Annotated in this window: 55 protein-coding genes and 1 tRNA gene (2 of these 56 only partly in view); 29 read left to right on the top strand and 27 right to left on the bottom strand. The window is 71.0% G+C overall.

Annotated features, from left to right (window positions below):
* A protein-coding gene (locus OHB13_RS06190) for a TetR/AcrR family transcriptional regulator (RefSeq protein ID WP_443062928.1) crosses the window boundary here: on the top strand, positions 1-217 show its end. It extends 404 nt beyond the left edge of the window; only the last 217 of its 621 coding nucleotides appear in the window; its start codon lies beyond the left edge, outside the window; its stop codon occupies positions 215-217.
* A 100-nt stretch (positions 218-317) separates the two neighbouring features.
* Here the strand turns inward: OHB13_RS06190 and OHB13_RS06185 are convergent, their stop codons facing one another.
* A complete protein-coding gene (locus OHB13_RS06185) occupies positions 318-1,532 on the bottom strand; it encodes an acyl-CoA dehydrogenase family protein (protein WP_328376139.1) in 1,215 nt (404 codons plus the stop codon).
* 9 nt (positions 1,533-1,541) lie between these two features.
* Entirely contained in the window at positions 1,542-2,564 is a 1,023-nt protein-coding gene (locus tag OHB13_RS06180) for a phosphotransferase family protein (RefSeq protein WP_328376138.1), read from the bottom strand.
* A gap of 282 nt (positions 2,565-2,846) precedes the next feature.
* Here OHB13_RS06180 and OHB13_RS06175 point away from each other — a divergent pair, with 282 nt between their 5' ends.
* Positions 2,847-3,785: an NADP-dependent oxidoreductase gene (locus OHB13_RS06175; protein WP_266858572.1), complete on the top strand. Its 939-nt coding sequence runs from the start codon at positions 2,847-2,849 to the stop codon at positions 3,783-3,785.
* Positions 3,786-3,872: 87 nt separating this feature from the next.
* Here the strand turns inward: OHB13_RS06175 and OHB13_RS06170 are convergent, their stop codons facing one another.
* A complete protein-coding gene (locus OHB13_RS06170; RefSeq protein WP_328376136.1) occupies positions 3,873-4,409 on the bottom strand; it encodes an NUDIX domain-containing protein in 537 nt (178 codons plus the stop codon).
* Entirely contained in the window at positions 4,406-5,293 is an 888-nt protein-coding gene (locus OHB13_RS06165) for a DMT family transporter (RefSeq protein ID WP_266858576.1), read from the bottom strand. Before OHB13_RS06165 ends, OHB13_RS06170 begins: the two co-directional genes overlap by 4 nt.
* A 159-nt stretch (positions 5,294-5,452) precedes the next feature.
* On the opposite strand from OHB13_RS06165, the gene OHB13_RS06160 reads away from it, so the two are divergent.
* On the top strand, positions 5,453-7,126 hold the full coding sequence (locus tag OHB13_RS06160; RefSeq protein ID WP_328376133.1) for an FAD-binding dehydrogenase: 1,674 nt from the start codon (positions 5,453-5,455) through the stop codon (positions 7,124-7,126).
* A gap of 53 nt (positions 7,127-7,179) precedes the next feature.
* Here OHB13_RS06160 and OHB13_RS06155 read toward each other — a convergent pair whose 3' ends face one another.
* Positions 7,180-7,611 carry an ASCH domain-containing protein gene (locus OHB13_RS06155; RefSeq protein ID WP_328376132.1) on the bottom strand — a complete coding sequence of 144 codons (432 nt, stop codon included), beginning with the start codon at positions 7,609-7,611 and terminating at the stop codon, positions 7,180-7,182.
* Positions 7,612-7,756: 145 nt separating this feature from the next.
* On the opposite strand from OHB13_RS06155, the gene OHB13_RS06150 reads away from it, so the two are divergent.
* The 4 genes from OHB13_RS06150 to OHB13_RS06135 all read left to right on the top strand — a co-directional run bounded on the left by OHB13_RS06150 (position 7,757) and on the right by OHB13_RS06135 (position 11,706).
* On the top strand, positions 7,757-8,752 hold the full coding sequence (locus tag OHB13_RS06150) for a hypothetical protein (protein WP_328376130.1): 996 nt from the start codon (positions 7,757-7,759) through the stop codon (positions 8,750-8,752).
* Between the two features lie 26 nt (positions 8,753-8,778).
* Entirely contained in the window at positions 8,779-10,332 is a 1,554-nt protein-coding gene (locus OHB13_RS06145) for an APC family permease (protein ID WP_328376128.1), read from the top strand.
* Positions 10,333-10,454: 122 nt separating this feature from the next.
* Entirely contained in the window at positions 10,455-11,120 is a 666-nt protein-coding gene (locus tag OHB13_RS06140; RefSeq protein ID WP_266861207.1) for a molybdopterin-dependent oxidoreductase, read from the top strand.
* A complete protein-coding gene (locus OHB13_RS06135; RefSeq protein ID WP_328376126.1) occupies positions 11,062-11,706 on the top strand; it encodes a cytochrome b/b6 domain-containing protein in 645 nt (214 codons plus the stop codon). The genes OHB13_RS06140 and OHB13_RS06135 overlap by 59 nt, the downstream gene beginning before the upstream one ends.
* Before the next feature lie 169 nt (positions 11,707-11,875).
* Here OHB13_RS06135 and OHB13_RS06130 read toward each other — a convergent pair whose 3' ends face one another.
* The 4 genes from OHB13_RS06130 to OHB13_RS06115 form a co-directional block, all read right to left on the bottom strand.
* Positions 11,876-12,901, bottom strand: a complete 1,026-nt coding sequence (locus OHB13_RS06130) for an L-idonate 5-dehydrogenase (RefSeq protein WP_328376124.1) — start codon at positions 12,899-12,901, stop codon at positions 11,876-11,878.
* Positions 12,901-13,668, bottom strand: coding sequence for an SDR family oxidoreductase (locus tag OHB13_RS06125; protein ID WP_328376123.1), 768 nt, complete (start codon positions 13,666-13,668; stop codon positions 12,901-12,903). The genes OHB13_RS06130 and OHB13_RS06125 overlap by 1 nt, the downstream gene beginning before the upstream one ends.
* A 40-nt stretch (positions 13,669-13,708) precedes the next feature.
* A complete protein-coding gene (locus OHB13_RS06120) occupies positions 13,709-15,103 on the bottom strand; it encodes a GntP family permease (RefSeq protein ID WP_266858592.1) in 1,395 nt (464 codons plus the stop codon).
* Positions 15,104-15,185: 82 nt separating this feature from the next.
* Positions 15,186-15,695 carry a gluconokinase gene (locus OHB13_RS06115; protein ID WP_328376121.1) on the bottom strand — a complete coding sequence of 170 codons (510 nt, stop codon included), beginning with the start codon at positions 15,693-15,695 and terminating at the stop codon, positions 15,186-15,188.
* A gap of 154 nt (positions 15,696-15,849) precedes the next feature.
* On the opposite strand from OHB13_RS06115, the gene OHB13_RS06110 reads away from it, so the two are divergent.
* From OHB13_RS06110 to OHB13_RS06095, 4 genes are all read left to right on the top strand, one after another.
* The gene (locus OHB13_RS06110; protein ID WP_266858596.1) at positions 15,850-16,551 is read left to right on the top strand and encodes a FadR/GntR family transcriptional regulator; all 702 of its coding nucleotides are present in this window, start codon (positions 15,850-15,852) and stop codon (positions 16,549-16,551) included.
* Between the two features lie 120 nt (positions 16,552-16,671).
* Positions 16,672-18,099, top strand: a complete 1,428-nt coding sequence (locus OHB13_RS06105; protein WP_266858598.1) for an amino acid permease — start codon at positions 16,672-16,674, stop codon at positions 18,097-18,099.
* Positions 18,100-18,315: 216 nt separating this feature from the next.
* Positions 18,316-19,401 carry an S-(hydroxymethyl)mycothiol dehydrogenase gene (locus OHB13_RS06100; RefSeq protein WP_328376118.1) on the top strand — a complete coding sequence of 362 codons (1,086 nt, stop codon included), beginning with the start codon at positions 18,316-18,318 and terminating at the stop codon, positions 19,399-19,401.
* Complete coding sequence (locus OHB13_RS06095) at positions 19,401-20,030, top strand: MBL fold metallo-hydrolase (protein ID WP_328376117.1); 630 nt, start codon at positions 19,401-19,403, stop codon at positions 20,028-20,030. Before OHB13_RS06100 ends, OHB13_RS06095 begins: the two co-directional genes overlap by 1 nt.
* 62 nt (positions 20,031-20,092) lie before the next feature.
* Here the strand turns inward: OHB13_RS06095 and OHB13_RS06090 are convergent, their stop codons facing one another.
* The 3 genes from OHB13_RS06090 to OHB13_RS06080 form a co-directional block, all read right to left on the bottom strand.
* Positions 20,093-20,899, bottom strand: a complete 807-nt coding sequence (locus OHB13_RS06090) for an SAM-dependent methyltransferase (RefSeq protein ID WP_266858601.1) — start codon at positions 20,897-20,899, stop codon at positions 20,093-20,095.
* A 91-nt stretch (positions 20,900-20,990) separates the two neighbouring features.
* Positions 20,991-21,227: a DUF397 domain-containing protein gene (locus OHB13_RS06085; protein ID WP_266858602.1), complete on the bottom strand. Its 237-nt coding sequence runs from the start codon at positions 21,225-21,227 to the stop codon at positions 20,991-20,993.
* On the bottom strand, positions 21,228-22,088 hold the full coding sequence (locus OHB13_RS06080; protein WP_266858604.1) for a helix-turn-helix domain-containing protein: 861 nt from the start codon (positions 22,086-22,088) through the stop codon (positions 21,228-21,230).
* Between the two features lie 203 nt (positions 22,089-22,291).
* Here OHB13_RS06080 and OHB13_RS06075 point away from each other — a divergent pair, with 203 nt between their 5' ends.
* Both OHB13_RS06075 and OHB13_RS06070 read left to right on the top strand, forming a co-directional pair.
* On the top strand, positions 22,292-22,750 hold the full coding sequence (locus OHB13_RS06075; RefSeq protein ID WP_266858606.1) for an ATP-binding protein: 459 nt from the start codon (positions 22,292-22,294) through the stop codon (positions 22,748-22,750).
* Positions 22,711-23,082: a hypothetical protein gene (locus OHB13_RS06070; protein WP_401608240.1), complete on the top strand. Its 372-nt coding sequence runs from the start codon at positions 22,711-22,713 to the stop codon at positions 23,080-23,082. Before OHB13_RS06075 ends, OHB13_RS06070 begins: the two co-directional genes overlap by 40 nt.
* Positions 23,083-23,156: 74 nt before the next feature.
* Here the strand turns inward: OHB13_RS06070 and OHB13_RS06065 are convergent, their stop codons facing one another.
* Entirely contained in the window at positions 23,157-25,562 is a 2,406-nt protein-coding gene (locus OHB13_RS06065; protein ID WP_328376114.1) for a glycosyl hydrolase family 95 catalytic domain-containing protein, read from the bottom strand.
* Positions 25,563-25,811: 249 nt separating this feature from the next.
* Positions 25,812-25,899, bottom strand: a tRNA-Leu gene (locus OHB13_RS06060).
* 188 nt (positions 25,900-26,087) lie between these two features.
* Between OHB13_RS06060 and OHB13_RS06055 the strand changes: the two genes are divergently transcribed.
* The 3 genes from OHB13_RS06055 to OHB13_RS06045 all read left to right on the top strand — a co-directional run bounded on the left by OHB13_RS06055 (position 26,088) and on the right by OHB13_RS06045 (position 28,741).
* The gene (locus OHB13_RS06055; protein ID WP_328376112.1) at positions 26,088-27,422 is read left to right on the top strand and encodes a M20/M25/M40 family metallo-hydrolase; all 1,335 of its coding nucleotides are present in this window, start codon (positions 26,088-26,090) and stop codon (positions 27,420-27,422) included.
* Between the two features lie 145 nt (positions 27,423-27,567).
* Complete coding sequence (gene chpH / locus OHB13_RS06050; RefSeq protein WP_266858612.1) at positions 27,568-27,801, top strand: chaplin ChpH; 234 nt, start codon at positions 27,568-27,570, stop codon at positions 27,799-27,801.
* Between the two features lie 142 nt (positions 27,802-27,943).
* Positions 27,944-28,741: a chaplin gene (locus OHB13_RS06045; protein ID WP_328376109.1), complete on the top strand. Its 798-nt coding sequence runs from the start codon at positions 27,944-27,946 to the stop codon at positions 28,739-28,741.
* Between the two features lie 69 nt (positions 28,742-28,810).
* On the opposite strand, the gene OHB13_RS06040 is transcribed toward OHB13_RS06045, so the two are convergent.
* Positions 28,811-28,999, bottom strand: a complete 189-nt coding sequence (locus OHB13_RS06040; RefSeq protein WP_030907692.1) for a DUF5703 family protein — start codon at positions 28,997-28,999, stop codon at positions 28,811-28,813.
* A 47-nt stretch (positions 29,000-29,046) separates the two neighbouring features.
* Between OHB13_RS06040 and OHB13_RS06035 the strand changes: the two genes are divergently transcribed.
* Positions 29,047-29,766, top strand: a complete 720-nt coding sequence (locus OHB13_RS06035; protein WP_328376107.1) for a hypothetical protein — start codon at positions 29,047-29,049, stop codon at positions 29,764-29,766.
* 74 nt (positions 29,767-29,840) lie between these two features.
* Here the strand turns inward: OHB13_RS06035 and OHB13_RS06030 are convergent, their stop codons facing one another.
* The gene (locus OHB13_RS06030) at positions 29,841-32,222 is read right to left on the bottom strand and encodes a helix-hairpin-helix domain-containing protein (protein ID WP_443062927.1); all 2,382 of its coding nucleotides are present in this window, start codon (positions 32,220-32,222) and stop codon (positions 29,841-29,843) included.
* Positions 32,219-33,202, bottom strand: a complete 984-nt coding sequence (locus tag OHB13_RS06025) for an aldo/keto reductase (protein WP_266858620.1) — start codon at positions 33,200-33,202, stop codon at positions 32,219-32,221. Before OHB13_RS06025 ends, OHB13_RS06030 begins: the two co-directional genes overlap by 4 nt.
* A 140-nt stretch (positions 33,203-33,342) precedes the next feature.
* Here OHB13_RS06025 and OHB13_RS06020 point away from each other — a divergent pair, with 140 nt between their 5' ends.
* Entirely contained in the window at positions 33,343-34,392 is a 1,050-nt protein-coding gene (locus OHB13_RS06020; RefSeq protein WP_266858622.1) for an LLM class F420-dependent oxidoreductase, read from the top strand.
* Between the two features lie 235 nt (positions 34,393-34,627).
* Positions 34,628-35,419, top strand: a complete 792-nt coding sequence (locus OHB13_RS06015; RefSeq protein ID WP_328380222.1) for a ferritin-like domain-containing protein — start codon at positions 34,628-34,630, stop codon at positions 35,417-35,419.
* Positions 35,420-35,485: 66 nt separating this feature from the next.
* Here OHB13_RS06015 and corA read toward each other — a convergent pair whose 3' ends face one another.
* Positions 35,486-36,478 (bottom strand): magnesium/cobalt transporter CorA, encoded by a 993-nt coding sequence (gene corA, locus OHB13_RS06010; RefSeq protein ID WP_266858624.1) that lies wholly within the window; start codon positions 36,476-36,478, stop codon positions 35,486-35,488.
* A 158-nt stretch (positions 36,479-36,636) separates the two neighbouring features.
* On the opposite strand from corA, the gene OHB13_RS06005 reads away from it, so the two are divergent.
* From OHB13_RS06005 to mshC, 4 genes are all read left to right on the top strand, one after another.
* Positions 36,637-37,323 carry a histidine phosphatase family protein gene (locus OHB13_RS06005; RefSeq protein WP_266858626.1) on the top strand — a complete coding sequence of 229 codons (687 nt, stop codon included), beginning with the start codon at positions 36,637-36,639 and terminating at the stop codon, positions 37,321-37,323.
* Between the two features lie 73 nt (positions 37,324-37,396).
* Positions 37,397-37,987 carry a DUF3090 domain-containing protein gene (locus OHB13_RS06000; protein ID WP_266858628.1) on the top strand — a complete coding sequence of 197 codons (591 nt, stop codon included), beginning with the start codon at positions 37,397-37,399 and terminating at the stop codon, positions 37,985-37,987.
* On the top strand, positions 37,951-38,769 hold the full coding sequence (locus OHB13_RS05995; protein ID WP_266858630.1) for an SCO1664 family protein: 819 nt from the start codon (positions 37,951-37,953) through the stop codon (positions 38,767-38,769). The genes OHB13_RS06000 and OHB13_RS05995 overlap by 37 nt, the downstream gene beginning before the upstream one ends.
* A gap of 153 nt (positions 38,770-38,922) precedes the next feature.
* Positions 38,923-40,152: a cysteine--1-D-myo-inosityl 2-amino-2-deoxy-alpha-D-glucopyranoside ligase gene (gene mshC / locus OHB13_RS05990; protein ID WP_266858632.1), complete on the top strand. Its 1,230-nt coding sequence runs from the start codon at positions 38,923-38,925 to the stop codon at positions 40,150-40,152.
* A gap of 109 nt (positions 40,153-40,261) precedes the next feature.
* Here the strand turns inward: mshC and OHB13_RS05985 are convergent, their stop codons facing one another.
* Positions 40,262-41,284 (bottom strand): PAC2 family protein, encoded by a 1,023-nt coding sequence (locus tag OHB13_RS05985; RefSeq protein ID WP_328376104.1) that lies wholly within the window; start codon positions 41,282-41,284, stop codon positions 40,262-40,264.
* Positions 41,285-41,595: 311 nt separating this feature from the next.
* Here OHB13_RS05985 and OHB13_RS05980 point away from each other — a divergent pair, with 311 nt between their 5' ends.
* The 5 genes from OHB13_RS05980 to OHB13_RS05960 all read left to right on the top strand — a co-directional run bounded on the left by OHB13_RS05980 (position 41,596) and on the right by OHB13_RS05960 (position 47,408).
* Complete coding sequence (locus OHB13_RS05980; RefSeq protein ID WP_328376102.1) at positions 41,596-42,921, top strand: enolase C-terminal domain-like protein; 1,326 nt, start codon at positions 41,596-41,598, stop codon at positions 42,919-42,921.
* Positions 42,918-43,697, top strand: a complete 780-nt coding sequence (locus OHB13_RS05975) for an SDR family NAD(P)-dependent oxidoreductase (protein ID WP_266858637.1) — start codon at positions 42,918-42,920, stop codon at positions 43,695-43,697. The genes OHB13_RS05980 and OHB13_RS05975 overlap by 4 nt, the downstream gene beginning before the upstream one ends.
* A gap of 104 nt (positions 43,698-43,801) precedes the next feature.
* Positions 43,802-44,839 (top strand): sugar ABC transporter substrate-binding protein, encoded by a 1,038-nt coding sequence (locus OHB13_RS05970; protein ID WP_266858639.1) that lies wholly within the window; start codon positions 43,802-43,804, stop codon positions 44,837-44,839.
* A 2-nt stretch (positions 44,840-44,841) separates the two neighbouring features.
* Positions 44,842-46,377: a sugar ABC transporter ATP-binding protein gene (locus OHB13_RS05965; protein WP_328376099.1), complete on the top strand. Its 1,536-nt coding sequence runs from the start codon at positions 44,842-44,844 to the stop codon at positions 46,375-46,377.
* Positions 46,374-47,408 carry an ABC transporter permease gene (locus OHB13_RS05960; RefSeq protein ID WP_328376097.1) on the top strand — a complete coding sequence of 345 codons (1,035 nt, stop codon included), beginning with the start codon at positions 46,374-46,376 and terminating at the stop codon, positions 47,406-47,408. The genes OHB13_RS05965 and OHB13_RS05960 overlap by 4 nt, the downstream gene beginning before the upstream one ends.
* Positions 47,409-47,527: 119 nt before the next feature.
* Here the strand turns inward: OHB13_RS05960 and OHB13_RS05955 are convergent, their stop codons facing one another.
* Positions 47,528-48,199 (bottom strand): FadR/GntR family transcriptional regulator, encoded by a 672-nt coding sequence (locus tag OHB13_RS05955; RefSeq protein ID WP_266858645.1) that lies wholly within the window; start codon positions 48,197-48,199, stop codon positions 47,528-47,530.
* Positions 48,200-48,384: 185 nt separating this feature from the next.
* Here OHB13_RS05955 and OHB13_RS05950 point away from each other — a divergent pair, with 185 nt between their 5' ends.
* Positions 48,385-48,939, top strand: coding sequence for a MarR family winged helix-turn-helix transcriptional regulator (locus OHB13_RS05950; RefSeq protein ID WP_266858646.1), 555 nt, complete (start codon positions 48,385-48,387; stop codon positions 48,937-48,939).
* Here the strand turns inward: OHB13_RS05950 and OHB13_RS05945 are convergent.
* The 7 genes in view from OHB13_RS05945 to OHB13_RS05915 are tightly spaced (at most 53 nt apart) and all read right to left on the bottom strand, a layout consistent with a single transcriptional unit that may run on beyond the window.
* Positions 48,852-50,147, bottom strand: coding sequence for an MFS transporter (locus tag OHB13_RS05945; RefSeq protein WP_266858648.1), 1,296 nt, complete (start codon positions 50,145-50,147; stop codon positions 48,852-48,854). The genes OHB13_RS05950 and OHB13_RS05945 overlap by 88 nt on opposite strands.
* On the bottom strand, positions 50,144-51,148 hold the full coding sequence (locus OHB13_RS05940) for an aromatic ring-hydroxylating dioxygenase subunit alpha (protein ID WP_328376094.1): 1,005 nt from the start codon (positions 51,146-51,148) through the stop codon (positions 50,144-50,146). The genes OHB13_RS05945 and OHB13_RS05940 overlap by 4 nt, the downstream gene beginning before the upstream one ends.
* A 1-nt stretch (position 51,149) precedes the next feature.
* Complete coding sequence (locus OHB13_RS05935; RefSeq protein ID WP_328376092.1) at positions 51,150-51,374, bottom strand: recombinase-like helix-turn-helix domain-containing protein; 225 nt, start codon at positions 51,372-51,374, stop codon at positions 51,150-51,152.
* A gap of 53 nt (positions 51,375-51,427) precedes the next feature.
* On the bottom strand, positions 51,428-52,375 hold the full coding sequence (locus OHB13_RS05930; protein WP_328376090.1) for a PDR/VanB family oxidoreductase: 948 nt from the start codon (positions 52,373-52,375) through the stop codon (positions 51,428-51,430).
* Between the two features lie 10 nt (positions 52,376-52,385).
* Positions 52,386-54,011 (bottom strand): thiamine pyrophosphate-binding protein, encoded by a 1,626-nt coding sequence (locus OHB13_RS05925; protein WP_328376088.1) that lies wholly within the window; start codon positions 54,009-54,011, stop codon positions 52,386-52,388.
* Positions 54,012-54,021: 10 nt separating this feature from the next.
* Positions 54,022-54,810, bottom strand: a complete 789-nt coding sequence (locus tag OHB13_RS05920) for an SDR family oxidoreductase (RefSeq protein ID WP_328376086.1) — start codon at positions 54,808-54,810, stop codon at positions 54,022-54,024.
* A 17-nt stretch (positions 54,811-54,827) separates the two neighbouring features.
* Positions 54,828-55,066, bottom strand: partial view of an SDR family oxidoreductase gene (locus OHB13_RS05915; RefSeq protein WP_266858658.1) — the final stretch only. Its footprint extends 502 nt past the window's final position; 239 of the gene's 741 nt are visible here — the last part of the coding sequence; the start codon falls outside the window, past its right edge; the stop codon is at positions 54,828-54,830.

Below are 55,066 nucleotides of genomic sequence, written 5' to 3'. Positions count from 1 at the left end.
GGAACGGCGCCGCTACCACGAGCGCTTCCGGGCGCTGGTGGAGGAGGGCCAGCGGATCGGGGTGTTCTCGAAGGCCGTCTCCGCGGATCTGGTGGTCGACTACCACTTCGGGTCCGTGCACCATCTGTCGACGTGGTACCGCCCGGACGGCCCGCTGACCCCACGCGAACTGGCCGAGCAGCTGGCCGATCTGCTGCTGAGGGCGCTGCGGCCGTAGCCATGACCGGCCGCAGCCGGTCCGGTGGTGACGGTCATGGCCACGACCGCAGCGACGGTCGTGGCCACACCGGTGATGTGACCAGGCAGCCGTCCTTCCGCTACAGGTACTTCTTCAGCTCGCGCCGCGCCAGCGACCGCTGATGCACCTCGTCCGGCCCGTCCGCGAGCCTCAGCGTCCGCGCTCCGGCCCAGAGTTCGGCCAGTGGGAAGTCCTGGCTCACCCCGCCGGCGCCGTACAGCTGCACCGCCTTGTCGATGATGTCGATGACAGCGCGCGGCGTGGCGATCTTGATGGACTGGATCTCCGTGTGCGCCCCTCGGTTGCCCACGGCGTCCATCAGCCAGGCGGTCTTGAGGACCAGCAGCCGCAGTTGCTCCACGGTGACCCGGGCGTCCGCGATCCAGTTCTGTACGACGCCCTGCTGGGCCAGTTGCTTGCCGAACGCGGTACGGGAGACCGCGCGGCGGCACATCAGCTCGATGGCGCGCTCCGCCATCCCGATCAGCCTCATGCAGTGGTGGATCCGGCCCGGTCCGAGACGGGCCTGGGCGATGGCGAAGCCGCCGCCCTCCTCACCGATCAGGTTCGACGCGGGGACCCGGACGTTGTCGAGGACCACCTCGGCGTGGCCGCCGTGGTAGTGGTCCTCGTAGCCGTACACCTGCATGGCACGGCGGACTTCGAGTCCCGGGGTGTCGCGCGGGACCAGGATCATCGACTGCTGGCGGCGGGCGTCGGCGCCGTCCGGGTCGGTCTTCCCCATCACGATGAAGATCTTGCAGTCGGGGTTCATCGCCCCGGAGATGTACCACTTGCGGCCGTTGATGACGTACTCGTCGCCCTCGCGCGTGATACGCGTCTCGATGTTCGTCGCGTCGGACGAGGCGACCTCGGGCTCCGTCATGGCGAAGGCCGACCGGATCTCACCGGCGAGCAGCGGCTCCAGCCACTGCTTCTTCTGCTGCTCGGTGGCGAACTGGAACAGCACCTCCATATTGCCCGTGTCGGGGGCCGCGCAGTTCAGCGCGGTGGGTGCCAACTGCGGTGAGCGCCCGGTGATCTCGGCGAGCGGCGCGTACTGAAGGTTGGTCAGCCCCGCGCCGTACTCCGCGTCCGGGAGGAAGAGGTTCCACAGGCCCTGGCGGCGCGCCTCGGCCTTCAGCTCCTCGACCACCGCCGGGGTCTCCCAGGGGGAGGCGAGCCGGGCACGCTGCTCGTGGACGACGGCCTCGGCCGGGAGGACATGCTCGTCCATGAAGGCGTGGAGCTTGTCGCGCAGCTCTTCGGTGCGCGCGTCGAATGCGAAGTCCATGGGGGTGTTTCAGCCTTCCTTGAGGGTGGTGAGACCGTGCTCGATGAAGACGGGGACCAGCGAGCCGATCTGGTCGAAGCCGGCTCCGACGGTCTGGCCGAGGGTGTAGCGGTAGTGGATTCCTTCGAGGATCACGGCGAGCTTGAACCAGGCGAACGCCGTGTACCAGGCGATGGCGGAGGTGTCCCGGCCCGAGCGGGCCCCATAGCGCTCGACCAGCTCGGCGGGGGAGGGATGGCCCGCCGCACCGCTGGTGGTGGAGACCGGCGAATCGGGGATCCCCAGGTCCGAGCTGTACATCACGAGCAGACCGAGGTCGGTCAGCGGATCGCCGAGCGTCGACATCTCCCAGTCCAGGATCGCGTTGATCCTGTCGTCGTCACCGAGCAGGACGTTGTCCAGGCGGTAGTCGCCGTGCACGACGGTGGGAGCCGGGGAGCGGGGCAGATCACGTCCGAGAGTGGCGTGCAGTTCGTCGATGCCGGCCAGTTCGCGGTTGCGCGAGGCGTCGAGCTGCTTGCCCCAGCGGCGCAGCTGCCGGTCGAGGAAGCCCTCGGGGCGCCCGAAGTCCGCGAGGCCCGCCGCCTCCTGGTCCACGGCATGCAGATCCACGAGCGTGTCGACCAGCCCGAGCACCGCCGCACGGGTCCGCTCGGCACCGATGGCCGCCAGCTGGGCGGCGGTGCGGTACGGGGTGCCTTCGACGAACTCCATGACGTAGAACGGCGATCCGATGACCGACTCGTCCTCGCACAGCAGCACTGTGGCCGGCACCGGAACCCCCGTCGGGTGCAGCGCGCTGATCACCCGGTGCTCGCGCTTCATGTCGTGCGCGGTGGCAAGGACATGGCCCAGCGGAGGCCTGCGGACGACCCAGCGGCCGGTCCCGTCGCTCACCGTGTACGTCAGATTCGACCGGCCGCCCTCGATCAACCGCGCGCTGAGCGGTCCGCTCACCAGGCCGGGCCGCACCCGGTCGAGATGACCGCGCAGCGCCTCGGGGTCGATTCCCGGTGGGTGGACTGTGCTCATGGGGCACCTCCGTGTGTAGCGGCGGACCGTCCGGGTGGACCATCGCGCCGATGTCTGCTGGAACTGTCTGCCGGCACGCTCGCGGTGAACGTCTGTGCTCATCATGCCGACCAGTCGGTATGGCGTCCACCCCCGGCCCGTTTCCGGCAGCCGGTGCGCGGTCGTCACATCTCTGATACACCGCCCGGCCGCTTCCGGTTCCCGCCGGGCCCGCACCGCCGGCGCTCCCGTTTGCACGGGGTCCGGTTGCGCGAGGCGGGGCCTGACCAGAGGCTCATAGGCATGAAGGCGATCAGCTACAGCCGTTACGGCGGCCCCGAGGTCCTGGAGTACGGCGAGCGCCCCGAGCCCACGGTCGGGCCCGACTCCGTGCTGGTGAAAGTACGCGCGGCAGCCGTCAACCCGGTCGATGTGCACGCCCGCGAGGGGCACCTCGCCGCGCGGCTCGACGCCGTCTTCCCGGTCGTGCCGGGCTGGGACGTCTCCGGTGTGGTGGTGCAGCCGGGGGCGGCCGTGACCGAGTTCGCCGTCGGGGACGAGGTCATCGGGTACGTACGGGAGGACTTCCTGTCACGCGGAACCTTCGCCGAGTACGTGGCGGCCCCGGTGCGCACCCTGGCCCGCAAGCCGCTGCGGCTGAGTTTCGAGGAGGCCGCCGGGCTGCCGCTGACCGGACTCACCGCCTACCAGGCCCTTCGCGCGCTCGAAATCCGTTCCGACGACACCGTCCTCGTGCACGCGGCGGCGGGCGGCGTCGGCTCGATGGCCGTACAGCTCGCCCTGCACTCGGGAGCACGGGTCATCGGCACCGCGAGCACCCACAATCACGACCATCTGCGCACGCTGGGCGCGGAGCCGGTGGCCTACGGCGAGGGGCTCGCCGACCGGGTGCGGGCCCTGGCGCCCGACGGGGTGGACGCGGTCCTCGACACGGTCGGCGGCGACACCCTCAGGCTGTCGGCGAACCTGCTCGCCCCGGAAGGCCGGCTCGCGTCCATCGTGGACGGCGACGTCGTCGAGTTCGGCGGCCGCTATGTCTTCGTACGGCCCGACCCTCTCGACCTGCATGTCCTGGGCGAACTGGCCGACCAGGGAGAGATCACGGTCCACGTCGACCGGGTCCTCCCGCTGGAGCAGACGGCCGAGGCGCAGCGGCTCAACTCGGAGGGCCACACCCGCGGCAAGATCGTCGTCACGGTCGACTGGGACGCGGCGGCCTGATCCGGCCGCGCACCGGATGCCTGCGTGGCCGGTCCGCTTCGCGGCCGGCCGGGAGACGCACCGGATGCCTGCGCCGGGCCGCCGCCGTCAGCGTGGTTGCCGATCGGTCAGCCGGCGGTACGCGGCGAGGCCGTCGGGCACCCACTCCCAGGTGCCGATACGGAGCGCCAGTTCCTCGTCGGAGAGGAAGCCGTGCCAGGCGACCTCCTCCACCTGGGGGTTCACCGGAAGCGTGCAGCGCACCTCGTACACCCAGGACCACCAGCCCTGCCCGGCACCCTCGTACAGGAACTTGAAGAGCGGTACGGGCGCGGGCAGCCCGGACACGCCCAGCTCCTCCTCGGCCTCACGCAGCGCCGCCGCGTCGTAGGACTTGCCCGCGCCGACCACGCCGCCGACGAACATGTCGTACAGCGAGGGGAAGACCAGCTTCACCGGTGTCCGGCGGTGGACGAAGATCCGGTCGTCGGCGTCCCGGGCGAGGACGAAGACACAGCGGTGCAGCAGCCCCTTCGCGTACACCTCGCCCCGCGGGGCCTGCCCGGTCACCTGGTCGGACGCGTCGACCACATCGAGGATCTCGTCGGCGGGGGAGGCGGGGGGTACGGGGTTCGCAGCGGTCATGCCGCCATCTTCTCGCGCGGCGCCCGCGCCGAGCCGGGGGGCATCGCCGGATGCCGTCCCAGCAGGACGATCCCCACGACGATCGCCGCGAGCCCGGCCGACTCCCAGGCCAGGGCTCCGGTGTCGGTGCGCAGCTGGTCGCCGAGGAACCCCACACCGCAGACGATGCCCGCGAGCGGCTGGGCCGCGGTGAGCGCGGGCAGCGAACTGCGCAGCGGCGCTGCCTCGAACGCGCTCTGCACCAGGATCAGCCCGGTCACCCCCAGCACGATCACCGCGTACGGCTCCCAGCCCGTCGTCAGCGCCGCCCAGCCGCCGTGCTCCAGAAGCTGCCCGCTGACCCGGGTCAGGGCGTCCTGGAGCCCGTACAGCAGACCGGCGCCGAGTGCGAGGAGTGCGGGGCCCACGGTCAGCCGGGTCCGTTTGGCGCAGACCGTCAGGACCATGGCGGTGCCGGCCACCACGCCGATGATCAGCCAGTGCCGCAGCTCGTTCACCGACGCGGCGCCGGGCTTCGGCTGGCCCGCCAGGATGAAGGCCGCGACCCCGCCCGCCAGCAGCGCGAGACCGCCCCAGCCCTGCCGCCCCAGCGGCTGTCCGGTCTGGTGCCGGGAGAGCGCCATGGCGAAGAGCAGGTTCGTCGCGAGCAGCGGTTCGACCAGCGAGATCTCGCCGTGGCCGAGCGCCAGGGCCCCCAGCACCATGCCGCAGACCATCAGCGCGATGCCGCCCAGCCAGAGCGGCACCCGCACCAGGTCGAGCAGCAGCCGGAAGGAGAGGAAGTCCTTCATGGGGGCGTGCCTGGCCGCTCTCTGCTGGAGCACGAATCCGAATCCGAGACAGCAGGCCGCGGCCACCGAGAGCGCGACGACGAGTACCGACACGTGATCAACCTCAAGACCGGCCAGAAGGGGCGGGGTTCTGGCGACGATAGCGCCTGCGGGTGCACCTGTACCCGTTGAGTGCACCGAACGGGACGGTTGACGCAGCTTCGGGACGAACTGAAGATGTGACCCACAAGTAACCTGGCAGGGATGGGGCTCATGGCGGACGACGCTGACGTGATCGTGATCGGGGCCGGGCTCGCCGGTCTGGTGGCCACCGCCGAGCTGGTGGACGCGGGGAAGAAGGTGATCCTCCTCGACCAGGAACCCGAGCAGTCGATGGGCGGTCAGGCGCACTGGTCCTTCGGCGGTCTGTTCTTCGTCGACTCGCCCGAACAGCGGCGCTTCCGGGTCAAGGACAGCCGCGAGCTGGCGATGCAGGACTGGCTGGGCACCGCCGGTTTCGACCGGCCCGAGGACCACTGGCCGCGGCAGTGGGCCGAGGCGTACGTGGACTTCGCGGCGGGCGAGAAGCGGGCCTGGCTGCACGCCCAGGGGATGCGCTTCTTCCCGGTCGTCGGCTGGGCGGAGCGCGGCGGGTACGACGCGACCGGCCACGGCAACTCCGTACCGCGCTTCCACATCACCTGGGGGACCGGGCCCGGCGTCGTCGCGCCCTTCGAGCGCCGGGTGCGGGAGGGTGTGGCGCGCGGCCTGGTGCAGCTCAGGTTCCGCCACCGGGTCACCGGCCTCGCCCGCAGCGCCGGTGCGGTGGACACGGTGACCGGTGAGGTGCTGGAGGCGAGCGGGGCCGAGCGGGGCACCGCCAGCAGCCGCGCGGTCACCGGCGAGTTCACCTACCGGGCACAGGCGGTCATCGTCACCTCGGGCGGGATCGGCGGCAACCACGACCTCGTACGGGCCCAGTGGCCGGAGCGGCTCGGCACCCCGCCCGCGCACATGCTGTCGGGGGTGCCCGCCCACGTGGACGGGCTGATGCTGGGAATCGCGGAGGCCGCGGGCGGCAGCCAGATCAACCGGGACCGGATGTGGCACTACACCGAGGGCATCCAGAACTGGAACCCGATCTGGGCGAAGCACGGCATCCGCATCCTGCCGGGGCCCTCGTCGCTCTGGTTCGACGCGCGCGGCAAACGCCTGCCGGTGCCGCTCTTTCCCGGCTTCGACACCCTGGGCACCCTCGACCACATCATGAAGTCGGGCCACGACTACACCTGGTTCGTCCTCGACCAGCGCATCATCGGCAAGGAGTTCGCCCTCTCGGGCTCCGAGCAGAACCCAGACCTGACGGGGAAGTCCGTCCGTGACGTCATCGGGAGGGCGCGCGCCGACGTACCCGCGCCGGTGAAGGCGTTCATGGACAACGGCGCGGACTTCGTCGTCGAGAAGGACCTGGCGTCGCTGGTGCGCGGGATGAACAAGCTCACCGGGGAGCCGCTGATCGACGAGGCCGGGCTGCGCCGGGAGATCGTCGCCCGCGACCGCGAGATCGGCAATCCCTTCACGAAGGACCTCCAGGTGATGGCGGTCCGCGGCGCCCGGAAGTATCTGGGCGACAGGCTCATCCGCACGGCCGCGCCGCACCGCATCCTGGATCCCGCGGCGGGCCCGCTGATCGCGGTGAAACTGCACATCCTGACGCGCAAGTCGCTGGGCGGCCTGGAGACGGACCTGTCGTCCCGGGTCCTCGCGGAGCCGGCCGGCGGTACGGACAGGGGCGCGCCCGTGCCCGGTCTGTACGCGGCGGGGGAGGCGGCCGGGTTCGGCGGTGGCGGGGTGCACGGCTACCGGTCGCTGGAGGGCACGTTCCTGGGCGGCTGCATCTACTCCGGGCGGACCGCCGGGCGGGCTGCGGCCCGGGCGGTGGGGTAGCGGGGGCGGCGGGGCAGCGGGCGGTGGGGTGCGAGGGGCCGGCCGGCCCCGGCTCACCCTTCCTGGAGCCGCTCCACCACCCGGAACCGCTCGGCCACGATCATCGTGTCGTCGTCCACGGTGAACTCCGGGTTCCGCAGCGCCTCCCGCATCTCGTCGCCGTGCCAGAACCGCTCGTGCCCCGCGCGCCACTCGGCGACCGATGTGTGACCCTCGCCCTCGTCCAGCGCGTGCTGGAGGCCGACATCGCCCAGCCGCAGCACCCGTACCTCGGTCAGCTCGACCACCGCGACCTCACGGCCGTCCGAGTCGATCAGCGCGGAGCGCTCGCCGACGGGGGGCAGTTCCTCCCGCTCCGCCTCGTACTCGGCGAGCAGTCCGCTGGTCGAGACCTTCTCCCCGCGCAGCACGGCGTCGACGAGCTGATCGCGGAGCGGGCCGGGAAAGGCGAACAACAGGGGCTTGAGGTGTTCGGGACCGGTCATGGAACCAGCGTACGCACCCGGGCAAAGCATGGCGTTGTAAAGGGAGTTGAGGAGGATGTGACGCCTGTGCGGCCTTGACGTGGAGCCATCAATACCGGTTTGCTGTGCGTGATCATTGCCCCCGGCGCCCTGAGGACCCCCGCGGATGCCCCCACTCCTCGGCCGCTCCCGAAGACGGGCCGGCCAGCTCGCCGACCCGGCTCTCGACGACGTCGAACTCACAGAAGTGCGAACCCAGTTGGCCCAGGGCCGCTGGGGCAGCGTCAGTTCCCTGCTCACCGCGACCGCCGACGACTGGGACCGCCGGGGCCACCGTCTCGTCGTACTCGCGGAGGGGTCGGGATCGGCGGCCTGGGCCGAGGACTGGCTGCTCGCCGAGCCGGAGAGCGCGGACGCCGCCGCCCTGCTGGCCTGCGCCATGGTCCTGCGGTCGCTGCGCGGCAAGGACGGCAGGGGAGGCCGGGCGGACAAGGTGGGCAGGGTGGGCAAGGCAGCCAAGGAAGAGGAGGACGCGGCCCGCGAGGCCTGCCGGGCCGCTGCCCGGCTGGCGCCGTCGGACCCGACCCCCTGGCTCGGGCTGCTGATCCTGGCCCGCAGCCGCGGCACCGAGGAGGAGGTCAGCCGCCTCTTCGACGAGGTGCGCTCACGCCACCCCGAGCACCACCACGCCCACCATCTGATGGCGGCGCGGCTCGCCGAGCGCCATCCGGGGGCCGGCCAGGACCCGCTGCACGAGGTGTACGACTTCGCGGCCTGGGCGGCCGAACAGGCGCCCGCCGACTCGCCGCTCGCGGTGCTGCCGGTGGTCGCCCACGCGGAGCGCTACCGGGTGCTCGCCACCGCGGGCAGCGAACCGGACGACCCCGCACGCTCCGCGCACTGGACGGGCCGGCGGGCCCGTCAGGTGATGAAGGCCGCCTTCGACTGGTGGCTGGAGTGGGAGCGCGAGGACCATCCGCGCAACCGCGTCGACCTCAACTTCCTGGCCCACGCGAAGTTCTGCGAGGGCCGGCCCGCGGAGGCCGCCGCGCTGTTCCACCGCATTGGAGAGCACTTCACGCCGGCCCCCTGGGCCTACCCCGACCGGGACGCGTACCAGGCGTTCAGCGCCGCGCGCGGTGCCGCGCTCGGCTCCGTCTAACTCCTCACCGAAGGGACCGACCCGCCATGCCGCCGGGCAGTTCGAGCACGAGCGAGATCAACGAGATCAGCACGTTCAAGGGCCAGGACCAGGCGCTGCGCGCCGGCCGTCTGGGGACGGCGGGGCTGCTGCTCTCCGTGCTCGCGGCCAGCGCTCCTCTGATGGTCGTCGCGGGAGTCATGCCCACGATCTTCGGCCTGATGGGAATCGTGGGACAGCCGATCCTCTACGTCATCCTGGCGGTCGTCCTGGCGCTGTTCAGCGTCGGTTATGCGGAGATGAGCCGGCATGTCCACAACGCCGGGGCCTTCTACGCGTACATCGCCCGCGGCCTCGGCTCCACCGCCGGAGCCGGCGCCTCCTTCGTCGCCCTGGTCGCCTACAGCGCCATGCAGGTCGGCATCTACGGCATCTTCGGCTTCGAGGTCTCCGGCCTCTTCGACACCTATCTGAGCACCGAACTGGCCTGGTGGATCCCGGCGTTGGTGGCCGTCGCGGTCGTCGGGGTGCTGTCCTGGCTGAAGATCGACCTCAACGCGAAGGTCCTCGGTGTGCTGCTGCTCATCGAGTGCGCCCTCGTGGTGATCTTCGACATCGCCTCGGTCGCGAGCCCCGCCAAGGAAGGGCTCTCGCTGCACGCATTCAACCCCGGCACCCTCACCGGTGCGGGCTTCGGCACCGCGCTCTGCTTCTGCATCGCCGCCTTCGTCGGCTTCGAACAGGCCCCCGTGTACGCCGAGGAGACCAGCAGGCCGCAGGTGGTGGTCCGCCGGGTGATGTTCCTCGCCGTCGGCTTCGTCGCGTTGTTCTTCGCCGTCAGCTCCTGGGCGCTGACCGTGGCCGCCGGGCCTTCGGCGATCAGCGCCCAGGCCACCAAACTCGGCCCCGGACTGCTCTTCGGGCTCAGCGAGGGCGTACTCGGCAAGTCCTTCACCGATGTGCTCCACGTCCTCTTCGTCACCGGAATGTTCGCCGCGATGCTCAGCTTCCACAACGTGGTCGCCCGCTACGCCTTCGCGATGGGCCGCGAGGGACTGCTGCCCGCCGCCTTCGGCCGTACCAACAGGTCCAGCGGCGCACCCGGCACCGGCTCGCTGCTCCAGACCGTCATCTCCCTCGTCGTCGTCATCGCCTTCGCGGTGACCGACAGCAAGCCGCACGGTGACCCGACGGCGCCCGTCCTGCACCTCTTCACCTGGATGGGGAACATCGGCGCCCTCGGCATCATCCTGCTGATGGCCGCCGCATCGGTCGCGGTGATCGCCTTCTTCGTACAGCGCGGGGCGGCCCGTGCGCAGATCTGGCGGCTGACCGCGTCGGGCCTCGCCTGCCTCGCCCTGCTCACCATCGCCTTCATGACGGTCAAGGACTTCGACGTGCTGGTCGGAGCGGGCCCCGGGTCCGTCCTGAGCTGGCTGCTGCCCGGGATCATCGGCCTCGCCCTGCTCGGCGGTCTGGTCTACGGACTGGTGCTGCGCTCGGGCAGGCCCGAGGTGCACGCCCGGATCGGGCTCGGCAACGAGGCGTTCCAGCTCGACAAGGCCGCCGAGGCGCGGGCCGGAGCCGCCGCGGACATATGACGGAATCCTGACGTCACCCGCGGTCGCTGGCTTCTGGCGCCCGCGGGTGTTCGAATCGTTGGGTGAAACCAGAACCATCGGACCAGGGCGGCGCGCCGGTCGGCCGCCGCCTCGTCCTCGGGATGCTCGGCCTGGGCGCGGCGGGTCTTGTCACCGCGCCCTACGTCCAGCGCGGGGTCGACTCCGCGCTGGGGGCGGTCTCGGGCAAGGACCCCACCGGCCTGACCGGTCTGCTGCCCAACGGCGGCGGATTCCGCTACTACTCGGTCACCTCATCGGTGCCCCACAAGGACGCCGGGAACTACCGGCTCACCGTGGACGGCATGGTCGAGCGGCCCACCTCGTACACCCTCGGCTCGCTGCGCCGGCTGCCGCAGACCAGGCTGGTGCGCGATGTGCAGTGCGTCACCGGCTGGCGGGTGCCCGGCACCCCCTTCGAAGGCGTCCGGCTCTCCCGGCTGCTCGACGCGGCGGGGGTGCGGCCCGGGGCCGGCGCGGTCCGCTTCACCTGCTTCGACGGCGCGTACAGCGAGAGCCTCACCCTGGACCAGGCGCGCCGTGCGGACGTCCTGGTGGCGCTGCGGATGCAGGACGAGCCGGTGAGCCACAACCACGGCGGACCCGTCCGCCTCTATGTCGCGCCCATGTACTTCTACAAGTCGGCGAAATGGCTGTCCGGGATCACCGTCACCAGTGACGTGCGACAGGGTTACTGGGAGGAGCGCGGCTATGACATCGACGCCTGGGTCGGCAAGTCCAACGGACGCGACGACCACCCCACGGTCTGAGCTGCGCCGCTTCACCCGCCCCGTGCGGTGGGTGCACCGCACGACGTCGGCCCTGATGCTGGTGTGCATCGCGTCGGCGGGCTGCCTGTACATCCCGCAGCTCGCGGAGCTGGTCGGGCAGCGCTATCTGGTCGTGACCGTCCACGAATGGTCCGGGCTGCTGCTGCCAGTGCCGGTCCTGCTCGGCCTCGTCTCGCGTGCGCTGCGGGCGGACCTGGGCCGCCTCAACCGCTTCGCGCCGTACGACCGCGCCTGGCTCCGGTCGGCGCTGCGCAGGGACGGATCACCGCGCACGGCCGGCAAGTTCAACGGCGGCCAGAAGGTCTACGCGGGGTGGATCGCCGGCGCCGCGCTGGTGATGCTCGGCACCGGGCTGCTGATGTGGTTCACGCATCTGACACCGCTGGTCTGGCGGACGAGCGCCACCTTCATCCACGACTGGCTGGCGCTGGCCGTCGGCATCGTGGTCGCCGGGCACATCGGGATGGCGCTCGGCGACCCGGAGGCCCGGCGGGGGATGCGGACCGGCCGGGTCGGGCGCGGATGGGCGCGGCGGGAGCACCCGCTGTGGCTGGACGAGGAGTGAGGAGCCGGGCCGGGATCCGCGAGGTCGCGGCCCGGCTCCGGCATCCCGGTGCGCGGAGGCGGCCCCGCGGATCCGGCTCCCGGCTGGCTCCGGGCGGCGTTGCGGACCGGGCCCGGGACCGTTGGATCCGGGCGGGCCCTGCCGGCCCGGCCCGGGACCGTGCGGGCCCTCAGCCGCCGAAGTCCAGCAGCACCTTGCAGGACTGCGACCGGTCCGCCGCGAGAGCGAAGGCCTCAGCGGCCCGCTCCACCGGCACCACCGCACTGACCAGCGCGTCGAAGGAGTCGTCCCCGGCCAGCAGCTCGATCGCCGCGTCGAACTCCACGTCGAAGCGGAGCGCCCCGCGCAGCTCGATCTCCCGGCTCACCACCAGATTCCCGGCGAACGGGCTCATCCCCGGTGGCAGCATCCCCAGCTGTACGACGGCCCCGCCCCGCCGCACCGACCGCAGACATGTGTCCAGACCGGCTGCCGACCCGGACGCCTCGATCGCGGTGTCGACCTCGTCCGGCAGTCCGGGACCGGCCGGGTCGCCCACCGGTACGAGCGTCGTCGCGCCCGCGGCGGCCGCGAACTCCAGCGCCTTCGGCAGCAGATCGGTGACCGTGACGGCCGCGGCGCCCGCGGCCCGCAGCGCCGCCACCACCAGGGAGCCGATCGGCCCCGCACCCGTGACCAGGACGTGCTTGCCGTCGACGGGACCGGCCCTGCGCACCGCGTGCAGTGCGACCGACAGCGGTTCGGCCAGTGCGGCCCTGCGCAGCCCGAGGCCCGCCGGAAGCGCCCTCAGCTGGCCGGCCGGCACCGCGATCCGGGCCGCGAACCCGCCCTGCACATGCGGGGTACGGGCCGCGCTGCCCAGATAGCGGGTGTCCCGGCAGACGTTGGCCCGCCCGTCCAGGCACTCCCGGCAGGCGCCGCACGGCGTCGCCGGGTGCACGGCGACCGGGGTGCCGGGCGCGGGGCCGTCCGCCCCTTCGCCGTACGCGGCCACGGTGCCGACGACCTCATGGCCCAGCACCATCGGCTCGCGCAGCAGGAAGTCACCGACCCCGCCGTGCCGCCAGTAGTGCAGATCCGAGCCGCACACTCCGCCGTACCGCACCGCGACGACGGCCTGGCCGGGTCCGGCCACCGGCTCGGGCAGCTCATCGACCCGCAGGTCGTCCACTCCGTGGATCACACATCCGCGCATCACAGCACACTCGTCATTCCGCCGTCGACGTACAGGATCTGGCCGCTCACGAAGTCCGCGGCCGGTGAGGCGAGGTAGAGCACGCCGCCCACCAGGTCGTCGGTGCGCCCCCAGCGCCCGGCCGGGGTACGGCGGCGCACCCAGGAGCTGAACTCCTCGTCGGCCACCAGCGGCCGGGTCAGCTCGGTCTCGATGTAGCCGGGGCCCAGGCCGTTGACCTGGATGCCGTACTGCCCCCAGTCGGCGCACATGCCCTTGGTGAGCATCTTCAGGGCGCCCTTGGTGGCCGCGTACGGAGCGATACCGGGGCGCACCACCTCGCTCTGCAGCGAACAGATGTTGATGATCTTCCCGTGGCCGCGGGGGACCATCCGCCGGGCGGCCTCGCGGCCCACCAGAAAGGCGCTGGTGAGGTTGGTGTCGACGATCCGGTGCCAGTCGTCGTCGGCGAAGTCGAGCAGCGGGGCGCGCAACTGCATCCCGGCGTTGTTGACCAGGATGTCCAGCGGGCCCGCCTGCTCCTCGGCCGCGGCGATCCCGGCGGCGACCGAGGGCCCGTCGGTGACGTCGAAGGCGGCGGTGAGCACCGTGCCCCCGGCATCGGCGAGTCCGGCGGCGGCCGCCTTCAGCCGGCCCTCGTCCCGCCCGTTGATGACGACGGTGCAGCCCGCCTCCAGCAGACCGCGGGCGAGCGCGTGCCCGATGCCGCGGCTGGCTCCGGTGACCAGCGCCGTACGGCCGCCGATCTCGAACAGTGGATGTGCCATGAGATGTGTCCTCGATCCGGCCTGATCCGAACGAACGGCCCTAGACAACCAGCGAGAGCAGCAGGATGAAGATCAGTGAGACCACCGAGATGATGGTCTCCATCACCGACCACGTCTTGATCGTCTGGCCGACGTCCATCCCGAAGTACTCCTTCACCAGCCAGAACCCCGCATCGTTCACATGGCTGAAGAAGAGCGAGCCCGCGCCGATGGCGAGCACCAGCAGTGCCACGTGCGCCGTCGACATGTCCGCGGCGAGCGGCGCGACCAGACCGGCGGCGGAGACCGTCGCCACCGTGGCGGAGCCGGTCGCCAGGCGCATCACCACGGCGATCAGCCAGGCCAGCAGCAGCGCCGGGATCGACCAGTCCTTGGAGATGTCCAGCACCATCTGACCCACACCGGAGTCGATCAGGGTCTGCTTGAAGCCGCCGCCCGCGCCGACGATGAGCAGCACACTCGCGATCGGGGCGAGCGACTTCTCGACGGTCGCCGACATCCGTCCCTTGCTGAATCCGGCGGCCCGGCCCAGCGTGAACATGGCGACGAGCACCGCGGCCAGCAGGGCGATCAGGGGCGAGCCGATGACGTCGAACGCACGCTGGACCGTGTCCGCGGGGTCGTCGATCACGATGTCGACGAGCGCCTTGGCCAGCATCAGCACGACAGGCAGCAGCACGGTCGCCACGGTGGCACCGAAACCGGGCCGCTTCTCCAGGTCCTCCGACGGGCGCTGCGGCACCATCCGGTCGGGTGCCTGGATGTCCACCCAGCGGGCCGCGTACCGGGAGAAGACCGGACCGGCGATGATCACGGTCGGGATGGCCACCAGGACACCCAGTGCGAGCGTCACACCGAGGTTGGCGTGCACGGCGGCGATGGCCACCAGCGGACCGGGGTGCGGCGGAATCAGACCGTGCATCACGGACAGGCCGGCCAGCGCCGGGATACCGATCCGCATCAGCGAGAAGTTGCCGCGCTTGGCGACCAGCAGGACCACCGGGATCAGCAGCACGATGCCGATCTCGAAGAAGAGCGGCAGTCCCACGATCGCCGCGATCAGCACCATCGCCCATGGCATCCCGCGCCGGCTCGCCTTCGCGAGGATGGTGTCGACGATCTGGTCGGCGCCGCCGGAGTCCGCGAGGAGCTTGCCGAGGATGGCACCGAGCGCGATCAGGACACCCACGCTCGCGGTGGTGGAACCGAGGCCCGTGGTGAAGCTGGTGATGACCTTGTCGAGCGGAGCACCCGCGACCGCTCCCAGGACGAGCGATCCGATGGTCAGGGACAGGAACGCGTGGAGCTTGGTCTTCGTGATGAGCAGGACGATGACGGCGATGCCCGCGAGGACGGCTATCCCCAGTTGGGCGTGGCCGGCCGACGATATCGGCGCTGCGTCCGCTGCCAGCATCTCGACACTGAGACTGGACACGGTGGATTCCTTCGGTTCGTGAGGAAGTGGTGCGTCAGGCGGTAAAGCGGTGAGAGGTGAGAGGCCGGGCGTGACGGTGTTGCTACTGACCGATGCCGCGCAGTGCGGCCACGGCCCGCCCGGTGATGTCCTCGGGGGTTCCGGAGATGTCGACGGCCGCACCCGCCTCGTCCGGGCCCAGCGGCTGGAGCGCGGCGAACTGCGAATCGAGGAGCGCGGTGGGCATGAAGTGCCCCTTGCGCTCCGCCATCCGCTTCTCGATCAGCTCCCGGTCGCCCGTCAGATGCACGAAGACGACGCCGGGCGCCTCGGCCCGCAGCCGGTCGCGGTAGGAGCGCTTGAGCGCGGAGCAGCTGACCACCCCGCCCCGGTCGGCGCGCTCGTGCGCCCACCGGCCGATCGCGTCCAGCCAGGGCCACCGGTCGGCGTCCTCAAGAGGCGTCCCGGCCGACATCTTGGCGATGTTCGCGGCGGGATGGAAGTCGTCCCCCTCGGCGTACGGGACGCCCAGTGCGGCGGAGAGCAGCGGACCGATCGTGGTCTTGCTGGTCCCTGCCACGCCCATCAGGACTACGACTCGGGGGGTGCTCATCGGTGGTGCCTCGCTGTCTTCTTCGACATGACTTCGACGGGGGCCGACATGGATCCGTCGCGCTACTGAAACCCATTAGGTACGACTTATTCAAGAGGCTGTGACCTAAAAGTCATACGTAATAGGTCGGGCAGATGCCCCGTAGGGTGAAGCCATGACCACTCAGGGCCCGGGGCTCCACGCCCACGTGCTGGAAAACCTCGGTCCCTCGATCACCTCGGGGGAGTACCCGCCGGGCAGTGTGCTGCGCACCGACGAACTCGCCCAGCGCTTCGACGTCTCGCGCACCGTGATCCGCGAGGCCGTCCGCGTCCTGGAGTCGATGCACCTGGTGGAGTCGCGGCGCCGGGTCGGCGTGACCGTCCGCCCCACCGAGGAGTGGAACGTCTACGACCCGCAGGTCATCCGGTGGCGACTGGCCGGCGCCGACCGGTCCCGTCAGCTCCGCTCACTGACCGTCCTGCGGTACTCCGTGGAGCCGGTGGCCGCCGGGCTCGCGGCCCGGCACGCCACCGCCGAGCAGTGCGCCGCCCTCACCGAGCAGGCGCTCGGCATGGTCGCCACGTCCCGCGGCCACCAGCTCCCCGCGTACCTGGTGCACGACATCGCCTTCCACCGCCTCGTCCTGCGCGGCTCGGGGAACGAGATGTTCGCCCGGCTCGGCGACGTGGTCGCCGAGGTGCTCGCCGGACGTACGGAGCACCAGGTGATGTTCGACGACCCCGACCCGGCCGCCGTGACCTTGCATGTCCAGGTGGCGGAGGCCGTACGGGAAGGCGATGCGGACCGGGCGGAGGAACTCACCAGAGAGATCGCGGTCGGCGCCCTGAAGGAGCTCGATGTCCTGGCGCCCTGACCGGTGCCGTTCCAAACGTTTTTGTGACATAGATTTCATTCCGTTCTCGTGCCCGACGTGTCCCCTTTACGCTGACGCCTTGATCGGCCGCCACCTCCCCCACGTAAGGCGACGCACTCCATGAGCAACCGCACCCTCACTGCGGCAGAACCGACACCGCACGTCGATGCTGGTGACGAGGGCTACAGCAAAGACCTGAAGTCCCGCCACATCAACATGATCGCCATCGGCGGGGCCATCGGTACCGGCCTCTTCCTCGGCGCCGGCGGCCGGATGGCAGGTGCGGGCCCCTCACTCGCCATCGCCTACGCCGTCTGCGGAGCCTTCGCCTTCTTCGTCGTACGGGCCCTGGGCGAACTCGTCCTCTACCGCCCCTCGTCCGGCGCCTTCGTCAGCTACGCCCGTGAGTTCATGGGCGAGAAGGGCGCCTACACGGCGGGCTGGCTGTACTTCCTCAACTGGTCGACCACGGCCGTCGCCGACATCACGGCCGCCGCCACCTACGCCCACTTCTGGTCGATGTTCAGCTCGGTCCCGCAGTGGGTCTGCGCGCTCGTCGCCCTGGCCGTCGTCCTGGCCGCCAACCTGATCTCGGTGAAGTACTTCGGCGAGACCGAGTTCTGGTTCTCGATCATCAAGGTCACCGCACTGGTGGCCTTCATGTGCATCGGCATCTATCTGGTGGTCACCCAGCACTCGGTCGCCGGGCACACCCCCGGGATCAGCACCATCAGCGCCAACGGGGGCTTCTTCCCCAAGGGCGTGATGCCCATGCTGCTGGTCATCCAGGGCGTCGTCTTCGCGTACGCCTCCGTCGAGCTGTGCGGTGTCGCGGCCGGCGAGACCAAGAACCCCGGGAAGATCATCCCCAAGGCGATCAACTCGATCATGTGGCGGGTCGGCATCTTCTACGTCGGCTCCGTGGTGCTGCTCGCGCTGCTCCTCCCGTACACCGCGTACTCCGACGGCGAGAGCCCCTTCGTCACGGTGCTCTCGAAGATCGGTGTCCCGGGCGCCGCCGGCGTGATGAACCTGGTCGTCCTGACCGCCGCGCTCTCCAGCCTCAACTCCGGCCTGTACTCCACCGGCCGCATCCTGCGCTCGATGGCGCTCGCCGGGTCCGCCCCGCGCTTCACCGGCCGGATGAACAAGGGCCAGGTGCCCTACGGCGGCATCCTGCTCACCGCGGCCTTCGGGGTGCTGGGCGTCGTGCTCAACTACCTGGTCCCGGGCAAGGCCTTCGAGATCGTCCTCAACTTCGCCTCCATCGGCATCCTCGGCACCTGGGGCATGGTCATGCTCTGCTCGCTGCTCTTCTGGCGGCGGTCGACGGAGGGCCGGGTCACCCGCCCCTCCTACCGGCTGCCGTGGGCGCCGTACACCCAGATCGTCACCCTCTGCTTCCTGGTCTCCGTCGCGTTCCTGATGTGGTGGGGCGGGGGAGTGGGCCGTACCACCGTGGAGTGCCTGCCGCTGATCGCCGCCGCACTCGTCGGCGGCTGGTTCGTGGTGCGCGGCCGCGTCGCGTCCATCGCCGCCGAGCGCTAGGACCTTTCGGTCGGGACGGGCCGGGCTCGCGGGGTCTGGCACGCACATCTGCGGCGTTGTCGTCAATCACCATGGCTCCGCCATGATTCAATCCTCCGCCTTGCAGATGCACGCACCAGACCCCGCTCCCTGGTCCGGCCTGTCCCGACCGAAAGGTCCTGGGGCCTGGAAGACTGAGCCCACGTACCGCTCGGTTACAGGAAGGCTGTTGACGGCATGACGCAGCAGGTCCAAGGGGTCGTGGCCCCCGGCAAGAACCAACCCCTACGCGTGGAGACGATCCTGGTCCCGGACCCGGGGCCGGGCGAGGCTGTGGTGAAGATCCAGGCCTGCGGGGTCTGCCACACGGACCTCCACTACAAGCAGGGCGGGATCAACGACGACTTCCCGTTCCTGCTCGGCCATGAGGCCGCGGGCATCGTGGAGTCGGTCGGCGACGGCGTCACCGACGTCGCCCCCGGCGACTTCGTGATCCTCAACTGGCGTGCCGTGTGCGGGCAGTGCCGGGCCTGTCTGCGTGGCAGGCCGCAGTACTGCTTCGACACGCACAACGCGAAGCAGAAGATGACATTGAGCGACGGTACGGGGCTCTCCCCGGCGCTCGGCATCGGCGCCTTCGCCGAGAAGACCCTGGTCGCCTCCGGCCAGTGCACCAAGGTCGACCCGGCCGTCTCCCCGGCCGTCGCCGGTCTGCTCGGCTGCGGAGTGATGGCGGGGATCGGCGCGGCCATCAACACCGGACAGGTCGGCCGCGGCGACTCGGTCGCGGTCATCGGCTGCGGCGGTGTCGGTGACGCCGCGGTCGTCGGGGCCCGGCTCGCCGGGGCCGCGAAGATCATCGCCGTCGACATCGACGACAAGAAGCTCGCCACCGCACAGCGGATGGGCGCCACCCACACCGTCAACTCGCGTACATCGGACCCGGTAGAGGCGATTCGGGAGCTCACCGGCGGCTTCGGCGCCGATGTGGTGATCGAGGCGGTCGGCCGCCCCGAGACGTACAAACAGGCCTTCTACGCCCGCGACCTGGCGGGCACGGTCGTCCTGGTGGGCGTCCCCACGCCGGAGATGCAGCTGGAACTCCCGCTCCTGGACGTCTTCGGCCGCGGCGGGGCGCTCAAGTCCTCCTGGTACGGGGACTGTCTGCCCTCCCGCGACTTCCCGATGCTCGTCGATCTGCACCAGCAGGGCCGGATCGACCTCGGCGCGTTCGTCACCGAGACGATCAGGGTCGACGAGGTCGAGAAGGCCTTCGAGCGGATGGCCGACGGCGATGTGCTGCGCTCGGTGGTGGAGTTCTGATGGCGGCCCGTATCGACCATCTCGTCACCTCCGGCACGTTCTCGCTCGACGGCGGCAGCTGGGACGTCGACAACAACGTCTGGATCGTCGGCGACGACAGTGAGGCGATCGTCATCGACGCCGCCCATGACGCCACCGCGATCGAGGCCGCCCTCGGTGGCCGTACGCTGCGCGCCATCGTCTGCACGCACGCGCACAACGACCACATCGGCGCGGCGCCCGCACTGGCCGCGGCGACCGGGGCGCCCATCCTGCTGCACCCGGACGATCTGCCGCTCTGGCGGATGACCCACCCCGGCCGCCTCCCGGACGGCGAACTCAAGGACGGGCAGACCCTGACGGTGGCGGGGACCGCGCTGACGGTGCTGCACACACCGGGCCATGCGCCGGGTGCGGTCTGCCTGTACGCGCCGGACCTGGCCACGGTGTTCACCGGCGACACGCTGTTCCAGGGCGGCCCCGGTGCGACCGGCCGGTCCTTCTCGGACCACCCGACGATCGTCGCGTCCATCCGGGACCGGCTGCTGACACTGGCCCCGGAGACCCTGGTCCGAACCGGCCACGGCGACTCCACCACGATCGGCGCCGAGGCCCCCGGCCTGCCGGAGTGGCTGGCACAGGACGGCTGAACCGCCGCGGGGCCGCTCCGGAGGGGAAGCCGGACAGGCGTCCCTCCGGAGCACTCCCGGGCTCACTGCTTGCGGGCGACGCCCACCCAGCCGGGGATCGGATCGTCACCGGGGACCGGCACCCGCTCACCGAGCTCGGGCCGCCACTCGGCGGCCAGCGAGACCTCGGGGTCGAGGAGTTCGAAGCCGTCGAAGAACCGGGCGGTCTCCGCGCGTGAACGGGGCCGCAGGGTCAGACCCCGGGCCCGGTACATCTCGACGGCCCTCGCCGACCCCTCCGGGTCGAAATCCCCGGTGACATGCGAGAGGACGAGGCAGCTTCCCGGCGCCAGTGGCTCCATCAGCCGGTTCACCAGCTCGTACGCGTCCTCGTCGGCGACGAAGTGCAGCAGGGCCACCAGCGAGAGCGCGACCGGCCGGCCGAAGTCCAGGAGCTTCCCGGCCGCCTCCAGAATGGTGGAGGGCTCCCGCGCGTCCGCCTGGATGTAGTCGGTCGCGCCCTCGGGCGTCGACCGCAGCAGCGCCGCGGCGTGCGCCAGCACGATCGGGTCGTTGTCGCAGTAGACGACACGGGAGTCCGGCGCCGACCGCTGGGCGATCTGGTGCAGATTGGGTTCGGTCGGTATGCCCGTGCCGACGTCCAGGAACTGGCGGATGCCGCTCTCCGCCAGACAGCGGGTCGCGCGGTGCATGAACGCCCGGTTGACCCGGGCCATCTCCCGGCCCCGCGAATCGAGGGCGAGCAGCTGCTCGGCCATCTCCTGGTCGACCGGATAGTTGTCCTTGCCGCCCAGGAACCAGTCGTACATCCGGGCGGGATGCGGCTTACTGGTGTCGATCTGGATGTGCGCGGGGTCTACTCCGGTCATGGGACGCTCCAGTTGGTAGGTCGACAACGACGGCAATGACAACGACGCGATGACAACGGGCAACGGCAATGACTGACGGCAACAGTGCTGTTCAGGTGAGGAGGAAGTCCGCCTGGCCGGACTTCGCCCCCTGGATGAAAGCGGCGATCTCGCCGGTGGAGTAAATGAGTGCGGGGCCGTCAGGGTCTGCGGACTGGCGTACGGCGACCCTGCCGTCGGCCAGCTTCATGGCCTCGATGCAGTTGCCGCCGTTGCCGCCGCTCCACGGCTTGTGCCAGCCCTCGGCGCCGAGGTCCGCGGCAGGCATGCCGTTGTATATGCGATCCATTTACAGCTCCTTGCGGAAATCCTTGAGGATCTCCTTCGTGCGTTGTGCAGTTGCGGCCTGAGCCGCCATGCGGTCCATGACTTCGAGGTGCGCGGCCACCTCGGGGCGCGCGTCAAGATAGACCGCGCCGGTCAGGTACTCGCTGTAGACCATGTCGGGCAGTTCGGGCATCGCAAAACGGAAGAGGACGAAGGGACCGTAGGTCCCCGGGTGGTGACCGCTGGAGAACTCCGCGATCTGTAGCGTGACATGCGGCAGATCGGCGGCCCGCAGCAGCCGGTCGATCTGGCCCCGCATGACGTCGCGGCCGCCCGCGTGCCGCCGCAGCACCGTCTCGTCCATCACGACCCAGAGCGTCGGGGCGTCGGGCCGGGTCAGCAGGGACTGCCGCTCCATCCGCAGCGCGACGTGCCGCTCGATGTCCTCGGGGCTGGTCTCGCCGACGGCGCCGCTCATCATGATCGCGCGCGCGTACTCCTCGGTCTGGAGCACGCCGGGCACGAAGTGCGGCTCGTACTGCCTGATGAGCGAGGCGGCGCCCTCCAGGCTGACGTACATGCTGAACCAGTCGGGCAGGATCCCGTGGAACCGCTGCCACCAGCCCGGCTGGTTGGCCTCCTCGGTGAGTTCGACGAAGGCGTCGTTCTCGGCCTCGGTGATTCCGTACGCCTTCAGCAGCAGCTGCACATAGGGGATCTTCAGCGCCACCTCGGCGGTCTCCATCCGGCGGATGGTGGCCTGGGCGACCCTGAGTACCTTGGCAGCCTGTTCGCGACTCAGGCCGGCTCGCTCGCGCAGTTCCTGCAAGCGCTTACCGAGTACGACCTGGCCAACGGTCGGGGCGGACCGCGGCTCACTCAACTGAGACCTCCACTTGGGCAGTTGTCCAGCAGTGTGCCATGCCCGCCCCATCGGTGAAACGCCACTCTGAACTTTACAAAGTGCCTCTTGCCAAGGTGTCCGTTACGGAGGACAGTAGACACGTGAACCAGTTCACGCGACTGGCGCATACCCGTGGGGGATGGTGCGGCAGTCGCGGTACCCCCACCGTGAGGATTTCGGCTGTGGCTCCAGGCACCGCGCTCATCCCCCAGCTCATCGATCAGTGTCCCGGCAGCAATGTCCGGCGGTACGCATTCGAATTACCGGCACGCACCGATTCCGTGGCCCGCGCCCGCCGCCTGACCCGGAACCGGCTCGCCTGCTGGGACTTCTCGGAGGACATCTGCGACACCGCCCTCCTGATCGTCTCGGAACTCTTCACCAACGCGGTCGTCCATACGGCAGGCGACCACATCGCCTGCGAACTGCGGGACGACCGGGGTCAGTTGCGCATAGCGATACAGGACCAGGGGCACGCGGCCGCGGGCCCGCAGCTCTGCCGTTCCCCGCAGGGGGAGCACGGCCGCGGACTGCTGCTCGTCGACGCCGTCAGCAGTGCCTGGGGCGTCCGCGAAGCGACGCACGGGCCAGGGCGGCTGGTCTGGGCGGAGCTGGAGCGCGACGCGGGGCGGCCGTGCTGAGGAACGCGCTCGCGCGCGTCCCCGCTCTCTCGACACCGCTCGGCTGCGACGCGGTGGGTGTGCCCGAACACCACGGCTTCCGGCTGCTGGCCAGACTGCCCAAGCCCGGCTGCGTCTTCGTGGACGACGACTGGTGGTGGTGGATCGTCCCCGCCGGATCGGACCACGAACTCGCCTGGCCGGACCGGGTGCGCTACGCCCCCGGCGCGTATGTGCCGACGGCCCGCCCCCGGCTGCTCCACTGGCCGCAGGACTCCCTGCCCTACACCCCGCCGATCCCGCTCTACCTCATGGTGTGCCAGCTCATGGGCGAAGTGCCGGAGTGGGCGTAGCGCCTTCCGTTCGGATCGGTCAGGGAGGGCGCCGCGGACACCCGCACCGCCCTCCCCGACCCGCACGAAAGACCCTACGGCCGGAGCGTGACCGCCCGGCCCGGCCTCAGCCGTACCGTCCGGTGCCAGTCCCCGGCCCGTACCTCGGTCGTCGTACTCACCGTGGAGCGCAGCACCGCACCGGTGACCTTCCCGGCGCGCCACTCCAGATCGACGGTGATACCGCCGCGCGCGCCGACACCCGTGATCCGGCCCGCGGCCGCCCAGGCGCCGGGCAGCGCCGGAAGCAGCTCGATCACGCCCGGTCTTGAGTAGACCAGCATCTCGATCATCGCGGTCGGGGCACCGAAGTTGGCGTCGATCTGCAGGGTGGCCCGTGACCCCAGGTCGTACATGTCGAAGAGGTTCTGCGAGGTGCCGTTACTGGTGCCGGTGGACGGAGCCATGACCGTACGGACCAACTGGTAGGCCTTCTCGGCGTCCTTGAGCCGTGCCCAGCTCGCCGCGCGCCAGGCGCAGCCCCAGCCGAAGCTCGACATACCGCGCGCCGTGAGCAGATTGCGCGCCCCGGTGACCAGCGCCGCCGGGCTGTCCTCGGGGGTGATCCGGTCGCCGGGGAAGAGGCCGATCAGCGGTGACAGGTGCCGGTGGGTGGTCTCGCCCAGGTTCTCCGGGGTCATCCACTCCTCCAGCCAGCCGGTCTCCGGGCTGACCTGAGGGAGGTAGAGGCGGGCCTGGAGCCCGGCGACAGTCTTGGCGTATCCGGCGTCCCTGGCGAGCAGGGCGGCCGCCGTGCGGTACGAGGCGAAGAGGTCCCGTACGAGTTCCTGCGCGTAGGTGATGCCCTTGGCGTCGGTCGGCCCCTGCTCGGGCGACCAGTCGCTGTCGTCGATCAGGACCTGCCGGGACGCGCCGGTGGCCGGGTCGGTGACGGTCGTGGTGATCAGCCGCGCCTCCCAGAACTCGCAGGCACCCTTGAGCAGCGGGTAGATCTTCTTCAGCTCGGTGCGGTCCTGGGTGTACTCGTAGTGCTGCCAGAGCGAGTTGCAGAGCCAGGCGTTCCCGGCCGGGTGCCACCACCAGCCCATCCCGCCATGGACGTTGGTGGAGATGGCGGTCGTCCAGCCGGCGACCTTCCCGCTGGAGTTGCGGAATCCGTTGCGCGGGTCGTTGAAGCGCTTGGCGGTGGTACGGGTCCAGGACGGCACCTGGGCGAGGCAGTAGTCCAGGAAGGCGCCGAAACAGTCGGAGAGTCCGGCCCGGTCGGCCAGCCAGTAGTTCATCTGGACGTTGATGTCCGTGTGGTAGTCGCCCATCCAGTCCGGGTCCGTACGGTCGATCCACAGGCCCTGGAGGTTGAGCGGCACACTGTCGCGCGAACCGCTGATCATCAGGTAGCGGCCGAACTGGAGGTAGGCGGCCTCCAGTTCGGGGTCCGGCGGCGCGCCGGCCGCGCCCAGCGCGGTGAGCCGGGACCAGGTGTCCATGGACCGCTGCGCGTCGGTCGACGTCCCGAGCTCGACCGTCATCCGCTCGTACAGCGGCCGGTAGTCGGCGAGATGGGTGCTGAGCAGCGCGGGGCCGCCCGCTTCCGCCGCGGCGCGCAGCCGGCCGGCCGCGATGGCGTGCGGGTCCGCGCCGGGGTTCCGGTAGCCGGTCGAGGGGTCCGGCGCGTAGTTCGTACCGCCGGCTATGACCACCAGGACTTCGGAGCACCCGGCGAAGGTGACGTCGGCGCCCTTGACGGCCACGGTGCCGGTGCGGCCGGTGACACCGGCCGCCGCCGCGTACGTCAGTCCGTTGGGGAACGCGCCCGTGAACGAGGCGGTACGGGTGGCGCCGTCCGCCGCGGCCGTCTCACCGTGCCATCCGGCGAGGGAGAGCGAGCCGGTGTAGGTGCCGCCGCCGCTCTGGGTGAGGCGGACGACGACGACCTCGTCGGGGTGGCTGGCGTACACCTCACGGCGGTAGGTCACCTGGCCCAGCCGGTAGGTGACCGTGCTGAGCCCGTTGCTGAGGTCGAGGGTCCGGCGGTAGCCGGTCACGGCGGACAGTTCATGGCCCGGGAGGTCGACCGAGGCCTTCGCGAGCAGCGTGAAGCTGCCGAAGTCGTCGGCTCCGTAAGGGAACTGACCGTCGCTCTGGAGGGTGTCGTTGAGGCCGCCGGTCCACAGGGTGGCATCGGTGAGATAGAGCACGTCGTGCGCGGGGTCGCCGGTCAGCAGGGCTCCCATGCGGCCGTTCCCGACCGGCAGCCCCTGCTGGATGATCAGGCTCTCGCTCGCGGGCGCCGGGTAACACAGCTCGGTGGCGGCCGATTCGGGTACGCGGCGGGCTCCCTGGCCTCCCCGGCGCGGCACGTCGGCGGCAGCGGTGAAGGGCCGGAGCCCACCGAGCGCGAGGCTCGCGGCGAGGGTCCCGCCGGCTGCCCCCAGAACGCTTCGACGCGACGGTGCGGGTTGTTCCGGGGCTTGGGGCATCTACCGGTCCCTTCGACGTGGTGTGCCATGACGGCACCTCAGGAAGCGACGGAAACGTACGATGTCTACGGGGGTGTGTCAATGTTCTGGGCGGTTTTCGCGCTCGGGGGAGGTTCGGCGGTGCTGTGACATCCGATGTATTGCCTGCGAGGCGTGGCGGCCCGCAGGTATGGCCCGCACGCACGGCCGGCGGCGGTCCCGTAAACGCAGAAGAACCCCAGCAGCAGCTGGGGTTCTTCTGATCCGATCTGGTGTCCGAGGGGGGACTTGAACCCCCACGCCCGATAAAGGGCACTAGCACCTCAAGCTAGCGCGTCTGCCATTCCGCCACCCGGACAAGGTGTCTGTCTCGCGGCCCCGGGCCGTTCCGACGTGGAAAACCATAGCAAACATTGGGAGGTGCTCGATCACGAGCCGGAGTCTGTGAACCGTGTATGACGACCGGTCCCGGCGCTTGGGTCCGGGGGGTGGCGCGGGCGAGGATGGGGCAGGGGACCACCAGCAGCGACAGCGGGAGGAAACAGCGTGAGCGAGCCCAGCAGGACAGACGCCGGACGGGTCGTCTCCGGTGAGGACGAGGTCGTGGACCTCTGTCGTGACCTGATCCGGATCGACACCAGCAACTACGGCGACCACTCGGGGCCGGGTGAGCGGGCCGCCGCCGAGTACGTGGCGGAGAAGCTCGCCGAGGTCGGTCTCGAACCGCAGATCTTCGAGTCCCACCCGGGGCGCGCGTCCACGGTGGCCCGGATCGAGGGCGAGGACCGGTCCAGGCCCGCGCTCCTCATCCACGGCCACACCGACGTCGTCCCGGCCAACGCCGACGACTGGACGCACCACCCCTTCGCCGGGGAGGTCGTGGACGACTGTGTCTGGGGCCGCGGCGCGGTCGACATGAAGGACATGGACGCGATGACCCTCGCGGTCGTACGGGACAGGCTGCGCAGCGGCCGCAAGCCCCCGCGCGACATCGTCCTGGCCTTCCTCGCCGACGAGGAGGCGGGCGGCACCTACGGCGCGCGCCACCTCGTCGACAACCACCCGGATCTCTTCGAGGGCGTCACGGAGGCGATCGGTGAGGTCGGCGGCTTCTCGTTCACCGTCAACGAGAATCTGCGGCTGTATCTCGTGGAGACGGCGCAGAAGGGCATGCACTGGATGCGCCTCACCGTGGACGGCACCGCCGGCCACGGCTCCATGACCAACACCGACAACGCCATCACCGAGCTCTGCGAGGCGGTGGGACGCCTCGGGCGCCACCAGTGGCCGGTGCGGGTCACCAAGACCGTGCGGTCCTTCCTCGACGAGCTGTCCGACGCGCTCGGCACCCCGCTGGACCCCGAGGACATGGAGGCGACCCTCGCCAAGCTGGGCGGCATCGCGAAGATGGTCGGCGCGACCCTGCGCAACTCGGCCGCGCCCACCATGCTCGGCGCCGGCTACAAGGTGAACGTCATCCCCGGACAGGCGACGGCCCATGTCGACGGCCGCTTCCTGCCCGGCTACGAGGAGGAGTTCCTGACCGACCTCGACAAGCTCCTCGGCCCCCGGGTCAGGCGCGAGGACGTGCACGGCGACAAGGCGCTGGAGACGGGCTTCGACGGGGACCTGGTCGACGCCATGCAGGTGGCGCTGAAGGCCGAGGACCCGATTGCGCGGGCGGTGCCGTACATGCTGTCGGGCGGTACGGACGCCAAGTCCTTCGACGACCTGGGCATCCGCTGCTTCGGCTTCGCGCCGCTGAAGCTGCCGCCCGAGCTGGACTTCGCCGGAATGTTCCACGGGGTCGACGAGCGGGTGCCGGTCGACGGTCTGAAGTTCGGTGTACGGGTACTCGACCGCTTCCTGGACAAGTGCTGAACCGACTTTCCAACTAATCGGCTGTACGTGCGTATGCGACCGGAAAGAGTGAATGGGGCGATTGGTTCGTAGCCCCGCAGGGTTCTCCTCGTTACAGGTGGTGCGGTCCGCAGTCTGGACCGTATTTGCCGACTAGGAGGAACTAATGATCAAGAAGGTCGTCGCCGCTGCGGCAGTCACCGGTGGTCTCGTGCTCGCGGGTGCGGGCATGGCCGTCGCCGACTCGGGCGCTCAGGGTGCCGCTGTGCACTCTCCCGGCGTGATCTCGGGCAACGTTGTTCAGGTGCCCGTTCACATCCCGGTGAACGTGTGCGGCAACACGGTCTCTGTGATCGGGCTGCTCAACCCCGCCTTCGGCAACACCTGCGCCAACGTCTGACGTTGTGCCCCCGACCCGCGAGGGTCGGAGCCCCGCCGGCCCCGGAGCGCGCGCCATGCGCTCCGGGGCCGGAGGGGCATTCGGCCCAAGGGCGACGATGTCCGCGGGCATTTCCGGAAGGTAGAAGGCAGGAAACGAACCTATGCGCCAGGTCACGAAGAAAGGCCTGATCACCGTTGCGGCCGCGGGTGGAGTGCTCGCCCTGAGCGGTGGCTACGCGTACGCGGACTCGTCGGCTGACGGAACCGCAGCGAATTCGCCCGGAGTGCTCTCCGGCAATTCGATCCAGGCGCCGGTGCACGTGCCGGTGAACGTCTGCGGCAACACCGTCGACGTGGTCGGACTGCTCAACCCCGCATTCGGCAACAGGTGCAGCAACGGGCCGTCCGGCTCCGGAACGTCCCACACCGGGGGCGGGCACCAGGGGCAGGGCAGCGGCCACCACCGCGCCCCCGGCAACAACGGCGGCAGCCACAACAGCGGCACCGGCAGCCACAGCGGTGGCGGAGCGACGGCACAGGGCGACACGAGTGGTTCGCCCGGCGTTCTCTCCGGCAACAACGTCAAGCTTCCGCTCGACGTGCCCGTGAACGCCTGCGGCAACAGCGTCGATGTCGTCGGCCTGCTCAACCCGGTCTTCGGCAACAACTGCGCCAACGACGAGAGCGTCCCGCCGCCGGTCCACGTCCCGCACCACCCGGTCCACCCCGGTCAGCCGGGTCATCCGGAGCACCCGGGAACGCCGCGCGGTCACACGCCGAGCACCCCGCCGAAGCCCGCGGCGCCGCACGCCCCGGTCGCGCAGACCGTTTCGGTGCCCTCGGGCACCGAGCAGCTCGCGCACACCGGTACTGCCCCGCTCGGGCTGATCATTCCGGCGAGTGCCGGGATGGTGCTCGGGGGGATCATCCTGTACAGGCGGTCCCGGGCAGCCGCGTGACGGGCTGCTGAGCCCCACGCGTACGCATGGAAGGGAGCGGGTTCCGCAGTCGCGGGACCCGCTCCCTCTTCACCATGTGGCGCGCACTTGGCGAATGATGCGCCGGCGCAGCCGCACCCTGCGGCTGCCGTCCCGGTGCAGACTCAGTCGGTCCAACTCCCAGTGTCCGTACTCGGCATGGTCGGTGAGCAGGCGTGTCGCATCCTTGCGGGAGACCCCGCGCGGTACGTACACGTCGACAAATTCGTATTCCGGCATCGCATCTATTGTGCGGGCAGAGGCCCGGTACGGATAGCGTCTGCCCTATGTCTGATGCTGCGCAGCCCACGGCTGCCGAGGTACGCGCCGCCGCCGAGGCGGTCAAAGCCGCGCTGGACCGTCACCTCGACGCGGTCGAAGCCCGTACGGGAGAGGACGACCCGGCCGTTTACGACGCGTTCAACGCGCTCGCCGCGGCCGCCGAGGCGTACGACGAGAGGCTCTACGACCGGTACGACGAGGTCACTCCCTTCGAGATTCCCGCTGCGGACGACGCACTGCCGCCGTATGCGGGCCCCGACGATCCGCACGCGCTCACGGTGCTGATCCGCCGCGACTACGCGGTGGCCCAGCCGCAGCGGCTGCTCGGGCAGGCGCAGCGCATCGTGGACCTCGACCCGGAGGCGGACGGCGGACCGGGCGCGGGGGCTGTCGTCGGCAACAGCGTGCACGCCGCTCTGGGGGTGCTGTTCGGTGAGTACGAACCGGACGAGATCGCCTCGCGGCACAAGGAGTTCGGCCTTGAGGAGGGCGACTCCACGCTCTGGGTCTCGGCGGCGGACGACCTGCCCGAGCCGGGGGAGTGGCTGAGCACTCCGTTCGACCAGGCGGACCCGCAGCAGATCGTGTGCCGGTTCGACGTCAGTTCCGTCTTCGACGACGAGGAACTGCTCGATGGCGATGACGACGACGATGAGGATGACGGCGCCGACGACGACGCCGATGCGTCCTCCGCGCAAGGGGACCCGGAGGGCGAGAGGGTCTGATCCGGGCGTAGGACGTCCGGTATCCGGTACGGCGGCGGCCGGGGCAACTGCCCCGGCCGCCGCCCGTACAGGACCTAGACCGCGGCCGGCCGCAGCAGGGTGCGCAGCCGGGTGGTGCGGGGCCGGGCGGGGACTTCGGCCACCGCGTGCGGCAGTGCCTGGTCGACTCCGTGCACCACCGAGAGATGCCGTTCGCCGCGGCCGAACGCGGTGTAGACCCACGGCCGGCTCAGCCCGCTCGCCGCGTCGCCGGGCAGCACCACGACCACCGCGGGCCACCGCAGCCCGGCTGCCTGGTGCGCGGTGAGTGCCCAGCCGTGCCGTACCGATGCCTCCACCCGGTCCTTCGGTACGACGACGGGCGTGCCGGCGCAGTCCAGGTGCAGGCCGTCGCCGTCGGCCGAGACCACCGTGCCGGGCAGGGTCCTGCCGGGCGCCGGGGTGTAGGCGGCCCGGTCACCGGGATCGAAACCGCCGAAGCGGCCGGGGCCGGGGTTGAGACGTTCCTTCAGGGCCGCGTTGAGCGCGCGGGTACCGGCGGGGCCGCCGTGGCCCGGGGTGATGACCTGGGTGTCGGACACCGGCACGCCGATGGCCCGGGGTACGGAGTCGGCGACGAGCTGCACGGTGCGGTGCACCGCCTCACCGGCGTTTTGGACGGGGACGATCACGACTTCCTTGCCGGGCGCCGCCACCTGGTTCAGCTCGCCGATCCCGATTCCCGAGACCAGCTCGCCGATGGGGCCCGGATCGGGGGTGCGGGAGGCCAGCTGCGGGCAGGCGCGCGCCGCGAGGACATCGGTGAACACCTGCCCGGCACCGGCGGAACCGAGCACCCCGGGATCCCCGCTGAGGACCAGGCGGCTGCCGTCGGCCAGCGACTCGACCAGTACGGCCGCGCTCTCGACATCCAGCTGGGGGGCGTCCACGACGGCCAGCAGATCGAGCGCCAGAGCGCCCTCGCCGTCCCGTCCCGGCCCCTCCGAACCGGTCAGCAGCCCGGAGACGGTGACGGCCGCCGCCGGATCGTCCAGTGCGGCGGCCAGCCGCCGCCTACCGTCGGGGGTGTGCGCGGCCGCGTACGCCTGCAGGCCCAGCGCGCGCGCCGCCGTGACCACTGCGGCCGGTTCGCTGCGGGCGGCCTCGCCGCCGGTGTGGGCGACCAGGCCGTTCCGTGCGACCGTCCGGATCAGTTCGGCGGCCGACGGGGACGGGGCGTCCGCTGCGGCCTGTTCCCAGTCGGCCTGTTCGCCGCCGGGGGCGAGGGCGGACGCGTTCACCAGCCGGGCGAGGCCGTCCGCCAGGCTCTCCTCCGCGAGTGCGTACCGGTCGAGACCCAGCAGGACCCGCACGGGCTGCGGCGCCGCTTCGTCCTCGCTCCCTGAGCCGACGTCGTCGTGCCCGTCGTGCCCGGCCTCCTGCGCGGCGGGTGCCCCTGGGGCGGTGTCCAGCGCGTCCTGGAAGACCAGCACCGCGCCGTCCGCGACAGCGCTCTGCAGCGCCTCGTCGGGGTCCGGCACGGACCGCTCGGCGAGCGCCGCGCGGACCGCGTCCGACTCCAGCGCGGTGTGCCCCTGGAGCGCGGCCCGCTCAAGGAGCCAGCCCACCAGAGCGGCGGCCCGCCGCTCGTCGCCGGGTCCGGCCTCCGGGCCGAGCAGCGCACGGGCGAAGCCGTCCGCCTGTTCCGGCCGTACCCCGGGAACCGACAGCAACTGCCAGGGGTCCTCGCGCAGGGCGTCGGCAGCCTGGTCGCCGAGCGTCTCGGCGGCCCGTACGGCCAGGGACTCGGGGGCGCCGCCGGCGGCCAGGACGGCCCGCACGGACGACACGCTCTCGGGCGCCGCACCGGTGGGCGCGGCGGCCGGACGCACCGCGGGGCGTGGCTCGGCCTGCGGGGCAGGCGCGGGGCGGCGCGGCTCGGGTGCCGGGGGAGGGAAGTGCGCGGAGGGCTTCTCGCCGCCCTCCACCGCCCGGACCGCGGCCAGCAGGTCGGCGGCCCGGCCGCTCAGCTTCATGCCGGCCTCGATGGGCCCGTCCTTCGCGGCTTTGCGCTGCTCGATTCTGGCCCGCAGCTCGCGCTGGGCCGCCAGTTCGGCTTCGGCCTCCGACAGGGCGGGTGCCTCGGCCGTCCCGGCGCCCTCCGCCGTTTCCGCCTCGGACGTCTCCTCGGCCGTCCCCGCGCCGTCCGTGGCTCCGGTTTCCGAGGCCCCGGCCGCCGTGGCCCCGCCGTCCCCGCCGTCCCCGTCGGCACTCCCGCCGTCGCTCCCGTCGCTCCCGCCGGGGGGCCTGGACACGCTCCCCGGAGCTGCTTCCGGCCCGGTACCCGTACCGGTCTCAGCAGCACTCCCGGTGTCGGGCGCCGTTTCCGATTCCGGTTCCGTCTCCGGTGCGGCTTCGGCGCCGGGAGCGGCCTCGGCCTCGGTGCTGGCCTCGGTGTCGAGGCGATCCGTACTCACAGCTCGGTCCAGTCCTGGTCGGGATAACGGTGAACGGGCTCCGACACATCGTCGAGCGCCCGGCAGATCTCGTCAGGAAGACTAAGCGTCTCCACTGACAATGCCGCCGCGAGCTGCTGCGCGTTGCGCGCGCCGATGATCGGGGCGACCACCCCGGGCCGGTCGCGGACCCAGGCCAGCGCGACCTCCAGCGGCGTGGTCGCGAGCCCGTCGGCCGCCGTGGCGACCGCGTCGACGATCCTGCTCGCGGCGTCGTCCAGATAGGGCGCGACGAAGGGCGCCAGCTGCTCCGACGCCCCGCGCGAGTCCACCGGAGTCCCATGGCGGTACTTGCCGGTGAGCACCCCGCGACCCAGCGGCGACGACGGCAGCAGCCCCACCCCCAGGTCCACCGCGGCCGGCAGCACCTCCCGCTCCACCCCGCGCTGGAGCAGCGAGTACTCCATCTGCGTACTGGCGATGCGGGTCCTGACGCCCGGCGCCGCCAGCTGCCAGGTGGCGGCCTTGGCCAACTGCCAGCCGGAGAAGTTGGACAGCCCCGCGTACCGCGCCCGACCGCTGGAGACCGCGATGTCCAGTGCCTGGAGCGTCTCGTCCAGCGGGGTCTCCGGGTCGAAGGCGTGCACCTGCCACAGATCCACGTAGTCGGTCCCCAGCCGCTCCAGTGAGGCGTCGAGCGCCGCCAGCAGATGCCCGCGCGAGCCGTCGAACCGGCGGTAGGGGTCGGGCACGCTGCCCGCTTTGGTGGCGATGACGAGATCGCGGCGGGGTATCAGCCGTTCGCAGAGCTGCCCGAGCAGATACTCGGCTTCTCCGTCGCCGTACACATCGGCCGTGTCGACGAGTGTGCCGCCGGCCTCCCAGAACGCCTTCAACAGGTCGGCGGCGTCGTGCTCGTCGGTGCTCCGCCCCCAGGTGAGGGTGCCGAGCCCGATCCGGGATACGCGCAGGCCCGTGCGGCCGAGATGCCTCTGCTCCATGGGCGCTGAGAGTACTGGCCACAGGGCCGCCCGGTGCAGGCCTGTGGACAACCACCCCCTGGACCACCCCCTGACGGATCTTGCCCCCGCGCGCTAGAGTCCCCGGAACAGGGACGTTACTCAGCAGTAAGGGAGCGGTCATGCGGCTCGGAATCAACCTCGGCTACTGGGGTGCCGGGATGGACGGCGACAACCTCGCCGTGGCTCAGGAGGCCGACCGGCTCGGCTACGACGTCTGCTGGGCGGCCGAGGCGTACGGCTCGGACGGGCCGACCGTGCTCTCCTGGGTCGCCGCCAGGACCGAGCGGATCGACGTGGGCTCCGCGATCTTCCAGATCCCCGCCAGGGCGCCCGCGATGACCGCGATGACCGCGGCCACCCTCGACTCGCTCTCCGGCGGCCGTTTCCGGCTCGGCCTCGGCGTCTCGGGGCCGCAGGTCTCCGAGGGCTGGTACGGCGTCAAGTTCGACAAACCGCTCTCGCGCACCCGTGAGTACGTGGAGATCGTCCGCAAGGCGATGTCGCGCGAGCGCCTGTCGTACGAGGGCGAGCACTGGACGCTGCCGCTGCCCGGCGGCCCCGGAAAGCCCATCAAGCTCACCGTCCACCCGCAGCGCGAGCACATCCCGCTCTACATCGCGGCGATCGGCCCCAAGAACCTGGAGCAGACCGGTGAGATCGCCGACGGCGCCCTGCTGATCTTCCCCTCGGCCGAGCACCTGGAGTCCACCGCGATCAGCCCGTTGCGCGCGGGCCGGGAGAAGGCCGGGCTCACGATGGAGGGCTTCGACGTCTGCCCGACCCTGCCGCTCGCGGTGGGCGACGACGTGCCCGCGCTGGCCGACACGTTCCGCCCGTACACCGCCCTGTACGTGGGCGGTATGGGCAGCCGCAAGCAGAACTTCTACAACAGGCTCGCGCAGCGCATGGGTTACGAGAAGGAGGCCGCCGAGATCCAGGAGAAGTACCTGGGCGGCGACCGGGACGGCGCGGCCGCCGCCGTACCGCACGAGCTGATCGACCGGACGACGCTGCTCGGGTCCGTGGAGCGGATCGCCGACCGGATGCAGGCCTACGCCGCGGCCGGGGTCACCACGCTGACGCTGGCCCCCGCCGGGTTCACGCTCGACGAGCGGGTGGCCGGGCTGCGGGCCGGTACGGAGGCGCTGGAGCGGGCCGGGCTCGCGTAGCCGGGCCACACAGCTCCCGGGAAGCCGGGAGAGGTCTGCGGCCGTGGTGGGGGCTCGGGGGTCTTCCCCGCCACGGCCGTCGTGCTGAACAACGCCTCAGGGGCCCCTCGGTTACGCCCCTGGGCCGCGGGTGGGCGTACCGCCTTTCGGCCCAACCGGTCAGGGGCACACATTGCCGGTCAACCGATATCGCATTTGACTCATACCGTCAGATATCGGCATGGAGGTGGCAGTGATGCTTTCGGCGCGGAGCATTTTCCAGGAGATCGTCGACAGCGACGACGCCTTCCGGCTGTTCTGCTCCATCGCGGCCGGCGGGGAGTCCCAGGGCGGCTGGGAGAACGGCCGGATCTCCGCGCTCGCCCCCGAGAGCATGAGCGCCCTCGCCCCGAAGATCGCCCGGCACGGTGCCGACGAGGACAAGCACGGCCGGATCTTCCGCGCCCTGCTCAAGAAGCGCGGGCTCGACCCCGTGGAGATCCCCGCGGAGACCGACTACACGATGCTGCTCGAACGCCGGGGCATCGGCCTGAGCCACCGCAGGCTGCGCGGCACCGAGCGGCTGACCGAACGGGAGATCGTCGTCTACCTCGCGCACAGCAGGGTCACCGAACAGCGCGCTTCCGAGCAGATGAACACCCTGGTGCGGTACCTCGGCGACCAGCCCGACATCGGCCGGGCCGTGCGCATGATCTGCCGGGACGAGGACAACCACCTCGCCTACTGCCACGAGGAACTGCTGCGCCTGGCCGCGCAGGGCCACGCCCGCACCATCCACTCCGTCCTGCGGGAGAGCGCGCTGGAGGAGATCCGCGTCTACCGGGAGGTGGGTCTCGCGGTGATGGAGCGGATGGGCGCCATCCTCGGCTGGCCGAGGGCCAAGTCGGCGGTGCTGGCCGCGGGCGTTAAGGGGCTGTACGGGTACGAGCGGGCGGGCGGCTGGCGCCGGTCGGTGAGCCTGGCCATGCCCGAGCGGCGCGACGCGCTCGGCGGGCCGGCCGCACCCCACACGGCGGAGTTCGCCTGAACCCGTACCCGCCCCCGTGCGGCGGCCGCCGGGCCCGCCGGGCAAGCGGCCCCCGGCCGTCCCGTCTCAGAGCCAGCCGCGCCGTTTGAACTGCCGGTGCAGGGCGAAGACGACCGCGGCCATCAGCGCGATCACCGCCGGATAGGCCCAGGTCCACTTCAGTTCCGGCATGTGCTGGAAGTTCATGCCGTAGATACCGGCGACCATGGTCGGCACCGCAGCCATCGCCGCCCAGGCCGAGATCTTGCGCATGTCGTCGTTCTGCCGGACGCCCATCTGCGCCAGATGCGCGGAGAGGATGTCGGACAGCAGCCGGTCCAGCCCCTCCACCTGCTCGTTGGCGCGGGTCAGATGGTCGCCCACATCCCGGAAGAACGGCTGCGAGTGTTCGTGCACGAACGGCACCCCGGCCCCCGCCAGCCGGGTCATGGGGGCCGCCAGCGGCCCGCTGGCACGGCGGAATTCGAGCACCTGCCGCTTGAAGGTGTAGATCCGCGACGCGATGTTCTTCGAATCGCCGCCGTTGGGGGCGAAGACCTCGGCCTCCAGCTCCTCCAGGTCGGTCTGGAGCTCCGCGGCCACGTCGATGTAGTGGTCGACGACGGTGTCGCTCACCGCGTACATGATGGCCGTGGGGCCGTGCTTGAGCACCTCGTGCTCCTGCTCAAGGCGTTTGCGCACGGCGGCGAGCGGGGCACCCGCACCGTGCCGCACCGTCACCACGAACGAGTCGCCGAGGAAGAGCATCAGCTCGTCGGTGGTCACGGTGTCGCTGTCGGCGTCGTACATCACCGGCTTCAGCACCATGAAGAGCGTCTCGTCGTAGACCTCCAGCTTGGGCCGCTGGTGGGCCCGCAGGGCATCCTCCACCGCCAGCTGGTGCAGCTTGAACTCGCTGCTGACCAGGTCGAATTCCTCCTGCGTCGGCTCGTGCAGCCCGACCCAGAGAAAGGCGTTCCCGTCCGCGCGTGCTTCGGCGAGGGCGTCGGAGAGGTCCGGCGGCCCCTCTATGCGGCGTCCGTCCCGGTAGATGGCGCAATCGACAATCACGGCGCGCATTCTTCCCTGACCGGGCCGCCCGTGCACGCCCGGGGGGCCGCATCCGGGCCGCACCGGGCGCCGCAGGCCGCCCGGCGGGCCCCGTGGTCCACCGTCCGGATCGGGCCGGACCCGGTGGGCCCGGCCCGATCCGGACGGAAGGCCCTAGGCTGGCCGCCATGGCCACGCTGATTCTTGTACGGCACGGACGCTCCACCGCCAACACCTCCGGAGTGCTCGCGGGCCGGACGCCGGGCGTCTCCCTCGACGAGCGGGGTGTCGCCCAGGCGGCCGGGCTGCCGGACCGGCTGGCCGGGCTGCCGCTCGCCGCCGTCGTCACCAGCCCGCTGCAGCGCTGCCGCGAGACCGTCGCGCCGCTGCTGGCCGCCAGGCCGGAGCTGACGCTGCACACCGAGGACCGCATCAGCGAGTGCGACTACGGCGACTGGTCGGGGCGCAAACTCGCCGAACTCGGCGACGAACCGCTGATGAGGACCGTGCAGCAGCACCCGTCGGCCGCAGCGTTCCCCGGCGGCGAGTCGATGCGCGCGATGCAGGCGCGGGCCGTCGACGCCGTCCGGGACTGGAACGCCCGGATCGACGCCGATCACGGCGAGGACGCGGTGTACGCGATGTGTTCGCACGGCGACATCATCAAGTCGGTGATCGCCGATGCACTCGGTATGCACCTCGACCTCTTCCAGCGGATCCACGTCGACCCGTGTTCCCTCACGGCCATCCGCTACACCGCGGTGCGGCCCTTCGTCCTGCGGCTCGGCGACACCGGGGAGTTCGGCTCGCTGGCGCCGCGCGAGAGCGCCCCGGGATCGGACGCGGCTGTCGGTGGTGGCGCGGGCGCGCCGTGATCGCTCCGCGCAGTAGGGTGGGCGGGCCGTAAACCGGACCACCCCGCAGCCGAACCCCCATGGAGATCAGGACGTGTCCCGTCAGGTGTACTTCTACGACCCGCCGGACCGCTTCGTTGCCGGTACGGTCGGGCTGCCTGGGCGCCGTACGTTCTTCCTTCAGGCGTCGTCCGGGCCCCGCACCACCAGCGTCGCGCTGGAGAAGACCCAGGTGGCAGCGCTCGCCGAGCGTATCGACGAACTGCTCGACGAAGTGGTGCGCAGGACCGGGGGCAACTCCCCGGTGCCCGCGGTCGCCCCGTCCGACGCCGGGGACACCGCCCCGCTGGACGCCCCGGTCGAGGAGGAGTTCCGCGTCGGCACGATGGCGCTGGCCTGGGACGGCGACGAACAGCGCATGATCATCGAGGCTCAGGCCCTCGTCGAGCTGGACGCGGACACCGACGAAGACCTCGCGGAAGCCGAGGAACGGCTCCTCCAGGACGACGAGAACGGCCCGCCGATGCTCCGCGTGCGGCTGACCGGCGCGCAGGCCAGGGCCTTCGCCAAGCGCGCGCTCGACGTCGTGAACGCGGGACGGCCGCCGTGCCCCCTGTGCAGCCTGCCGCTCGACCCGGAGGGACACGTATGCCCGCGCCAGAACGGATACCGCAGGGGGGCGTGACGGCCACCCGGCTCCTCCTGGAGGGGGAGCTGACGGTACGCGGACGGGTGCGCGAGGCATCCAACGCGGTGCTCTACTGCTCGGTCGCGTACGAGGGCCGGGAAGCGGCCTGTGTGTACAAACCGGTGGCCGGTGAACGGCCGCTGTGGGACTTCCCCGACGGGACGCTCGCCCAGCGCGAGGTGGCGGCGTACGAGGTCTCCGAGGCGACGGGGTGGGGATTCGTCCCGCCGACGGTGCTGCGTGACGGGCCGTACGGCGAGGGCATGTGCCAGCTGTGGATCGAGTCCGCCGCCGAGCCGTCGCTGCTGGGTCTCGTCGAGGAGGACGAGCCCGCCGAGGGCTGGAAGGCCATCGGCTTCGCCGAAGTGGGCGAGGGCAGGACGGCGCTGCTGGTGCACGCGGACGACGAGCGGCTGCGGCGGCTCTCGGTGCTCGACGCGGTGATCAACAACGGCGACCGCAAGGGCGGTCATCTGCTGCCGACCGACGAGGGGCGGCTCTACGGCATCGACCACGGAGTCACCTTCAACGCCGACGGCAAACTGCGGACGCTGCTGTGGGGCTGGGCGGGCGAGCCGCTGACGCCCGAGACGGCCGGGGTACTGGACAAGCTCGCGGTGGAGCTGGCGCCCGGTACCGGGCTCGCGGAGCGGCTGGCGGGGCTCATCACCGGGACGGAGCTGGAAGCGCTGCGAGGGCGCGTGGGGGCGCTCCGGGAGGCCGGCCTGCACCCCGTACCCAGCGGTGACTGGCCGGCGATCCCCTGGCCGCCTGTGTAGGGCGTACGGTTCCGGCCCCGGCACCGCGTCACGCAGCTCCGGATCACGCGGGCCTGTATCACGTACGCACCCCACTCGCGCAAGGGTGCCGATTCGGCCAACGTCGGCACTCCGGTTCGTTGTCGGAACTGACGTCCGGTTACGCTCGTGTACATGTATGCCTGGCCCGCTTCTGAGGTTCCCGCCCTGCCCGGCAAGGGCGCCGACCTCCAGATCCACTCCACCGCGACCGGCGGACGAGTAACCCTCGACCCCGGCCCCGTCGCCCGCATCTACGTCTGCGGCATCACGCCGTACGACGCGACGCACATCGGTCATGCGGCGACCTACAACGCGTTCGACCTCGTTCAGCGCGTGTGGCTCGACACCAAGCGGCAGGTCCACTACGTCCAGAACGTGACCGACGTGGACGATCCGCTGCTGGAGCGGGCCGTACGCGACGGCGAGGACTGGACCGAGCTCGCGGAGCGCGAGACGGCACTCTTCCGCGAGGACATGACCGCGCTGCGGATGCTCCCGCCGCAGCACTTCATCGGAGCGGTCGAGGCCATACCCGGCATCGTGCCGCTCGTCGAGCGGCTGCGTGACTGCGGGGCAGCCTACGAACTCGAAGGCGACATCTACTTCTCCGTGGAGAGCGACCCGCACTTCGGTGAGGTGTCGAACCTGGACGCGGAGGCGATGCGGCTGCTCTCGGCCGAGCGCGGCGGCGACCCCGAGCGGCCCGGCAAGAAGAACCCGCTGGACCCGATGCTCTGGCTGGGTGCCCGTGAGGGCGAGCCGAGCTGGGACGGCGCCTCCCTGGGCCCCGGCAGGCCCGGCTGGCACATCGAGTGCGTGGCCATCGCCCTCGACCACCTCGGGATGGGCTTCGACGTCCAGGGCGGCGGTTCCGACCTCGCCTTCCCGCACCACGAGATGGGCGCTTCGCACGCTCAGGTGCTGACCGGCGAGCACCCGTTCGCCCAGGCCTATGTGCACGCCGGCATGGTCGGTCTGGGCGGCGAGAAGATGTCCAAGTCCAAGGGCAATCTGGTCTTCGTGTCGAAGCTGCGCCACGAAGGCGTGGACCCGGCCGCGATCCGGCTCGCCCTGCTGGCCCACCACTACCGCTCGGACTGGGAGTGGACGGACCAGACCCTCCAGGACGCCGTGGAGCGGCTCGGCCGCTGGCGCGCCGCTGTCTCCCGGCCCGACGGACCGTCCGCCGACGCCCTGATCGAGGAGATCAGGCAGGCGCTCGCCGACGACCTCGACGCGCCCGCCGCGCTGCGCGCCGTGGACCGCTGGGCGGCTCTTCAGCAGTCCGGCGGCGGTACTGACGAGGGTGCGCCTGGCCTGGTGTCGCGCGCCGCCGACGCCCTGCTCGGAGTGGCCCTGTAAGGACGCCCCGCTCTTTCCCCGTCGCCCCCGGACTCCACAGGAGCCCGGGGGCGATTCCGTTCCGCAGGACCGGGATTACGGTCTGCCCCCGGAGGGGCCGCCGCCCTCATCAGTCCTCGGAGGAGTCCTCCGGGCCGTTCTCGTCGTCCGTCGGCTTGTTGCTCCCCGGGTCGGGCCGCTGCGGCTTCGGGGGCCGGGAGCGGTTGCCGGGGCCGGAGCTGTCCCGCCGGTAGTTGCTGCCCTCGCCGCCGTCCGTGGCGTGTCCGCCGCCGGCCTGGCCCGGTCCTGGACCGCCGTCACGGCGGCGCAGATACCGCTCGAACTCCCGGGCGATGGCCTCGCCGGACGCCTCGGGGAGCTCCGCGGTGTCGCGTGCCTCCTCCAGCGTCTGGACGTACTCCGCCACCTCGCTGTCCTCCGCGGCCAGTTGGTCCACGCCGACCTGCCAGGCCCGTGCGTCCTCGGGCAGTTCGCCCAGCGGGATCCGCAGGTCGATCAGGTCTTCCAGCCGGTTCAGCAGAGCGAGCGTCGCCTTCGGGTTGGGCGGCTGCGACACGTAGTGCGGAACGGCGGCCCAGAGGCTCACCGCGGGCACACCGGCGTGGGTGCACGCCTCCTGGAGGATGCCGACGATGCCGGTCGGACCCTCGTACCGCGTCTCCTCCAGGTCCATCGTCCTGGCCAGATCCGCGTCCGACGTGACTCCGCTGACCGGCACCGGCCTGGTGTGCGGGGTGTCGCCGAGCAGCGCGCCCAGGATCACCACCATCTCGACGCCCAGTTCATGGGCGAAGCCCAGGATCTCGTTGCAGAACGAGCGCCAGCGCATGGACGGTTCGATCCCCCGGACCAGCACCAGGTCGCGCGGCTTGTCGCCGGTCACCCGGATCACGGAGAGCCGGGTCGTCGGCCAAGTGACCTTGCGTACCCCGCCGTCCAGCCACACCGTGGGCCGGTTGACCTGGAAGTCGTAGTAGTCCTCGGCGTCGAGCGCCGCGAACACCTCGCCCTTCCACTCCCGGTCCAGATGGGCGACCGCGGTGGAGGCTGCGTCGCCGGCGTCGTTCCAGCCCTCGAACGCGGCCACCATGACCGGGTCGATCAGCTCGGGAACCCCCTCGAGCTCGATCACCCAGTGCCTCCCTCCGAAGTTCTTCTCTTACGGACCAACCTTACGGCTTCCCGGGTGCCCGGACGCAGCCCTTGCGCACGCCCCCGTACAACCCGGCGTACGTCCCGGCGTGCACCGGGTTGTACGTCCCGGCAACTGGACGAGCCGTTCCGGCAGTCTGCCCATATCGAACCGATTCATCCGAGCTGTACCGGTCAAATTTCGTCCCACCTCTGGACGCTGCGGCATGTACGGGGCTATACATCGGATGACAAATTAAAGGTCCGATGTTCTTAACGGTTCTTACCAACGTTCTTACCAAGGGAGTGTGGATGAGTCCGACCGTCACGGGGTTCGAGGTCCACGACATCCGATTCCCCACCTCGGAACAGCTCGACGGCTCGGACGCCATGAACCCGGACCCCGACTACTCGGCGGCCTATGTGGTGCTCAGCACCGATCTGCCGGGCGGTGTCGCGGGACATGGCTTCTGTTTCACCATCGGGCGCGGCAACGACGTCATCGCCGCCGCCATCGAAGCGCTGCGGCCCTACGTGGAGGGGCGGCCCGCGCCGCTCACCGCCGCCGGGCTCGCGGAGCTGCACCACGATCTCACCCACGACTCGCAGCTGCGCTGGCTCGGCCCCGAGAAGGGGGTGATGCACATGGCGGCGGGCGCGGTCATCAACGCCGCCTGGGACCTGGCGGCCACCGTCGCCGGCAAGCCGGTCTGGGAGTTCCTGGCCGGGATGACACCGGAGGAGCTCGTCTCGCTGGTCGACTTCCGCTATCTGACCGACGCCCTCACCCCCGACGAGGCCCTCGCCATCCTGCGCGCCGCCGAACCCGGCCGCGCCGAACGGGCCGCCCTGCTGTGCGCCGACGGCTACCCCGCGTACACCACGTCGCCCGGCTGGCTCGGGTACTCCGACGAGAAGCTGGTGCGGCTCGCCCAGGAGGCGGTCGACGCCGGCTTCGGACAGATCAAGCTGAAGGTCGGCGCCGACCTGGACGACGACGTCCGCAGGATGAAGCTGGCCCGCGCGGCCGTCGGCCCCGGCATCCGGGTCGCCGTGGACGCCAACCAGCGCTGGGACGTCGCGGACGCGCTGCGGTGGATGGACGCGCTCGCGCCGTACGACCCGCACTGGATCGAGGAGCCGACCAGCCCCGACGACATCCTGGGCCACGCGGCGGTCAGATCCGGGCAGCCCGTGAAGGTCGCCACCGGTGAGCACGTCGCCAACCGGGTCGTCTTCAAGCAGCTGCTCCAGGCCGGCGCCGTCGACTTCGTACAGATCGACGCGGCCCGGGTCGCCGGAGTCAACGAGAACCTCGCGATCCTGCTGCTCGCGGCCAAGTTCGGCGTCCCGGTCTGCCCGCACGCGGGCGGCGTCGGACTGTGCGAGCTGGTCCAGCACCTGGCGATGTTCGACTTCGTCGCCGTGTCGGGCAGCCAGGACGACCGCGTCATCGAGTACGTGGACCATCTGCACGAACACTTCACCGACCCCGCGGTGATCGAGGGCGGACGCTATCTGGCGCCCCGCGCCCCGGGCTTCTCCGCCCGTATGCACCCCGCTTCCCTCGCCGCACACCGCTACCCCGACGGGCCCGTCTGGCAGGCCCGCCGCACCACCGAGGAGGTCAACTCGTGACCACTGCACGCGACTTCGAAGGGCTCGGCGCCCTGGTCACCGGCGGAGCTTCCGGCATCGGAGCCGCCATCGCCACCGAGCTGCTCGCCCGGGGCGCCCGGGTCGCCGTACTCGACCGCGAGACCGAGGGAGCGCCGGACGGCACCCTCGCGCTCAAGGCGGACGTCACCGACGACGGCGCGGTACGGGAGGCGGTCGACGCCGCGGCGGCCGAGTTCGGCGCACTGCACACGGTGGTGTCCAACGCGGGCATCGGCGCCGTCGGCACGGTCGCCGACAACCCCGACGACGAGTGGCAGCGGGTCCTGGACATCAACGTCCTCGGTATGGTCCGCACCGCCCGCCACGCGCTGCCGCACCTGCGCCGTTCGGCCGCCGAGCGGCCCGGCTGCGTCTCCGTCACCCACACCTGCTCGATCGCCGCGACCGCCGGCCTGCCGCAGCGCGCCCTCTACAGCGCCAGCAAGGGCGCGGTCCTCTCGCTGACCCTGGCCATGGCGGCCGACCACGTACGGGAGGGCATCCGGGTCAACTGCGTCAACCCCGGTACCGCGGACACCCCGTGGGTCGGGCGGCTGCTCGGCCAGGCCGACGACCCGGCCGCCGAGCGCGCGGCGCTCAACGCCCGCCAGCCCACCGGCCGGCTGGTCACCGCCGAAGAGGTGGCGGCGGCCGTCCTCTACCTCGCGAGCCCCGCGGCGGCGGCCGTCACCGGGACGGCACTCGCGGTCGACGGCGGAATGCAGGGACTGCGCCTGCGCCCCGCCGCCGACTGAGCAGAAGCGAACGCACTGAACACACGCACTGAACACACGCACTGTGCACACCGGGCCGCACGGCCGACAGAGCATCAAGCGCCACTATCAAGGACGGGACACCAATGAGAGTGCGTACAACGAGTGCGGCGGCCTGCGCCGTACTGCTGGCCGTGACCGCCCTCGCGGGCTGCAACCGCGACTCCGGCAGCGGTTCGGAGGACAAGAAGGTCGGCATCGATCTGCCGCGCAGCGACAGCGACTTCTGGAACTCCTACCAGCAGTACATCAAGAAGGGCGTCGCGGCCGGTGAGGTCAAGGCGCTCCCGCTGACCAACTCGCAGAACGACATCGGCAAGCTCGTCGCCAACGTCCAGACGTTCAGCGACCAGGGCGCCAAGGCCGTCGTGATGGCGCCGCAGGACACCGGGGCCATCGCCTCGACGCTGCAGAACCTCAACAAGAAGAAGATTCCCGTCATCAGTGTCGACACCCGCCCCGACAAGGGCGACGTCTACATGGTGGTCCGCGCAGACAACCGCGCGTACGGCGAGAACGCCTGCAAGTACCTCGGCAAGCAGCTGAAGGGCAAGGGCAAGGTCGTCGAGTTCCAGGGCGACCTGTCGTCGATCAACGGCCGGGACCGCTCCGTCGCCTTCAAGTCCTGCATGACCAAGAACTTCCCCAAGATCAAGGTCTTCGAGCTGGCCACCGACTGGAAGGGCGATGTCGCATCGGCCAAGCTCCAGTCCACGCTGGCCGCCAACCCCGACATCAACGGGATCTACATGCAGGCGGGCGGTGTCTTCCTGCAGCCCACGCTCGCGCTCCTGGAGCAGAAGAAGCTGCTGAAGCCGGCCGGCACCAAGGGCCACATCACGATCATCTCCAACGACGGCATCCCGGAGGAGTTCGACGCGATCAAGGCCGGGAAGATCGACGCGACCATCTCCCAGCCCGCCGACCTCTACGCCAAGTACGCGCTGTACTACGCCAAGGCGGCCGTCGACGGCAAGAAGTTCAAGGTGGGCCCGACCGACCACGACTCCCACATCATCAAGATCCCGAACGGCTACGAGGACCAGCTCCCCGCGCCGCTCGTGACCAAGGCCAATGTGAACGACCCGAAGCTGTGGGCCAATCAGCTGGGGAAGAAGAACTGACGATGCCCGATGCACCCGCGGTTCATGCGCAGGGCATCGTCAAGCGCTTCGGTCCCACCGTCGCACTCGACGATGTCCGCCTGACAGTCCAGCCCGGTGAGTCGCACGCCCTGGTCGGGCGCAACGGCGCCGGAAAGTCCACCCTCGTCAGCGTCATCACCGGACTCCACAAGCCGGACGCGGGGACGGTCACCTTCAGCGGTGAGCCCGCGCCCGCCTTCGGCGACACCATGGCCTGGCAGTCGAAGGTCGCCTGTGTCTACCAGAAGTCCATGGCCGTCCCCGATCTCACCGTGGCCGAGAACCTCTTCCTGAACAACTTCGGCATCGACCGCGGTGCGCGGGGCGGCCGCTGGATCAGCTGGTCCGGGCTGCGCAAGCGGGCCGCGGCGCTGCTCGCCGAGTACGGGGTGAACATCGACCCCAGCACCCGCGCGAAGGACCTCTCCGTCGAACAGGTGCAGTTCGTGGAGATCGCCCGCGCGCTGTCCTTCGGGGCCCGGCTGATCATCCTCGACGAACCCACCGCTCAGCTCGACGCACGGGGGATCCAGAGCCTGTTCACCAAGCTCAGGGACCTCCAGAGCCAGGGGGTGGCGTTCCTCTTCATCTCGCACCACCTCCAGGAGGTGTACGAGCTGTGCACCGCGGTCACGGTCTACCGCGACGCCCGGCACGTCCTGACGGCGCCCGTCGCCGAGCTGGGCAAGGCCGATCTGGTCGCCGCCATGACCGGTGAGTCCGTGACGGGCCCGGTGGCCTGGCACGCGGCCTCCGGTGCCGGGCCGACGGCCGCGACCGGGACGGAGGAGCCCGTCCTGCGCACCGAAGGGCTCGCTGTCGACGGCGAGTTCGAGCCGCTGGACATCGAGGTGCACCCCGGTGAGGTGCTGGGTATCGCGGGCGCCGCGGCCAGTGGCAACACCGCGCTGGGGGAGACGCTCGTCGGTATGCGCAGGGCGACCTCCGGGCGGGTCTCGGTCCGGGGCCGCGAGGTCAGACCGGGCAGCGTGCCGCACGCCCTGAACGCGGGGATCGGCTACATCCCGGAGGACCGGCACCGCCAGGGTCTGGTCCTGGAGCGCAGCGTGGCGGAGAACGCCACCCTGACGGTCGCCGACCAGCTGGGGCCGTGGGGGACCGTACTCCCCTCCCGTACCCGGGAGTTCGCGAGGACGATGATCTCCTCGCTGGACATCAAGACCACCGGGCCCGACCAGAAGGTCTCCGGGCTCTCCGGCGGCAACCAGCAGAAGGTGGTGGTGGCCCGCGCGCTGGCCCGTAACCCCAGCACGCTGGTGGCCGTACGGCCGACGGCCGGCGTGGACATCAAGTCCAAGGACTCGCTCCTGGGCGTGGTGCGGCGGGTCGCCGACGAGGGCAACGCCGCCGTGATCATCTCCGACGAACTCGACGACCTGCGGGTGTGCGACCGGGTGGTCGCGCTCTTCCACGGGCGGGTGGTCGCCGAATACGACAGTGGGTGGACGGACGGGGAACTGGTCGCCGCCATGGAAGGTGTGGGGGAACGGGCATGACCGACACGATCCGGCCGGCAGCGGCCGAGGAGACCAAGGGCCAGGTGAGCCCGGTACGCGCCAGGCTGGCCCTGGTCCGCTGGAGCGATTTCTCGCTCGTGCCGGTGATCCTGGTGCTGATGGTGATCGGATTCATCGTCTCACCGGTGTTCCTGACGTCCCAGAACCTGATCAACGTCATCCAGCAGTCCTCCGAACTCAGCCTGCTGGTGCTGGCCCAGGCCTTCATCCTGATCTGCGGGCGGATGGACCTGTCACTGGAGTCGACGATCGGTATCGCGCCGGTCATCGCGCTGTGGCTGGTGCTGCCCTCGTCGGGCGACCGGTTCACCGGTCTGGGGCTGCTGCCCGCCTGGACGGCGATCCCGCTCTGCCTGCTCGCGGGTCTCGCGATCGGCGCGTTCAACGGCTTCCTGATGCTCAAGCTGCGCGTCAACGGCTTCATCGCGACGCTGGGCATGCTGATGATGCTCCGCGGGCTGCACATCGGGATCACCGAGGGCAAGTCGATCATCGATGTCCCGGCCTCGTTCAGCTACCTGGGCAGGGCCTCCTGGCTCGGCGCCCCCGCCGCGGTCTGGATCTGCCTGGCGCTGTTCGCCATCGGCGGGGCCGCGCTGGCGTGGACCCGGCACGGCCGGTCGCTGTACGCCATCGGCGGCAACCCGGAGGCGGCCCGCGCGGCCGGTATCCGGGTGGACCGGGTCACCTGGATCGTGCTGGCGATCGGCGGGCTGCTCGCGGCCTTCGCCGGAATCCTCTACACCGGCCACTACGGTTCGGTCGGCGCGGCCCAGGGCAAGGACATGATCTTCCAGGTCATGGCGGCCGCGGTCATCGGCGGCATCGGGCTGAAGGGCGGCCGGGGCACCATCTTCGGCGCGCTCACCGGTGTGCTCGCCCTCCAGCTGGTGGTCAATGTGATGACGCTCGCCGGGGTGCCCGGCCAGTGGGAGACGTTCCTCAACGGCGCGATCATCATCATCGCGCTGATCGCCTCCCGCTTCGCGAGCGGTGAGGAGCAGGACTGACGGAGGCGCCACCCCGGCCCGCCCCGGGACGTACACCCAGGGCGCGCCACCGGGACGCACTCGCAGTACGGGGCCCCCGGGGCCTGGCCATCGCGGCCCGGCCCCGGGGGCCCCCGTACTCACAGGGTCGAGCGCAGCCACTGCTCGACGCTGGCGATGTGCACCGTGGCCCAGGACCGGGCCGCTTCGGCGTCCCGGTCCCTGAGCGCCGTCAGGATGGCGCGGTGCTCGTGGAGCGTACGGCTCACCGCGTCCTCCTGGGTCAGTCCCCGCCACACCCGGGCGCGGGTGGTGGGCCCGGAGAGGCTGTCGAGCAGCGAGCAGAGCACCGAGTTCCCCGAGCTCTGCACGATGCCCCGGTGGAACTCCAGGTCGCCGGCGACCAGTTCCTCCACGGAGGGCTGCGGGCCGAGCGCGTCCAGCTGGGCGCTGAGCGCCTCCAGCTCCTCCTCGCTGATCCGGTGCGCGGCCATCGCCGTCGCGGCAGGCTCCAGGATGCGGCGTACGGCCAGGAACTCCAGCACGGTGTCGTCCCGGTGGAAGTCCACGACGAAGCTCATCGCTTCGAGGAGCAGCTGGGGATCGAGACTGGTGACGTACGTGCCGTCGCCCTGCCGCACGTCGAGGATGCGGATCAGCGAGAGCGCGCGCACCGCCTCGCGCAGCGAGTTGCGCGAAAGGCCGAGATCCGCGGCGAGTTCGCTCTCCTTGGGCAGCCGGTCGCCTGGCCGCAGTGCGCCCGAGACGATCATTTCCTTGATCTTCTCGATGGCCTCGTCGGTCACAGCCATGGGAACCTCGCCTCAACAGACATCCGATGTATCTGCTGATTATGGCTCCTCCGGGGCCGCTCGCGCACGCGGGTCCGGGTAACCCGCAGGACCGGAGTGTGCAACACCTGTGCGAGCCGACATATTTCAGGGCTAAGATTTCAACCTTGTACGGCGTTGTGAGAGCGACAGGGAGGCTGCGGCGCATGGCCGGGAAGAAGGCGGCGGGGGCACATCAGGATGCTGTCGCGTCCATTGTGGGGGACTGGGCGAGGGAGCGTCCCGAGCTGGACACCGCGCCCCTGGAGGTCCTCGCGAGACTGCACCGCACCTTTCTCCGGTACAGCACCAGGCTCACCACCGCGATCGACCGGCACGGGCTCTCGGTGGCGGGCTTCGACGTACTGACCGCGCTGCGCAGGGCCGGTGCGCCCTACCGGCTGACGGCGGGCCAGCTCGCCGACTCGGGTCTGGTGTCGTCGGCCGGGGTGACGCTGCGGATCGACCGGCTGGAGAAGGACGGTCTGATCGTCCGGGAGCGCGACGCCGAGGACCGCCGCGTCGTCTACTCGCGCCTCACCGACGCCGGGCTCGCCAAGGTGGACGAGGTGTTCGCCGAGCATCTCGACAACGAACGCCGGATGCTCGGCGGCCTCACTCCCGCGGAGTGCCGTCAGCTGGCACGGTTGCTGTCCAGGCTGGAGCGGTCCATCACCGAATCGGACGTCGACGAGGCGGCACCGGACTCCGCGTCGGGCTGAGGGACCGGCCGGAGCAGCAGCCAGGTGCCGCACACCAGCGTCACCGCCTGGGTGGCGGCCAGCAGCGCGTAGCCGGCAGCGAATCCCCGGCCGCCGAGCAGCCCCATCACGGCGCCCATCGCCATCGGCATGAACGCCGAGACGAGATTGCCGATCCCGTTCACGACCCCGTAGGCGCTGCCGACGGCGCCGGCCGGCGCGGCCTGCTGCACCAGCGTCGGGATCGCCGGACCCTGTAGCCCCCAGAAGCCGTTGGCGAGCACCAGCCCGGTGGCGGCGAGCCAGGCGGAGTCCGCCCCGATGACCAGCAGGACGCAGCCCCCGGTCCCGATACTGCCGACGACGAACAGCAGCGGGAGACGGCGCGGGGGCAGCCGGTCCAGCAGCCAGCCGCCCAGAAAGCCGGAGGCGAGGCTCAGCAGGAACGGCAGGGCCGCCACCGCCCCCATCGCGGCCAGCGAGAAGTGGCGCTCCTGGAGCAGGTACGACGGCAGCCAGGCGCTGCTGCCCCAGAGATACGCGAGCGTGGCGATCTCTATCAGCAGGATGCCCCCGAGCCGCGGTGTGCGCAGGGCCTGTCGGAGCGTCGCTCCGAAGGACCGCCGCCCCGTCGTCCCCGTCGTCCGCCGGGTGCCCCGTCCCCGGACGAACAGCGCGATCAGCGGCAGCCCCACCACGGCGTTCAGGGCGGCGAGCAGCAGGAACGAGCTGTGCCAGTCGAAGCGGTTGACGAGATACGTGATCAGCGGCAGCCCCACCGCGGTCCCCAGCGAGACCCCCATCGAGGTCACCGCGTTGGGCTTGCCCACCGCGCCGGGCGTGAAGTGCTCACTCACATACATCGTCTTGAGCGAGAACAGCGGTCCCTCCGCCATGCCGAGGAACGCCCGCAGCACGACCAGCACGACCGCGCCCAGTGCGTACGGCGAGACCAGGGTGAGCACCGACCAGAGGGCGACGCTCAGCAGGAGGCCGCGGCGCACACCCAGCAGGGACTCGTACAGCGGGGTGAGGAAGAACGCGGCCAGCCCGTACCCCACGAGGAAGGCTGTCATCAGGGCGCCCTGCGCCACCCGGTCGCCGGTGATCCCGAAGTGACCGGTGAAGGCCCGGTCGGTGATCAGCACCGACACATTGACCCGGTCGATGTACGAGATCAGCACGATGACCAGGAGACTCAGGACGCCCAGCCAGCGGCGGGTGATCACCGCGGTGCGCCCTGCGCCTCGGCCTCCGCCCGGTACATCCGGCGCAGCCGGACCACGCCCAGGTCGTGCTGGTACAGGTTCTCCCGCTGGTCGGCGTCGGCCGGCATGGCCTCCAGCATCACCCGGTCCTGTTCGAGCACCTCCCAGTGGCGCTTCTCGATCAGCGTCCGGTACAGGAAGCGCCAGCTGTCCCGCTGCCAGCCCTCGACCTTGCGGTAGCGCCAGAAGAAGACACCCGTACGGTTCTCGTCCACCGGGCAGACCATCCCGACGATGCCGAACGGGCCGCCGGGGCCCGCCGACGGCGGGTAGGGGATCGACAGGTCGACCCAGTCGACCCCGGTCCTGCACAGCTCGACCCAGTCGAAGTTGACACCGCGCTGGTCGGTCTTCTCGAAGAAGTAGCCGCGGTCCGTCTCCCGGATCCGGAACTTGGCCGTGGTGTCGCCGTCGAACATCGTGTGCGACTCGTGGTGCAGGAACGCGCCGTGCATCGGGTCGAGCAGGTTCTCCACCGCGTACCGCCAGGGGCCGTTCCACTCCGCGTAGCAGAGGAACGAGTCGGTGCCCGGGTCGGTGAGGGGCTCCGGCAGCGTCAGCGGCGCCGGTTCGGGGTGCTCGTCGTCGCCGAAGTACGCGAGCACCGCGCCGCCCACCTCGCGCACCGGCAGGCTCCTGACGAGTTTCTTGCCCTCCAGATTGCAGCCGGGCAGCCCCGGCACGGAGGAGACCGTGCCGTCGGTCTCGATCTCCAGGCCGTGGTACCAGCAGGCCACCCGGTCGCCCAGGTGCTTGCCCAGCGAGAGCGGCGCGCCCCGGTGCGGACAGCGGTCCGCGAGCATGCTCAGTGTCGAGTCGGAGCGGCGGAACAGCAGCCACTGCTCACCGAGCACGGTGACCTTGCGCATCGCGCCCGGTGCGACGAAGCGGGAGGGCACGACGGGGTGCCACTGGTTGCGCAGGCCGGTGGCGTAGATGTGGTCGGCGGTCAGAGTGGTCATGTCACGCTCCCAGTCGGTTGATCTCGTCGCGGAAGGACCGCTCGGTCCACGGGGCGCCGTCGGGGGAGTGCACCTGGCGGGCGTTGAGCCCCCGTACGACGTCGGCCAGTTCATGGCCCTCGTGGGTGAAGACCTCTTCGAGCGCCGAGGCCAGCCGGTACTCGTAGGGGGTGGGCTCATGGGTGCGTGACTGATGTACGTCCAGGTAGGGCCAGTCGGTGGTCACAGTGCCTCCAGGAGGGGTTCGGGGTTGCACGGCCTCCGCCGTGACAGGGGTCGTCAGAGGTCGAGTACGAGAGGTCCCGAGGCGCAGCGCGACACGCAGATCATCATGGTCGCGTTCGACGCGTGCTCGGTCTCGCTGAGGACGAAGTCCCGGTGGTCCGGGGTGCCTTCGAGCACCCGGGTCTCGCAGGTCCCGCAGATGCCGTCCCGGCAGGAGCTGCCGACGGGAATGCCCGCGGCCTCGACGGCCGCCAGTACGGTGGTACCGCTGCCGACCGCGACGGTGACGCCGGAGGCCCGGCACTCCACGTCGAAGGCCGTGTCGTCCCCGGCCGGCTCGACGGCCGGTGCGGCGAACCGCTCCACCCGCAGCAGCCCGGCCGGGCAGACCGCCTCCACGGCCTTGAGCAGTGGCTCCGGCCCGCAGCAGTACACCAGCGTGCCGGGACCCACGCCGTCCAGTGCCGACGCCAGGTCGATGTGTCCCAGCTCGTCCTGCGGATGCCGGAGCACGTCCCCGCCGCCGAGCGCCGCCAGTTCGGAGCCGAACGCCATGGACGCCCGCGTCCGGCCGCCGTGCACCAGGGTGTACGGAACAAACCTGCGCGCGGCCTCCCGGGCCATCGGCAGGATCGGGGTGATGCCGATGCCGCCCGCGATGAAGACGTAGCGCTCCGCCCCGTCCAGCGCGAAGTGGTTCCTCGGCCCGGCGGCGGTGACCCGCTGGCCGGGGCGCAGCCGGGTGTGCACATACCGTGAACCGCCGCGCGACGACGGCTCGTCGAGCACGCCGATGCGGTATCCGGACAGATCGTGCGGGTCCCCGCAGAGCGAGTACTGCCGGGTCAGCCCGCCGATCTCCAGATCGAGATGGGCACCGGGCTCCCAGGCCGGCAGCGGCTTGCCGTCCGGGTGGACGAGAACGACCGAGAGGACGCCGTCGGCCTCCAGGGTCATGGTGCGGACAAGAAGTTCGAGCCGGGGTTCGCTTGGCGCGTCCATGGTGGCCTCCCTACGCCGTGGGGATCGTGACGGGCGGGGTGAACGGGTTCTTCATCGGGCCGAGTTCGGCCAGGTCGACCTCGACGAGCACAGGGCCGCCGGAAGCCACCGCGTGTTCGAGCACCGGGTGCGCGTGCTCCGCGGCCGCTATGCGGGCGTACGGGAGGCCGCAGGCGCGGGCCAGCTGCTCGAAGTCCGGGGTGGCCAGATCGACTCCGGACCGCCGCTCGCTGTAGCGGTCCTGCATATTGCGGAGCACGCCGTAGCCGCCATCGTTGAACACGATCAGGGTCAGGGCCGGGCGCTCCTGGGCGAGGGTGAGCAGTTCGCCGAGGTGGACCGCGAGGCCGCCGTCGCCGGCCAGTACCACGGTGGGGGTGTCCGGCCGGGCGAGCGCCGCCCCGATGCCCATGCCGAGGCCCTGTCCGATGCCGCCGCCGCGCGGGAACACATTGGACCGGGGGTCGTACATCTCCAGCAGACGGTTGCCCCAGCTGCTGGACGCGATGGTGACATCGCGGGCGACGACCGCCTCGCGGGGCAGCACCGCCCGCAGCGCGTCACAGACCGCCGCCTGCGGCCCGATGGAGTCGTGCAGCAGGGCCCGTACCTCCTCGCGTACGGCAGTGACCCGCGCCGTCCAGTCCGGTTCCGCCCGGCGCGCGTACGGCAGCAGGGACTCCAGTACGTCGGCCGCGCGCCCGTGCAGGGCATGGCGCGCCGGGTAGACGCGGCCCGGTGCGGCCGGGTCGACATCCAGCTGGATATGGGCCGTGGGCAGTTCGAGGGTGTAGTCGGCGGTCTCGTTGGACCGGAAGTGCGTGCCGACGGTGAGCAGGACGTCCGCGTCGGCGAGCAGGGCGCGCCCCGCGGGCGTGGTGGCGAAGTTGCCGATGACCGCCGGGTGGTCCTCCGGCACCGCTCCCCGCCCCGAGTTGGACGTCAGCAGGCCCGCGCCGGTCGCCGCGAGCAGCGCCGTGAGCTGCGGTCCGGCCCCGGTCGCCCCGCCGCCCGCCCAGATCAGCGGGCGCCGTGCGGACGCCAGCAGCGCGGCGGCGGCGGCGAGTTCGGCCGCTTCGGGCACCGGGTGCGGGTCGTCGGCGGGCGCCGCGCCGGTGTCGGTCTGCGCCGCGTACTGGAGATCCACCGGCCACTCGACGCTGCCGGGCCCGCCCGGAGCGGTGAGCGCGGCGCGGGCCGCCTCGCGCAGCACCCGGCCCGCGTCATCGGCCGATGTGACCGTCGCGGCGTACGCGGAGACCGCACGCAGCATCGAGAGCTGGTCCTTGGTCTCATGGATGAAGCCGCGACCGCTGCCCAGGTAGGCGCTGTCGATCTGCCCGGTGACGTGCAGGACCGCCGTGCCCGAGCTGAGCGACTCGATGAGCGAGCCGGCCGCGTTGCCCGCCCCGGTGCCCGTGGAGGTGAGCGCGCAGCCGATCGAGCCGCGCGCCCTGCCGTAGGCGTCGGCGGCGCTGACGGCGGTGGCCTCGTGCCGCACGGGCACGAAGCGCAGCTCCCGGTCGACGGCCTCGACCAGCGGCAGATTGTGCACGCTGACGATGCCGAAGACCGTGTCGATGCCGAGTTCACGCAGGACGGCGACGAGGAGATCGCCTCCGGTGGTGTAACGCATGGTGGTCTCCTCAGAGGATGGAGCGGCCGACGCCGCCGCAGACGTCGATGCCGGTGCCGGTGATGTACGAGGCGCGGGGCGAGAGCAGGGACACCACCGCGTAGGCGACCTCATCGGCGCGGCCGAGCCGGGCGAGCGAGACCCCGCGGTCGGCGGCCAGCTCCGCCTGCCACCGCTCGTACGACAGGGAGGTGCCGGACGCCGCGTGGCGGCGGGTCCACTGCCCGGTGTCGACCAGGCCCAGGCAGACCGAGTTGACCCGGATGCCGTCCGGGGCCAGCTCCTGCGAAAGGGACTTGGAGAGGTTGAGGATCCCGGCGCGGGCGGCGCTGGTGGTGATGAGCCGGGGTTCGGGCTGTTTGGCGAGTACCGCGTTGATGTTGACGACCGAGGCGACCGGCGAGGCACGCAGCAGGGCGAGCCCCGCGTGCAGCGGGTTGAGGACGCCGGCGAACTTCAGCTCCAGCTCGTCCCGCCAGTCCTCCGCCGTGCTCTCGGCGAAGTTCTTCATCCGCGACTGGCCGGCGTTGTTGACGAGTCCGTCCAGCGCGCCGAAGTGCTCCGCCGTGCGCTCGGTGAAGCGGCGGACCGCTCCGGCGTCCCGGACGTCGCAGACTCCGGTGAGCAGTCGGTCGCCGCCCGCGCCGAGACCGGCCGCGGCCGCGGCGAGCCGGTCCGCGTCGCGGCCGCAGGTGGCGACGTTGGCGCCTTCGTCGAGCAGGGCGCGGACCGTGGCCAGGCCGACGCCCGAGCTGCCGCCGGTCACCAGTACGGTGCGGTCGGCGAGGCCCAGATCCATATCAGTTGCTCCGATGGTCAGTTCATGGTGAAGCCGCCGTTGACGGCGATCACCTGTCCGGTGAGATAACGGGACTCGGCGCCCAGCAGGTACGAGACGAGCCCCAGCAGGTCGTCGGGGCGCTGCGGGCGTGAGATGGCCCGGTTGGCGCGGTACAGCTCATGGCGCTCGGCCGGTACGGACTCGGTGGCCTCGCCCTCGGTGATGCCGGGCGCCACCGCGTTCACGGTGATGCCCCGGTCGCCGAGTTCCCGGG

This window comes from Streptomyces sp. NBC_00440 (assembly GCF_036014215.1).
Taxonomy (GTDB): domain Bacteria; phylum Actinomycetota; class Actinomycetes; order Streptomycetales; family Streptomycetaceae; genus Streptomyces.
The sequence above is the reverse complement of the archived record's forward strand: the minus strand, read 5'-3'. Positions and strand labels throughout refer to the sequence as shown.

Excerpts from the sequence above, each read along its gene's own strand:
- OHB13_RS06185 (WP_328376139.1), bottom strand. The coding sequence starts at position 1,532 with ATGGACTTCGCATTCGACGCGCGCACCGAAGAGCTGCGCGACAAGCTC.
- OHB13_RS06180 (WP_328376138.1), bottom strand. The coding sequence starts at position 2,564 with ATGAGCACAGTCCACCCACCGGGAATCGACCCCGAGGCGCTGCGCGGT.
- OHB13_RS06175 (WP_266858572.1), top strand. The coding sequence starts at position 2,847 with ATGAAGGCGATCAGCTACAGCCGTTACGGCGGCCCCGAGGTCCTGGAG.
- OHB13_RS06170 (WP_328376136.1), bottom strand. The coding sequence starts at position 4,409 with ATGACCGCTGCGAACCCCGTACCCCCCGCCTCCCCCGCCGACGAGATC.
- OHB13_RS06160 (WP_328376133.1), top strand. The coding sequence starts at position 5,453 with ATGGCGGACGACGCTGACGTGATCGTGATCGGGGCCGGGCTCGCCGGT.
- OHB13_RS06155 (WP_328376132.1), bottom strand. The coding sequence starts at position 7,611 with ATGACCGGTCCCGAACACCTCAAGCCCCTGTTGTTCGCCTTTCCCGGC.
- OHB13_RS06150 (WP_328376130.1), top strand. The coding sequence starts at position 7,757 with ATGCCCCCACTCCTCGGCCGCTCCCGAAGACGGGCCGGCCAGCTCGCC.
- OHB13_RS06145 (WP_328376128.1), top strand. The coding sequence starts at position 8,779 with ATGCCGCCGGGCAGTTCGAGCACGAGCGAGATCAACGAGATCAGCACG.
- OHB13_RS06140 (WP_266861207.1), top strand. The coding sequence starts at position 10,455 with ATGCTCGGCCTGGGCGCGGCGGGTCTTGTCACCGCGCCCTACGTCCAG.
- OHB13_RS06135 (WP_328376126.1), top strand. The coding sequence starts at position 11,062 with ATGACATCGACGCCTGGGTCGGCAAGTCCAACGGACGCGACGACCACC.
- OHB13_RS06130 (WP_328376124.1), bottom strand. The coding sequence starts at position 12,901 with ATGCGCGGATGTGTGATCCACGGAGTGGACGACCTGCGGGTCGATGAG.
- OHB13_RS06125 (WP_328376123.1), bottom strand. The coding sequence starts at position 13,668 with ATGGCACATCCACTGTTCGAGATCGGCGGCCGTACGGCGCTGGTCACC.
- OHB13_RS06115 (WP_328376121.1), bottom strand. The coding sequence starts at position 15,695 with ATGAGCACCCCCCGAGTCGTAGTCCTGATGGGCGTGGCAGGGACCAGC.
- OHB13_RS06110 (WP_266858596.1), top strand. The coding sequence starts at position 15,850 with ATGACCACTCAGGGCCCGGGGCTCCACGCCCACGTGCTGGAAAACCTC.
- OHB13_RS06105 (WP_266858598.1), top strand. The coding sequence starts at position 16,672 with ATGAGCAACCGCACCCTCACTGCGGCAGAACCGACACCGCACGTCGAT.
- OHB13_RS06100 (WP_328376118.1), top strand. The coding sequence starts at position 18,316 with ATGACGCAGCAGGTCCAAGGGGTCGTGGCCCCCGGCAAGAACCAACCC.
- OHB13_RS06095 (WP_328376117.1), top strand. The coding sequence starts at position 19,401 with ATGGCGGCCCGTATCGACCATCTCGTCACCTCCGGCACGTTCTCGCTC.
- OHB13_RS06090 (WP_266858601.1), bottom strand. The coding sequence starts at position 20,899 with ATGACCGGAGTAGACCCCGCGCACATCCAGATCGACACCAGTAAGCCG.
- OHB13_RS06085 (WP_266858602.1), bottom strand. The coding sequence starts at position 21,227 with ATGGATCGCATATACAACGGCATGCCTGCCGCGGACCTCGGCGCCGAG.
- OHB13_RS06065 (WP_328376114.1), bottom strand. The coding sequence starts at position 25,562 with ATGCCCCAAGCCCCGGAACAACCCGCACCGTCGCGTCGAAGCGTTCTG.
- chpH (WP_266858612.1), top strand. The coding sequence starts at position 27,568 with ATGATCAAGAAGGTCGTCGCCGCTGCGGCAGTCACCGGTGGTCTCGTG.
- OHB13_RS06045 (WP_328376109.1), top strand. The coding sequence starts at position 27,944 with ATGCGCCAGGTCACGAAGAAAGGCCTGATCACCGTTGCGGCCGCGGGT.
- OHB13_RS06040 (WP_030907692.1), bottom strand. The coding sequence starts at position 28,999 with ATGCCGGAATACGAATTTGTCGACGTGTACGTACCGCGCGGGGTCTCC.
- OHB13_RS06035 (WP_328376107.1), top strand. The coding sequence starts at position 29,047 with ATGTCTGATGCTGCGCAGCCCACGGCTGCCGAGGTACGCGCCGCCGCC.
- OHB13_RS06025 (WP_266858620.1), bottom strand. The coding sequence starts at position 33,202 with ATGGAGCAGAGGCATCTCGGCCGCACGGGCCTGCGCGTATCCCGGATC.
- OHB13_RS06020 (WP_266858622.1), top strand. The coding sequence starts at position 33,343 with ATGCGGCTCGGAATCAACCTCGGCTACTGGGGTGCCGGGATGGACGGC.
- OHB13_RS06015 (WP_328380222.1), top strand. The coding sequence starts at position 34,628 with ATGCTTTCGGCGCGGAGCATTTTCCAGGAGATCGTCGACAGCGACGAC.
- corA (WP_266858624.1), bottom strand. The coding sequence starts at position 36,478 with ATGCGCGCCGTGATTGTCGATTGCGCCATCTACCGGGACGGACGCCGC.
- OHB13_RS06005 (WP_266858626.1), top strand. The coding sequence starts at position 36,637 with ATGGCCACGCTGATTCTTGTACGGCACGGACGCTCCACCGCCAACACC.
- OHB13_RS05995 (WP_266858630.1), top strand. The coding sequence starts at position 37,951 with ATGCCCGCGCCAGAACGGATACCGCAGGGGGGCGTGACGGCCACCCGG.
- mshC (WP_266858632.1), top strand. The coding sequence starts at position 38,923 with ATGTATGCCTGGCCCGCTTCTGAGGTTCCCGCCCTGCCCGGCAAGGGC.
- OHB13_RS05980 (WP_328376102.1), top strand. The coding sequence starts at position 41,596 with ATGAGTCCGACCGTCACGGGGTTCGAGGTCCACGACATCCGATTCCCC.
- OHB13_RS05970 (WP_266858639.1), top strand. The coding sequence starts at position 43,802 with ATGAGAGTGCGTACAACGAGTGCGGCGGCCTGCGCCGTACTGCTGGCC.
- OHB13_RS05965 (WP_328376099.1), top strand. The coding sequence starts at position 44,842 with ATGCCCGATGCACCCGCGGTTCATGCGCAGGGCATCGTCAAGCGCTTC.
- OHB13_RS05960 (WP_328376097.1), top strand. The coding sequence starts at position 46,374 with ATGACCGACACGATCCGGCCGGCAGCGGCCGAGGAGACCAAGGGCCAG.
- OHB13_RS05955 (WP_266858645.1), bottom strand. The coding sequence starts at position 48,199 with ATGGCTGTGACCGACGAGGCCATCGAGAAGATCAAGGAAATGATCGTC.
- OHB13_RS05950 (WP_266858646.1), top strand. The coding sequence starts at position 48,385 with ATGGCCGGGAAGAAGGCGGCGGGGGCACATCAGGATGCTGTCGCGTCC.
- OHB13_RS05940 (WP_328376094.1), bottom strand. The coding sequence starts at position 51,148 with ATGACCACTCTGACCGCCGACCACATCTACGCCACCGGCCTGCGCAAC.
- OHB13_RS05930 (WP_328376090.1), bottom strand. The coding sequence starts at position 52,375 with ATGGACGCGCCAAGCGAACCCCGGCTCGAACTTCTTGTCCGCACCATG.
- OHB13_RS05925 (WP_328376088.1), bottom strand. The coding sequence starts at position 54,011 with ATGCGTTACACCACCGGAGGCGATCTCCTCGTCGCCGTCCTGCGTGAA.
- OHB13_RS05920 (WP_328376086.1), bottom strand. The coding sequence starts at position 54,810 with ATGGATCTGGGCCTCGCCGACCGCACCGTACTGGTGACCGGCGGCAGC.